This is a genomic window from Exiguobacterium sp. 17-1 (assembly GCF_023096305.1).
Taxonomy (GTDB): domain Bacteria; phylum Bacillota; class Bacilli; order Exiguobacteriales; family Exiguobacteriaceae; genus Exiguobacterium_A; species Exiguobacterium_A sibiricum_A.
In genome coordinates this window covers 1,038,085-1,095,755 of record NZ_JALIGJ010000001.1, presented here as the reverse complement: position 1 = coordinate 1,095,755, position 57,671 = coordinate 1,038,085, and the positions used below count along the sequence as shown (strand labels likewise).

Sequence of the window (57,671 nt, the reverse complement as noted above, 5' to 3'; positions counted from 1 at the left end):
CGCTGGACTGTCATTGAATTGCGTAACTGTGATACCGAGTTTATCTGCATTGTCCGTCGCATATTTTGCACCTGTCGTTCCCTTTTTGACAGCTACTTTCTGTCCTTTCAAATCATCGACCGATTTAATTTTATTGTTGTCATCTTTGACGACTAAAATCAATCCGGCTTTGAAGTAAGGATCTGAGAACGTCACGACTTTTTTCCGTTCCGGTGTGATACTCATACCGGCAATTGCAACATCCAACTGGTTCGCTTGAAGAGCTGGAATGATTCCGCTGAAGTCCATTGCTTCAAACTTGATTTTAAACCCTTGATCCTTTGCAATGGCTTTGATGAGATCGATATCGATTCCCTTGTATGTGTCCCCGTCTTTATATTCAAACGGTGGATACGTGACATCGATTCCGACCTTGTACGTCTTGTCCTTCGAGACCTCATCTTGTGATCCGATACTGCACGCACTCAATACCATTAAACAGCTGAGCAGTAAAAATAAAACCGATAAATGCTTTTTCATGTTGTTACTCCTCTCTTGAAGACAAATGCCTTCTCCCTTGTAATTTCCTTAAAATCTTTTCCTTAACACATATTTTATCAGAAAAATTCAAATTTTACGAACAAACTTGTTAAGGTCATGAATCAAAAGTTTTTTTCACAAAAAAATAAGAGCACCCTTCTAGCGAAGAGTACTCCTATTTTCACTTACAAATGCCGCCGAGAGGACTTGAACCTCCACGGTGTTGCCACCACTAGATTCTGAGTCTAGCGCGTCTACCAGTTCCGCCACGACGACTTCTATTTATGTTATTAGAATACTAAATAGCGGTTTTCATGTCAACGGTTTCATGCATTTTTTTTACACGCGTTCCATCGGTTCGCCTAAAATCCGCCGGACAAATTTTTCGACGACCGCATCATATGTGTCCGGATCTTCGAAATACGCCATCGCATGGGCGGCATTCGGAATGACGACCAATTCTTTTTCTGTCGGGCAGGCTTGATACAATTCATAGACCATCGAAGTTGGAACGAACGTATCCGCACCGCCGTGTAAAAACAGAATCGGAACTGTCGCCCGCTTCACTTGTTTGAGTGCAGAAGCTTCACTAAAAAAATAACCTGCTTTCATTTTCGTCAAAATGCTGGTCATCGTCAAAAATGGAAAATGTGGCAGACGATACATCCGTTTCATTTGATAGGCAAGGACCGCATTGACCGACGTATAGGCACAATCAGAGATAATTCCTTTGATTTGCGGGGGTAAAACTTCACCACTTGTCATCAGAACGGTCGCGCCCCCCATCGAGACACCATGTAAGAAAATCGCACTTTCTTGTCCAAGACGGGCCACCAGGTACTCGGTCCACCGAAGACAATCCTCCCGGTCATGCCAACCAAACCCAATGTAATTCCCGTCACTTTTTCCATGTCCGCGGTTGTCCGGCATCATGACGTGGAAACCGGCTTGATGATACAGATATGCAAATCCGGCTAAGTCTGTTCCGACTCCACCGTATCCATGCACTAAAATGACGACACGGTCGGATGGAACAAGCGGCGGTAAGTAATGCCCGCGCAACGTTAATCCATCATGCGCCTTTACTTCAATCAGCTCCAGCGGCTGTTCTTTGATCCATGTTTGACCGGGTTGCATCAGGCGGACCATCTCGTCGCTTAGATCACGGTTATTGGATAAAAAGGGTTTTGGGTTGGTCGCAATTGCCATTTCATAAAAATAATAACTCGCCGCGAGCATTCCTGAACCGATTACGCCTAAGCCGATTTTTGTTCGTGTTCGCATTGCTTCCCACTCCTCATCTGCTCTTATAGATCAATTTGTAATTGTGCCGAAGACTCGGCATCTTCTTCTTGTAAAATTTGTTGCCGCAGACGATGTTCGTGTTGGGCCTTTCGGTAAGCAAATTCCTGAACTAATTCTTGTCCCGTGAAGCCTTCATCGACGATGTCCGACAGCAAATCCGTTTCCGTCGTTACCATTTCTAGCGGATTGCGGATAATCAACACCTGACCGACTTGGGCCAGCATCAGTTCATCTTTTAACTGTAACGCATCATAAAATGGTTCGGGTAAGGTCATCCGACGTGTTTCCGGATTGATGTGCACCCGTTTATACGCTGCTAACGATTGAAACTTCCGACTCGCCATATTTGTCCTCCTCTTCTAGATTAATCAAACGTCATGTCTAATCTAGAATCTTTTCCTTGAATCGTGATGGTTGCTGATGCTCCATTGACGAGTGTCATTTGCGGCGGCTGGTGTCCGATATCTAGATCATAAAACACCGGAATGTCCAACAGTCTTTTAAACGTCTCATAGACATCTAGGATCGAATATTCCTCAACCGTCCGTCCGGCTGCCGTTCGTCCAAACACGATTCCAGATGACTGCGCGAACCAGCCGGCGAGATACATCTGCATCAATGAACGGTGAACGTCGGTAGCACTTGCTTCCGATACTTCGAAGTACCACAGAATCGGTTCTTCGTTCATCTGGTTTACCTGAAACGTGGCCACGTCTCCATACGGTGTCCCGACGAGATGACGAATTGTCTCAAGACATCCGCCAAGCAACCGCCCGGATGCTTGTTTTTGTGTCGGATCCAGTGTTTTCCACTCTGTCGTCGCATCGAGATGATACATATAACGGTCCGGTCGTTCTGAATGGTTCCATTTGGTTTGATACAGATCAGATGTCCACTGTGTGACGGTCCCTCCGGCAGGCGTTGCCAGCACTCGCCGCCAGGCTGTCGTCGTTTCATCCCATTCTTCGCTACGCATGTCAACAAAATTCGGTCCATGGGCTGTCGCGATGCCCGTCTTGACTGTGATGGCAAACAGGACCGTACTAATATCCGAATAGCCAAGCAACCATTTTACCGGGATTCGTCCGAAATCCAAAAACGGTAATACATCAATCGCCCGTTCCCCTCCAAAAGGTGGAAGGATTGCATCGATTTCCGGGTTTTGCAGCATCTCATTCAATTCATCCGCTCGTGTTTGAGCTGGAGCACTTTCCGCCTGATGTTGCGTCCGAACCGTTTGTCCGACCGTAACTGCCATTTGTCGATCCTGCAGACGCAACGTTGCTTCTTCGAGCATTGCATGTAAGTTTTCCGGTACTCCGGAAGACGGGGCCGTCACACCGATTGTTTGACCGGTCCAGCCTAAAAAGGGATAGCGCATGATTGTTTCCTCCTGACGATGTTGGATTTTTCAGTTCATCGATGCCACCAATCGGCTGAGTTGTTCGACTTTCCGGGTAAACGGTTCGATTGGAACGATCCGGGATTCCCGATGTAGTTCTTTTCCTTGAACAAAAAACAACAAAGAAGGCGCAGTAAATACAGAAAATTCTCCGACAATTTCCGGGACGGTACTCAAGTCGACATGGCCAGACCGAAATTCGGGATGATTTGCTATAATCGGTTCAATTTGCGGAAACAGCGAGGCACAAACGCCACACCCCGGACTGGAAATATAAATGAAACTCGCCGATTGTTGAAGATAAAAGTCCCTTACGTCTTCAATTGACGTCAACTCTTGAAAGGTTGTCATATTTCACCCTCCTCTTTTTTGTAAAATATCTTTCAATTATAACGTGACGCCGCCTATAAATAAAACGTGACCTCTCTTTCGGCTTGTTACGACAGAAAAAAACACCTTCAGCTCGAATGTTTAAGGGTGATTCCTTAAACATTCGAGCGAGGTGCTATTTACTGATTCATGAGTTGGTTGATGCCGCGAGTTCTGCATATTCTTCAGTCGTGAAAGCGCGAGAACGTGTCAAAAATCGTTTTCCCTCGACACCTTCTAAAGAAAACATTCCGCCTCGACCATTGACGACATCAATGATCAGTTGTGTATGTTTCCAATATTCATACTGATCCTCATGAATATAAAACGGACAACCACCGATTGTACCAATCAATAAATCTTGATCGCCTAAAAATAAATCGCCTTCCGCAAAACACATCGGGGAGCTGCCGTCGCAACATCCACCCGATTGATGAAACATCAACGGTCCGTGTTTTGCTTTCAGCTGTTCAATCAACTCCAAGCCGGCATCGGTCGCAAGTACACGTTCGACCATGTCGCCACATCCTTTCTTCGATTAGAAGAAACCAAGTTTATCCGGGCTGTAACTAACGAGAAGGTTTTTTGTCCGTTGGTAATGGTTGAGCATCATTTTATGGTTTTCACGACCGATTCCTGACATTTTGTAACCGCCGAATGCTGCGTGTGCCGGATACTGGTGGTAACAGTTTGTCCAGACCCGTCCTGCTTCAATCGCCCGTCCGAAACGGTATGCCCGGTTCATATCACGCGTCCAGACCCCTGCACCTAAGCCGTACAGTGTGTCATTTGCAATTTGCAGTGCTTCTTCTTCTGTTTTAAACGTCGTGACCGATAGGACAGGACCAAAAATCTCTTCTTGGAAAATTCGCATTTTGTTGTGTCCTTTGAAAATTGTCGGCTGGATATAATAACCATCCGCCAAATCACCGTCAAGGTGATTACGTTCGCCGCCAATCAGACATTCTGCCCCTTCGGATTTCCCGATTTCAAGATACGATAAGATTTTTTCCATTTGTTCACTAGACGCCTGGGCACCCATCATGACGTCACCATCCAGCGGATTTCCGAGTTTGATGGCTTTGACGCGGTCGAGTACACGTTCCATGAATGGCTCGTAAATCGATTCTTCAATCAAGGCACGTGAAGGACACGTACAAACTTCCCCTTGGTTCAAGGCAAACATCAACAATCCTTCAATTGCTTTATCGAAAAAGGCATCATCGGCATCCATGATGTCGGCAAAGAAGATATTCGGTGATTTCCCGCCGAGCTCGAGTGTAACCGGGATGATATTTTGAGATGCATACTGCATGATGAGCCGTCCTGTCGTCGTCTCACCCGTGAAGGCAATTTTAGCGATCCGCTTGCTCGAGGCGAGCGGTTTTCCGGCTTCGAGTCCAAAACCGTTGACGATATTCAACACACCCGGAGGTAATAAATCTTCAATCAGCTCTGTCAGCAACAAAATACTCGCTGGTGTTTGTTCTGCCGGTTTCAAGACGACACAGTTTCCTGCCGCAAGGGCCGGTGCCAGTTTCCAGACAGCCATCAGAATCGGGAAGTTCCACGGGATGATTTGACCGACGACGCCAAGCGGCTCATGGAAATGATAGGCGACCGTATCGTTGTCGAGTTCCCCGATTGATCCTTCTTGCGCCCGGATGACACCTGCAAAGTATCGGAAATGATCAATAGCGAGCGGAAGATCGGCATTCAGCGTCTCGCGTACGGCTTTACCGTTTTCGAGTGTTTCCGCATAAGCGAGCATCTCCAGATTCTCTTCCATTCGATTCGCAATCTTGTTTAAGATGTTCGACCGTTCTGCAACCGATGTCTTACCCCAGGCGTCTTTAGCCGCATGCGCCGCGTCGAGTGCCAATTCAATATCTTCTTTCCCGGAACGAGCAACTTGACACAGCACTTTCCCGGTAATCGGTGTTACGTTTTCAAAATATTCTCCTCCGACCGGTGCCGTCCACTTTCCGTTAATGAAATTTTCATAACGATCCTTGTACTGTACCTTTGACCCTTGCGTGTTTGGAATCTCATAAATCATCTGATTGTTCCTCCCTCAAATAAAATGGTCAATCGACGAGAAGCTACCTCATGTATCCGCTTTCATTTTACTCCTATCGAAATCTCTTCTCGTTCCTATCGTACCAAATGTTTAGAAAAAGTCAAAATTTTCCGATATTTTTATTTGGAATTTATTACAGTAAAAAACACGTCATCCTGAATTGGATGGACGTGTTGATGATTTGACTTAGCGCGTCGGATCAATGCCGTCTTCTTTGTCTGAAGGTGTGTCCGAGTTTCCGAATTCACCGACTTTACTGAATCCATCGGTTGCACCGTCGATATCTTTGCCGGTTGCCGTGACGGACGGATCGAGAACCGCTTCTTCGCTCGGACGGGACATCGGATCGTTTCCGACCTTTTCTTCTTCTTTTTTTGCATCTTCAATGCATAACAACGTTTCTGGAATGATGTCGAGACGTTCGATTTCAATATCTTTTCCACATACTTTACATACACCGTACGTTCCATCTTCAATTGCTTTTAACGCTAAATCGACGTCTGATAACATTTCTTCCTGCATATCCGTCATTGCTTGATCACGTTCACGCAAAAACAGTTCGTCTCCTGAGTCGCCTGGGTGGTTATCGTAGCTCGACAGTTCACCCGTATCATAATCTACTTCACGATTTTCGATGTTCGTCTCCGTTTTATTTTTTTCTTTCAACAAACGTGTTTTAAATGTCTCAATTTGCTTTTCTGATAACATATCCTTCATCTCCAATTCTTTAGCTTCAGTTTCTTCTCTAAAGGATTTAACCGAAATGAAACCATGTTAAACGTCAAAGACTGTCTTAAGAACATTTATAAGAACGGATCGAACCGTGTAAATCACAGATGACCGTCATGAATTCTTGACCGTCCTTAAAGCAAATTTGGTGGCTTCTACCGTTTTTAGAAGTCGTAATGTCATCAATCCACAACCGTGTAGCGTCAGCAGACGATAACATCGCCACTTTATCACGAATTAAAAACAAATCAAACGGTAACAGATTCAAGGACTGGATGACTAAACCATACTTCCGGAACAGCGGATCTAGTTGGTAATGCGATAGACTGTATAAACTCTTCTCCATCCCACCGATCAACAATTGAATTGAATGGCATGGTTCCCGGCTGTCAATCCGTTCTTTTTGTAAAATGATTTGACCGTTGACACCAGACCCATCGAAGATGCGCTGCATTTTTTCTTGATCGACACGGAGAGCTCCCGGTTTGACATGCAAGACCAAATGAGCAAATTCGGCATAATCCGGTTTTCCGATTTCGAGCGCTTGAATATGTCTCACTTCTTCTCGTTCAATCAATTCAATCAGTCCGCGTTCCATTGTTTCCGACACATCCCCCTCAGAAGAAAGACGGACATCGATGACGTATTGGTCGACGACCGTGTTGACTTCGAGCGTATACATCAACAAGTGTTGATTCTGTTCCTGTTCAAGTCTCAGACGATTTAACAGCAATTGATGAAGCAGTTCAACCGGTGTATGTGAAGAAAACTGACTGGTATAAATCAAGTGTTTGGCTGTTAAAGAATGATTGGATTTTAATCGTGTGCCTTTTGCCATATATACGTTCACTTTGTAATTTTGCATAATTCCACCTTCTCTTAACTAAGAATCGGATCGGAGAATAGTTCCGTTTCTATAGCGTACATCGCAAAAACCACAAAAAATATTCGATAACGAATATTCTAAATCTGTTATACACAAAGCTGCTGATTTATGTTAAAGATTTGGAAATTTCAACAGTAGGCGGAGGTTTATAATGCTTCCGCAGAATTCTCATGTCCTCATACAAGAAAAAACCAGTCTCCGTAAAAACGGGACTGGTTGAAGTCGAACTCGATCATGCAATCGAATCACTCATCGGATGCATCTGTTCATATTGACTGACAATCAATTGACTGAGACGTTCTTCCGCTTCCAGACCAAGATAGGTTGTGACCGTCTGTCGAATTCCATGTTCTTCAATAAAAGTATTTAATTCAGAAGATTCCGAATCATTTGGATCAGAATAGGTTAAGGCGGCTGCAATCCCTTGGGCTAACCCATTCGCTTCGATACCGCGGTCCATTAATTCACGAGCCGGTTTGACCAGGCGGTCGCGTGGTCCGAGTTTACGGATCGGCGAACGGGCAACCCGGACGATTTCATCATGAATCCGAGGATTTTCAAATCGTTTAATGTTTTTCTGGATATATGCACTGTGATCTTTTGGATCAAAGCCGTATTTTTCAAGCAACAGCCAGCCGGTCTCGTATAAAGCAGTCTGTACGCCGCGTCGGACACGGACGTCCTGCAGACTTTCGGCAATCGTCTCTTTTCCAAATAAAGCACCTAGGTATGAAGCGATTGCGTGGCCGGTGTTGACGGTGAATAACTTTCGTTCGATGAACGGTATGATGTCCGTGACGTATGTTACCCCTTCGAACACCGGATAACTGTCCGGTAATGCCTTCGTCTCAATGACCCATTCGAAAAACGGTTCGACTTCGACATATAACGGATCGTCATGGTGTTGTAACGGAACGATCCGGTCGACGGCGGCATTCGGGAAAAAGACGTTGCTCGGTATCATATCGAGATGGTGCATCACTTCTTGCTGCAAATGACTGGATCCCTCAATCATGTTTTCACAAGCGATGACATATACATTTTTCATTGTCCCCCGCCGTTTGATTCCCTCAGCCAGTAACGGAGCGATTTTCGCTAGCAACGTCGGCCCGACTGCTGTCGTTACAACATCTGCTGTGGCAATCGCTTCAATCACCCGCTCGGCTTCGGTCTGACTATTCAGGGCGGTCACGTTTGATACCTCTTCTACCGCCGCATCTTCTGCCGCATAGCCAACCGTATACGCCCGGCGTGACTTTAACGCTTCGACGACTTCGGCGTTGACGTCAATGAAACAGACATCATAACCCGATTTAACCAGTTGTAAGCCAATGAATCCCCGACCAATGTTTCCTGCTCCAAAATGAATCGCTTTCATGCCTTACACCTCCACAGACAGCAATTGAATCATTTCTTCGGCCGTCTCCGCTTCGACCAACCGTTCGACATTGTCTTCGTCCGAACAGATGATGGCAATGTGCGAAAGCAGTTCAAGGTGTTCGTCGCCGATACCCGCGATACCGATAATCAGCTTCGCCTGTTCTGTTCCGAACGACACACCGTTCGGAACTTGCAGAATCGATAATCCCGTTTTCAGGACTTCTTCTTTTGCCTCTTCCGTGCCATGCGGAATTGCGACATGGTTTCCGATATAAACCGTCGACAACCGGTGCCGGGTTTTCATCGATTCGATATAGTTCGGACGGACGTAGCCGTGATTAACAAGTAACGCTCCAGCTGCTTCAATCGCTTCCTCATCTGTACTAAAATGTTGATTTAGTAAAACCATCTCTTTTTCTAGTTTCATCGCTGTTGCCATCATTCATCCACTCCTGTCTATTTTTTTAAGAAATTTTATTTCGTGCAGTTTCGATTTCGTGAACCAGTTGATCATAGTAACCCGCATTCAAGAAGTTTTCGACGGAACGGTGTTCGGCTTGCGGCACTTGTTCCTTCGCCCGTTGCGTCAAATCCTGGTGCGTGATGATGAACTCGGCATCTTTCGGAAGTTGACTGATTGACGTGTTCGTCACTTTGATCGGCAGTCCGGCTTTATTGATTTTGTTACGTAAGACGGATGCGCCCATCGCACTCGATCCCATTCCGGCATCGCAGGCAAAAATGATGTGTTCGACTTCTGCTAACGAAGTGGCCGATTCAGCAGAGACGAGCGAGGAAGCAATTGAATTCTTGCCTTTCATCGCGCTGACATTAGCCGTCGCTTCTTCAAGTGATGTTTCTTTTGCTTTGCTTGTTTTCAGTAAGACTGCTGATACGACGAATGTCACCGATGCGGAAATTAGGATTCCGGCAACGAGTCCGATATATGAACCGCGGGATGCCATCGCGAGGACCGCAATGATGCTACCCGGTGAAGCAGGTGCGACAAGACCGACATCAAATAAGACGAATGTTAGGATACCGCTCATTCCTCCGGCAATCATCGCGAGCAGGAGGACGGGTTTCATCAATACATACGGGAAGTAAATTTCATGAATCCCGCCGATGAATTGGATGAATGCTGCCCCTGGAGCCGTCTTTTTCGCTGCTCCGGAACCGAAGACCGAATATGCAAGTAACAAACCGAGACCAGGACCTGGATTGGCTTCGAGTAAAAACAGAACCGATTTTCCGGCTTCACTGACTTGATCCAACCCGAGCGGACTTAAAATCCCGTGGTTGATTGCATTGTTCAGGAACAAGATTTTAGCCGGTTCAATGAACAGACTGGCGAGCGGTAACAGGTGTGCACTGACAATGGCTCCGACTGCCGCTGCCATGATATCGTCCAGTCCTGTCATCAGTGGTCCGAACAGTTTAAATCCGCCGATCATCAACAAACCGCCGATAATCCCGACCGAGAAGTTGTTGACGAGCATCTCAAGACCCGGTTTGATTTTCCCTTCAATCAGCTGATCAAATTTCTTAATCGTAAATCCACCAAGTGGTCCCATGACCATTGCGCCAAGGAACATCGGGATTTCGGTTCCGACGATGACGCCCATCGTCGCCAGTGCCCCGACGACTCCTCCCCGGACATCATGCATCAATTTCCCGCCGGTAAATCCAATCAGCAGCGGTAACAGATACGTGATCGTCGGACCGACTAATTCTGCCAGACTTTTATTCGGTGCCCACCCGGTTGGAATGAATAACGCCGTAATGATTCCCCAGGCGATGAATGCGCCGATGTTTGGCATGACCATCCCGCTGAGGAAACTTCCGAACCGTTGAACCTGGACACGCAATCCGCGCTTTCCTGCTTGTGTTGTTGTCATTGGTGTACCCTCCATTTCGTTTGCATCGTATGATAAGTGCTTTGCTATGCCCTTATTGTATGCGCTTTGGAAACGCTTACTCAATCTTTCCTAGTTCACGTTTTGGCAGCCTTCTTGGACAAGACTAAAAGAACCATCCGTATCAACGAATGGTTCTTCCGATTTGCGGTCACAATGAAAAATCAATCGTTTGCTCGACTGTCTCCAATTCTCTTTCAATGACTTTCCGGAACGTCCGGTTCAAGACCTGCTCGAGTTGATGGACATCCCCGTACTCGAATTGGTGGGTTTGCGCATCATTTTCAATAATGGCGCCACTAATCGAACTCAGTAGTTGCAACAGCTGATCCGTCGCTTCTTCCGGTGCTGCCAGAACTAAAATCCGTTCGACCGGTTGAATCGCTTGATCCATCCCGAGCAGCTCAACCGGTTGCTCGAGCTCATAGATGAAGAATCCTCCCCGGTGAATGGAATGATCGCGGCCGTGGAACAAGGCCAGTCGTGTTCCTGGAATCCCGAGTCCGGACATTTCATGACGTCGTAACAGTTGCGCCGACAACTGAACGGCCGATGAGGTCACGTTTTTATCGACCAGTCCGTTGCTGATCTCGAGGAGAATTTCTTCTAACCCTTCTGTCTGTGCGGAAATCGTTTCAATGGAAAAGGCGTCACTTAATTGCCTTGCCGTCTTGACCAATTCTTCCAATCGGGACAAATCCAGCCAGCCCGATGACTCCTTACGGGGAGCGGATTGAAAGGATTTAGGTAAGGAAACGAGCAATTTCCGGATTCGATCAACCTCTTCCTTTGGCAGTAAGGGATTCACGAGCAGATGCGGTTGACTAATATCCGGTAACGGCACCGTCGATAAAACGAAATCGTAATCCTTCAACTGGAGACGGCCGATTCCAAAGAGGGACGAACTTTCGACTTGCTCCAGTTCAGTAAATTCTTGCCGTAACCGGTTCATCAATAATTTAGATGACCCCAGTCCCGCCGAACAGACGACAAGAACACGATAGGGCGTTTTCGGTAACGGTTTACTTAAAACGGCACCAAAATGCATCACCCAGAACGCTAAGTCATAATCCGCAAACGTTTGATCGTTGAAGACGAATTCAGCCGCTTGTTTGACAGCATCAAACAAACGAGGATACTCCCGTTCGATTTGTTTGATGACATAGGACGGGTTAACGATGTTTTGTTTCGTATATGACATGATGTGGCTGACTAAACCGTGTTCGAGTGCCTGGTCTTCCATAAATGCTTCTCCATACAATAAAGAGACTTGTTCGATGAGTCGTTTGACACGTAATCGAATGACCAACTCTTCGCTGGTCTCCAGCTGATCTTGTTGAAAATTCCGTAATTCCTCAGAAATCCACTGCCGCTCGGCAATCGATAAGGCATACGGCAACCGTCGTTGAAGCGTATCGACATGATGCAGGACTTCGAGCGGATAAGCTTTCAGTTCATAGACCATCGGAAACTGGTCCATCCGGATTGCTTGAACCGCTAAACTCAGCGCCGCCCGCATCAGAAGGCGATCACTGATATCCTGTTGTTTCGTCAAAGGAGCAATGACGGCATACGATTGATTAATCGCCTCAATCCACTCCCTCTGTTGGGTATGAAGTAAATGAGGCAGTTGATCGATATGCCCCTGAAGAAAGCGATAAAAGGACAAAACATCCCATTGGGTGAAAATCAACGATACCATCAGCCGTCGTTTGCTGATTTCTTCACCGATGACTTCCGCTCCTAATCCTTTTTTACGTTTTAACTCCAGCGCATACTGACAAAACCATTCATCAATCCGTTCCAAATCTTGACTGATGGTACTCGGAGCGATGTACATGGCATGTGCCAAAGCCTGCAGTTTGATCATTCCTTGCTCTTGTAAGAGGCGATATGCGAGTTCAACCTGCCGATCTTCCGCCGAAGGTAACTGGCGATGCGATAACAGTAACGCTTCACGAAGTTCCCGCTTATGCCCCTCATCGCCACTCAACTGTAAGCCCCGTCCCCGGACGTAAATCATTTCTAGTCGGAACGGCGCTACTGTTTGTCCGAGCCGCTCACGTTCCCGTTGAATCGTTCGTTCCGAGGTTTCGAGTGCCTCTGCGATTTCCTGAATTTGAACCGGTTCTGATTTCGTCAGTAAATAAAATAAGATTTCCCGCTCACGGGCCGTAAAATCAGTCACTTTGCATCAACTCGTTTCTAATGGTGTCAATTAAATCATCATAGGACGCCGCTGCCAACAGATGATCGACGGCAAATACCCGACACGCGGAATCCAGTTGGAGATGGGATACGATTTGTCGGGGTCCGATTAAAAAATTGGTACCCCTCGGAATTTCTTTCGCCCGGCACGTCTCGACAGTCACGTGCAGCCGTTCTTTTTGTAATCGATCCCGTAAGACTTTTGCCCCCATGACACTGCTGACCAACCCTGATTCGCAGACAAAAATAATATTGATTGCATCCATCCTGATCACTCCTCCTCTTTCATCCTAGCTGAAAGCGCTTCTAAATGGGTAGAAGATAAACCGGTTTATCGATTTTCTTTTTTTTAGATTGTCCAACATTCATGACAAACCAAAAAACGTTCGAATCTCCCTGAGAGGAGTCTCGAACGTTTTTTGATTTTTAGTACCGTTTAACCGGTTTGCTGGTGCAAGGTCAAGAGATGTTGCTCAACTTTTTCAGCGACTTCCCGTCCTTCCCGGATGGCCCAAACAATCAAGGACTGACCACGCCGGGCATCGCCGGCAGCAAATACACCCGGTCGGTCAGTCGCGTACGACTGCGTTTTTATCTTGCCGTTTCGTGTCTCAACCGGTAAGTGCCGTAACACATCCTGCTCGACGCCGCTGAACCCGATTGCAATCAACATCGTATCGACCGGATAATATTTTTCGGTGCCGGGAAGCTTCTGAAACTCAATCTGTCCGTCGGCATGGCGGATTTTTTCATTATGAATCGTCCAAACGCCGGTTAATCGTCCGACTTCATCCGTCGTGTAACGCTCAATCGCAATCAAGTATTCTCGTGGATCACGGCCGAATTGAACAAGCGCTTCCTCATAACCATAATCGAGGCTGTACAGATTCGGTGTATCCGGCCACATGTTGTCCGGTGTCCGTTCCGAACCCGGCATCTCGTGTTTCCCGAACTGGACGACGGATCGACAGCCTTGCCGCAGTGCCGTCGCCACACAGTCCGCTCCCGTGTCACCGCCTCCGATGACGAGGACATCTTTTCCTCGTGTATCATGCAGGTCGATTAACGATTGTCCTGTCAGAAGTTGCCGCGTCGCGCTCGTCAAATAATCCATTGCGTATCCGACACCTTGACTCGGCGCGTCTTGTATTTTTCGTGGTTCGGTTGCGCCGACACAGAGGATGACGGCATCGTAATCGGCTTCCAGCTGATCCAGTGATAGATCAAGACCGATGTTGACACCGGTTTTGAACGTGATCCCTTCCGTCTCAAGCAGGAGGACACGACGGGCGACAATCTCTTTCGAGAGTTTCATCGCCGGAATCCCGTATGTCAATAATCCGCCAATTTGATCTTCGCGTTCAAACACCGTCACGTGATGCCCCGCTTGGTTCAATTGATCGGCTGCCGCTAAGCCGGCCGGCCCTGAACCGACAATTGCAATCCGGTGTTGACTTCTGACCGACGGAATACGTGGTTGGACCCATCCTTTTTCAAAACCGATATCGATGATGGTCCGTTCGATGTGCTTGATTGTGACGGCAGGTTCGTTGATGGAAAGCGTACACGATCCTTCACAAGGCGCGGGACAGACCCGGCCTGTGAATTCCGGAAAGTTATTTGTCTCTTGGAGCCGCTGAAGAGCTTCATGGAAATTCCCTTGTTCGACGAGTACATTCCACTCGGGAATTAAGTTGTAGACCGGACAACCGATTTTGACTTGTCCATATGTCTCACCAACATGGCAAAACGGTGTCCCGCAATCCATACAACGGCTGGCCTGCTCCGACGCTTCCGCTTCAGAAAAACGTTCTTTGTACTCATTAAAATCTCCGACTCGTTCCCTGCTGTCACGTTCCTTGCCTGCCTGGCGAGGAACGTTCATGAATTGATCCCGTCTCTTCATTTTTTCCCTCCTGTTCCGCGTCCGATATGCGTCTCGAATGCCAGCAACATCGCTTCTTCCGTATTGTGTCCCTGTTGCGCGTAGCCTGCCATCAAAGTCGTCACAGCTTGGTAGGTCGTCGGAATGACACGAATGAACGAGCTGAGGACATGATCCCAGTTTGCCAGGATGGCATGACCTTGTTCACTGTTCGTCCGCGCGACATGCCGTTCAATGAATGTTTTTAACCGCGTTGCCTCTTCCGGATCAGAAACGGCTCCCGTCACGACGAGTTCCCGATTGATCCGGGCCTTAAAACGTGTGACGTCTTTTGGTAAGACATACGCGACACCACCTGACATTCCGGCTGCAAAATTCAGTCCGACATCGCCCAGGATGACGACACTTCCGCCCGTCATATACTCGAGACCATGGTTTCCAATCCCTTCAACGACTGCCGTTGCCCCGCTGTTCCGGACAGCAAATCGTTCCCCCGCTTGACCATTGACGTAAAGTTCGCCGCTTGTCGCCCCGTACAGTGCGACATTTCCGATGATGACCTGATCCGAAGAGACAAAACTCGATTTTGCTTGCGGACGAACGGCGATGACACCCCCTGATAATCCCTTGCCGACATAGTCGTTGGCATCTCCTGACACATTCAATGTCATGCCGCGTGGAATATACGCCCCAAGACTTTGACCGGCAGAACCTGTCAGATTCAGTGTCAGACGATCCGTCGGAAGACCCATCGCTCCGTAGAGTCGCGTCAAGCGTGATCCGGTGTTCGTCCCAATTGCCCGGTCCGTGTTCGTAACCGGGAAGCTGAAGGTTTGTTGTTCCACGAAGGATTGATCCGTGATGACAGTTTCCAGTTCACGTCCGTCAAAGGAAGCCGAGACGTGATGCTCTTGGAACTGCCGGTTTTCTGCTGAATATCCCGGCATGACGAACAAACGGGATAAATCGAGACTGGATGCCTTCCAATGTGTCTTTAACCGGTCCGATGTTTGTAACAGATCCGTCCGACCAACTAAATCGGCTAAACGTCTCACACCGAGTTGTGCTAAATATTCACGGACTTCTTCGGCGACAAATTCCATGAAATGTACGACATGATCCGCCGATCCTGTAAATTTCTCACGCAATTTCGGATCTTGTGTCGCAACACCGACCGGACACGTATCGAGGTGGCAGGCCCGCATCATGATGCAGCCGACGGCAATTAATGGTGCCGTGGCAAAGCCGTATTCATTGGCACCGAGCATCGCAGCGATGATGACATCGCGTCCCGTCAATAACTTTCCGTCCGTTTCCAGAACGACACGGTCCCGTAATCCGTTTAAGGCCAACGTCTGGTGCGTTTCGGCCAAGCCCAGTTCCCATGGTAAACCCGTATGTTGGATACTGGTCTTCGGTGAAGCGCCGGTCCCGCCATCGTGACCGCTGATGACGATGACATCGGCCAACCCTTTGGCGACGCCGGCAGCAATCGTTCCGACACCGCCTTTTGCGACCAGTTTGACACTGATCCGCGCCCGATCATTCGCGCGTTTCAAGTCATGAATCAACTGCGCCAAATCCTCGATTGAGTAAATATCATGGTGAGGCGGAGGTGAAATTAATCCGACACCCGGTGTCGAGGCACGGACACGGGCAATCCACGGATACACCTTTTCTCCCGGCAGCTGCCCGCCCTCTCCGGGCTTCGCTCCTTGCGCAACCTTGATTTGCAGTTCGTCGGCATGGACGAGGTAATCACTCGTGACACCGAATCGTCCTGACGCAATCTGTTTGATCCGGCTCATCCGGGAGTCACCGTTTTCATCCAAATGATACCGGTCCTCTTCTTCGCCGCCTTCACCGCTGTTGCTTTTCCCGCCGAGCCGGTTCATCGCAATCGCTAATGTCTCGTGCGCCTCTTTGGATAGTGAACCGTAAGACATGGCACCCGTCTTGAAATATTTGACGATTTCACTTACAGGTTCCACTTCTTCAAGTGGAATCGGTGCCGTTTCCCGGAAAGACATCAGATGACGCAAAAACGTCGCCGGTTCTTCCTGGATCCGGGATGAATACATTTTGAACAAGTCATACCGGCCGGTCCGGCACGCATGTTGTAACAAATGAATCGTCGCCGGATTGAACGCATGATGTTCTCCGTCGTGCCGATAGCGGAAGACACTGCCGGACTCGAGGCGTGTCCGTTTGATTCCCTCTTCGTGTTGACGAAGAGCTTCTTGTTCAATCAATGGTAGGGTCAAACCGTCGAGTTGCGAAACGGTTCCGGTGAAGTAACGGTCGATGACCTGTTCGGAAATACCAACAGCCTCAAAAATTTGTGCACCCCGGTAACTGAATACCGTCGAAATGCCCATTTTGGACATGACTTTGACCACACCCTCCGTCACCGCGGACCGGTATCGCTCCGTATAGTCCGGCATTGTTTCGGCAATTGCATCCTGTAACGTCGCGTAGACAAGATAAGGATGAATGGCATCTGCTCCGTATCCGACCAAGGCAGCAAAATGATGGACTTCCCGGACTTCGCCACCTTCGATGATCAAACTGACTTTCGTTCGTAGACCTTCCCGAATCAAATGATGATGAACGGCACTCGTAGCGAGAAGAATCGGCATCGGGACAGCACCTGGCCGGACATTCCGGTCGGAAAGAATCAACAGTTCACAGCCACCCCGGACAGCATGGACAGCCTGCTCGAGTAACGCCTCGAGTGCTTCCTCGAGCGGACCGTCAAATACCGTCGAAAGCGTCTTATGAACGAGTTTCGTCTGCTTTAAAGCCGCTGCTTCCGTTGGCGTGAGAACCGGTGATGCGAGACGAATCCGGCGGCAATTTTGCCGGTTCGGTGTCAGCAATTCCCCTTGCTGACCGAGCCATGTCATCGTCGAAGTGACGATTTGTTCCCGCAACGCATCAATCGGCGGATTCGTCACCTGTGCGAATAATTGTTTAAAATACCGGAACAGTGATTGCGGCCGTTCACTTAGGACAGCAAGCGGGATATCCGTTCCCATCGCACCTAACGGGTCTTTTTTTTCTTCCACCAACGGAATCAAATATTGATCGATGTCTTCCCGTGTGTAACCAAATAATCGTTGTAACGTTCCGAGATTCGATGCCTCTTCCGTATTAACGTCCGTCGGTAAAGAAATCATCTCTTCCGCCAACCACTCGGCATACGGATGACGCATCGCGAGTTCACGCTTGACCTCTTCATCTGAAATCAATTGACCAGATGCAAAATCAAGAAGTAACAATTCTCCCGGAACAAGGCGTTTCTTAAATAAAATATCGTGTTCCGCAATCGGTAGAACACCGGATTCGGAAGATAACATAAAATGACCGTCCCGCATCATCATATACCGAGCAGGTCGCAGACCATTGCGGTCGAGTGTCGCACCAATCTGTTTCCCGTTCGTGAAGACGATCGCTGACGGACCATCCCACGGTTCCATCATGCTGCTGTGGTATTCGTAATAGGCCCGTTTTGCCGGGCGGACTTCTGCATGTTCAAACGGTTCCGGCACGAGCATCAATGCCGTTTCCGCCAACGTCAATCCGGATAGATATAAAAACTCAAACGCATTATCAAGCATCGAGGAATCACTGCCCGATTCGTCCAAAATCGGTAACACATCCTTCGCCCGACGACCGTATGTCGTCTTGGCCAACCCGTTTTCCCGGCTCCGCATCGCCCGAACGTTCCCTTGTAATGTATTGATTTCTCCGTTATGGATTAAATAGCGGTTGGGATGGGCGCGTTTCCAACTCGGAAACGTGTTCGTACTGAATCTCGAGTGGACGATTGCGAAACCGGACTGATACCGTTCATCCTGCAGATCATCGAAATACAAGCCGAGTTGATCCGTCGTTACAAGCCCTTTGTAGACGATCGTCTCGCTTGAGCTGCTTAAGACGTATTGTTCAATGCCGTGTTGCTCCGCCTCTCGCTCAAACAGTCGACGAATCAAGAACAATGTCCGCTCGAACGCTAATCCCTCCACGTTCTTCGCTTCGATAAAACATTGGCGGATGACAGGTTCCGTTTGACGTGCTTTATCTCCGATGACCGTGTTCGTAACCGGGACAGTTCGCCACTCAATCAACCGTTGTCCTTCCGATAAGATGATCGATTCCAAAACACGTTCCAATCGTTGACGTAACCGGTCTTCCCGAGGTAAAAACATCATCATTACCCCGTAGTCCCCACTTTGCGGTAAGTTGATATTTCGTAACGTTTGGCGGAAGAGACGATCCGGTATTTGCGTGAGGATGCCGGCTCCGTCGCCTGTTTTCGCATCACTCCCTTGTCCCCCCCGATGTTCCATCTGACACAACATCTTCAAGGCGTTTTGAACGATTTCATGACTTGCTCGTCCGGTCCGATGAGCATAAACCCCGATTCCACATGCATCGTGTTCCTGTCTCGGATCATAAAGTCCTTGCCGTTGCGGTATTTGATGAAATGACATATTACCACGCTCCTAACCGTTCAAAATTTTCTGTATATTCTGTTAAAATATACTTTACACTTTTTTATGTTTATTCGCTACTATGTATATTTCCAAAATTTAACCACTCCAACTCCTTGATAGACCGTATCATCATGATGATAACGCTTACATATAGATGAATAATTTTTTTGAATAAAATATTTTTCAAGAGACTATTCATTTTTGCGCCAATTCCTTTTTCCGTGGTATTTTTAAATAGAAAGTAAATTATCAGTGCTTGTTAGGAAAAGGAGAATTTAAACGATGAAAAACTCTGTGAAATGGACGGGTCTCTTGATTGCAGGAACTGCCCTGGTCCTTAGTGCATGTGGTCAGGAAGAAAAACAAATGACCGCATACGATAAAATTAAAAAAGAAGGAACCTTGACCGTAGCAACGGCTGGTACACTTTATCCGACCTCATTCCATGAAGAAAAAAGTAATAAATTAACCGGATTTGATGTCGAAGTCGTCAAAGAAATCGCTAAACGTCTTGATTTAAAAGTAGCATTTAAAGAAATGTCTTTTGACGGTATGCTGACAAGCGTGAACACCGGTCAAGTGGATTTAGCAGCCAACGACATTACGATTACGGATGAACGTAAAGGAAAGTTTGCCTTCTCTAAACCATACAAATATACGTATGGGACGGCGATTGTCCGTAAAAGTGATTTATCTGGCATTAAATCCCTCGAAGATTTAAAAGGTAAAAAAGCAGCCGGGGAAGCAACGACGACTTACATGCAAGTGGCCAAGAAATTTGGTGCAAAAGAAGTCACTTATGATAATGCGACGAATGATCAATATTTGCGTGATGTCTCGAACGGACGGACAGATGTCATCTTAAACGATTATTACCTGCAGAGCCTGGCTGTCGATTTCTTTAAAGATTTCGACATTACGATTCATCCTGATATCGCCTACAATCCAAGTCAGGTCGGACTCATCATGGATTTAGACAACAAAGAATTACAGTCGAACATCAATGCTGAAATCGACAAGATGAAGAAAGATGGGACGCTTGCTAAACTGTCGAAGACATTCTATGCCAATAAAGACGTCTCGAAAATGCCTGACATCAAGACGACGCTCGTTGACGTGAATTGAACAGCTTCTTTGAGATTGAATGGCGGTCCGTCTTTAATCCAGAATTAGCACGAGAAGCTTTTCCCTATATCTTAGGTGGTCTCGGTCATACACTTTGGATCTCGTTGCTCAGCATGGTGATTGGCCTTGGTCTCGGTTTGTTACTTGCTTTGGCTCGTTTATCCACATCACGTCTGTTACGAGCAATTGCCACTCTCTATATTTCATTCATGCGTGGTGTTCCGATTCTTGTCTTATTATTCATGTTTTATTTTGGTTTGCCGGTTATAAACATTCAACTGGATGCATTGACGGCTGCCATTGCCGGTTTTAGTTTGAACAGTGCCGCCTATATGGCTGAAATCATTCGGTCATCACTCTTATCGGTGGACCGCGGTCAACAGGAGGCCGCACAATCGCTCGGACTTTCCAGATACCGTGTGTTCACAGGAATCATCTTGCCTCAGGCTGTTCGACTGGCGATCCCTCCGCTGTCAAACGTTCTTCTTGATTTGGTCAAAGCCTCTTCGCTTGCCGCCATGATTACGGTCCCGGAGATTTTCCAACGGGCGAAGATTGTCGGTGGACGGGAGTTCGACTACATGACAGTTTATTTTGTCATCGCCTTTATCTACTGGGGTATCTGTGCCATCATCGCTGCCGGACAAGAAATGCTCGAACGTCATTTCGCCCGCTATTTATAACGTGCAAAAGCTCAACCGTTTTCACAGACGTCACGTGACGAAAGTGAAACATGGTTGAGCTTTTGTATTAGGCTTCTTGGTCGAGTAATGGTTCAACAGATAATGCTTCCAGCGGCTTATGGAATAAATAACCTTGAAGCGTCTGACACCCTAGTTCTTTCAAGAGTTCCGCTTCTTCCATTCCTTCAATTCCTTCTGCGACAATCGTCATCTTCAAACGATTTCCTAGTTGGATGATCATTTCGACGATAGCTCGTTTTTCTTCCGAATCGATTGCAGCACGAACAATCTCTTTCGGAATTTTTAACTGATCGAAAGGTAATTCGACGAGGGTTTGCATCGACGAAAATCCTGTCCCGAAATCGTCAAGCGCAATCCGAATTCCATGGAGGTGCAACTCATTTAAGGTTTCAATGATTTGTACCGTTCCCTCAATAAAGATATGTTCCGTCATTTCAATCTCCAATAAGTAGGGCGGAAAACCGGTCGTTCGTAGAATCTCCAAAACCTTTTCGGTAAAGTCTTCTTGTCGCAACTGCCAAGGCGAAACATTGACGGCAATCGTTATTGGTTTTCGTCCTTGGTCTAACCATTTCTGTCCTTGCAGGCAGGCTTTACGCATTACCCATCCTCCAAGTGTCTCGATGAATCGCGTCCGTTCTGCCAATGGAATGAATTCCAGTGGTGAAATCAGCCCATATTTCGGATGATTCCAGCGGACTAAAGTTTCCGCTCCCGTGATGCGATGATTACCAGAATTGACTTGTGGCTGAAACAAGACAAAGAAATCGCGGTCAAGATCGGCATCATATAAGTCACGCGTCAACTGCATTGCTCGTTTACGTTCATTTTGAGTTACTTGATCCGTGATGGCGAACGTATTTTTCCGATTTGATTTTGCCGTAAATAAAGCAATCTCGGCATCATTGATGACGTGATCAATCGATTCTCCGTTGACGAATGAAACCCCGATACTCGCCGTCACATTGATTTGCTTAAAATCAATCTGGACACGTTCAGAAATACTCGCTAAAATCTCATCGCATAATTGATCCGGTTGCGAAGATGTCGCGTGTAATAAAAAGGCACTTCCACTCGCTTTTGCGACGATGCAATCAGAAAAACGTGTCATCAACCGTTTTCCGATAATATGAAGCGTCCTGTCTCCCGTCCGGTAACCGAAAGCGTCATTGACTGTCTTGAAGTCATCTAGGTCGATCAGACAGATAATATCTCCTGTCACTGCTTTTTTCTCTGTTTCAATGACAAAAAAGGACCGATTCGCCAGTTCCGTGACCGAATCGAAGAAGGCTTGTTCCTTTAATCGTTTCAAGTAGTCGATATTTCGTTCCAAGCGCGTAACATATTGCCTATGGATCAACAGACTAATCAGTGTCGCGATAAGAATCAATCCAATGCGTGCGATATGATCGGTTGAACTAAAAACCGATGTGCCTGTCGGTGCTTTTAACCAGACATACAACAGGGACAGGATACTGATCCCCGTCGCATACAGTAACATCGTTCGATTGATGACGACTAAGGACGTCAAGACGAATAGTAGCGAGGCTGCCCAAACCGTCTGTGCCCCATTATTGATATACGGATAGTTGATGAAAGGGATTAATAAGAAGACGCTCGACATCACATGCGGTTTCCAACGATCAGTCAAATCACTTTTCCCAATCAAAAACTGAATTCCTCCCACACTGAAAATTATAAGGGCACGCCATCCGATAGACCAATCCAGCCCGGTTCGGCTCATACTGCTTGAAAAAACATATAAAAGGGAACCACAACTCGTCAGCACAAAAATAATCATCCCGAACAGCCGGTAATTTGCTTTTACTTCGCGATGATAGTGAAGATTTTCCGATGAAGGACGGGTATGCGCCTTCATATCATCCCCTCTTTTCCGTAAATTCATTCTTTCCTTTTCCTTCTTAAGTTGGAATTAAAACCTAAATACTCCATCAGTTTGCTTTTCATTCATCACAGAATTTAAGGCCAGGAAGCCAACTGCTTCAGTGGTGTTCATGTCAGGTCTAAAGAAGTCTTTAATCGGGTATTTGACTAATAAAGATCGAAAGGAGTGTTATGTCATGGGCCGTCTGTTATTTATCGAAGCGAATGATAGTACACATCAAACGAAAGGAATCAGCTCCCACATGAATGAAGCCTTTTTATCGCGTTACCGGACACATCATCCGGACGATGAAGTCGTTGTATTAAATTTATTCGAGGAACGGTTACCGTTTTTTGATTTACGTCTCGCAACTGCTGCCGCCAAACTGTTTCGCGGGGAAATCGTAGAGACCGATGAACATGTCCCGCTCGACAAATTACAAGAGTATCTGACCGGGTTTCTCGAGTCGGACAAAATCGTTTTCTCTTTCCCGATGTGGAACCTGACCGTCCCGGCACCCCTTCATAACTATATGGATTATCTTGCGCAAGCAGGTCAGACATTCCGTTATACAGCAGAAGGGTCGATCGGATTGGTGAAGGGAAAACAAGTATTGTTGTTGCATTCACGCGGCGGGGACTACTCGACTGCAGATAAAGCGGATTCCGAGCATGCCGTTCGCTACATGCTCGACATACTCCGTTTCTTCGGCATTGAAGATGTTCAGACCATCATTTTAGAAGGACACCAACAGTATCCGGACCGCGCGGAGGAACTCGTCAAAAAAGCCCTCTCCGCATGTGAGAAGGCCGGGGAAACATTTTAAAATGTAAACAGTAGAAATCGTTCTTTTCCTTTAAGAACGATTTCTTCATATGTGTTCAAATGAAATGCACGAAACAAGGCATATGCTATCGTATAATCACGTTCAGTGGATGAGCTGTCGTCACTCATCATCACCTCATGATAATAACCACGTTGGTAATAGAAATGAGCGATGAAAGAAGCATCGTTTAACGATAAGCTGTAAATCAATCCTTTTTCTGTAATTTTTAAGCCAGCTTCATATTTTTTTTCATAGGTTAACAGTTGAGAATGATTGTAATAAATCTTAATCAATTGTTTTTTTAACTCTTCGGTATCGTACGTCAATTGTTCCAATTCTTCATAAACTTTTTCCGCCAGATGATACTGCTCATTTTCTACGTGCAAATTCGAGATAGCCATCTTAATTCGAATATACATCTTTGGCGATTCGTACCAAATGTCTTCCTGATCCGTCAATCGTGATAGTAACGTTGAAGCAGTGCGGTAATCAATTTTATCCGTCTTTACCTCTAACAAAATCGAAAAATATGCTCTTAACAAAAGAATCTCATTATGATGCGTTGCATCAGATTGTGATAATTCTTGCCTCATTTCTTGATACTTCTGCTCGCGAAACAGACTCGATAAATGATTATCGGTCTCGCGAAAGGCGTCACTTTCCAGCTGGTCCCGAAATAACAAAGACAGTGGCACTCGCAACCGTTTAGCAATTTGTTGCAACAAATCAATTGTCGGCGAATTACGTCCATTCTCAATCTTACTGATTTCTGCTTGACTGCATATCCCATCACACAACTCTTTTTGTGTCATTTTTTTTTGCTTACGAATACGCTTGATTTCATTTCCAATCATATGGGGCAATGATTTCATCTTAAATTACCTTTCTGTTCTCTTATGACTATTGTCGCATAACTAGTTTCTAGATTGATTTTAATGAAAAATGCATCACGTCTGATAAATGATCCTCTAATATAGTGGCAAATGAAGTATTTTCTGTCGCCAAAAAGATTCCGTAGGCAAGCGTGTATGCTTCTTGAATCAACTCTAAGGAGCTGTTTAACTGTTCCAAAGCGTATCCCCGCTGATAATAAAAGTGTCCGAGATAACTTAAATCATCCAAATGATTACTTTCATTAATCGCCGTCTCAGTTTCTTTTAAGATCGCAGAAAAATCTTTTTGTTTGATTAAGTTCCGGATGTAATTATATAAAATCTTTAATTTCATTTTTTTATATTCAACGGTATAGTATTCATTTTCAAATAACATCATATATATTGAATCTGCATGGCGATACTCCCCATAATTCGTATATAAAATCGCAATCGACATTTGAATTCTTAAATATAATAGGAATGATTCTTCAATCAATTTTTCCTCTGCCGTTATATTCAAAAGTTGTGAAATACACGTTCGATAATCAATGATGTTTGTTTTTTCTTCAATGATCAATTTATGATAGCGCAATAAAATGATAATTTCCTTATTTGTTTCTTCTATCAGATATTGATCAATCCGTTGAAATATTTCAGCATTTAGGTTTTGGCGCGTGAGTTGGATTATTTCTTGATCAATCATTCGAAAATCCGTTTTTTTGTCTTCATCGACAAAAAAAGATGAGACCGGAGTGTGCAACCGTTCAGCGATTTGTTGTAATAAATCAACCGTTGGTGAATTTCGTCCATTCTCGATTTTACTGATTTCTGCCTGACTACAAATCCCATGACATAATTCGGATTGTGTCCAATTTCGTTTTTGCCGGATCCGCTTAATTTCGTTGCCAATCGAAACATTTAATTGATTCATGGATGTCTCCTTCAAGATCAGTCCCTGTTTTAAACAAAAAACAGGTCCTCCGTTCAAGTGATTGACTTGTGACGGAAGACCTGTTTATTTTGATGCTTCCGGCGAGAATCGAACTCGCACTGCAGCATTACCATTGCTGAGGTCTGCCATTAACCTACGGAAGCCTGTTTTTTCTAATATTAGTATAACGTAAGCCTAAATGAATATCAACTTTTTCAGGAAAATACAAAAAAAGCAGTTAAGGGAAATTCTGCTCCCCTAACTGTTTTGACGATGCATTAAAGGACTGTTTTAGTTAATGAGTTATCAAAGACAATCAACACAGAATAATGTTCATCCGCTTTCGATGCGACGAATGTCGAGAATTTAAGTGTGATGATTGAATTTGAACCGACACCATTTTCCTCAAAGAAATGATTAAGTCGTTCTTCGAGTTCTTCTGGTGATCGTCCTACTAACACTTTTGAATGTAACATAAAATCCACCCCGTCCTTTTTTTTGTGTACGATATTGAGTTTTCCCATGCGTCCTTTGTTTAAAACCTCTATTTTTCTAACTTGCCGAATTGAGACCTGTTCGGTACTGTGAAGATAGAGTTAAGTTTATATTGAAAGGACTGAACAAAATGAATGAGCATATGTTTGATGAAGTGTTGGAGAAAAGACAAACCGGGTCCGCCAAATGGGATGGTTTGAAACAACTGTTCGGATCGGATCAACTGATTCCGATGTGGGTGGCAGATATGGATGTCCGCCCTGCCGACTCGATAACAAAAGCTTTGACAAGACGGGCAGCAAGCGGCAACTTTGGTTATTCTCTGTTTGAAGAAAAAGCAAAACATGCCATTCAGCATTGGTTTGACAAACGTTATGATCAATCGGTCGATCCGGCGACGATCCTCTATTCCAGCGGCGTCGTTCCTGCACTTGCGCACAGCGTATTGGCTCTGACCGAAGAAAACGATGAAATCATCATCCAGACTCCGGTCTACCCGCCTTTCCATCACGTCATAGAAGCAAACGGACGACGTTTAGTCGAAAATCCGCTCTGTTTACAGGATGGCCGGTATGAAATCGACTTTTCACTGCTTGAACAACAGATGAAGACAGCACGCATGATCATTTTATGTAACCCGCATAACCCGACCGGTCGCGTTTTCAGCTTCGATGAATTGAAACGACTGGTCGCACTTGCTAAACAATACGGCGTCTACGTCTTGTCGGATGAAATCCATGCCGACTTGCTGTTTTCAAATGTAACGCATCATCCGATTATCGCGTTTGATTACGATCAGGTAATACTAGTCAGTGCTCCGTCTAAAACATTCAATATCCCGGGACTGTATGCTTCTTATCTGATTGTACCGAACGCTGACTTACGTCTTAAAATCGAGCAGGTGCAGCAGGCGAACTTCGTGCATCCGAATGCTTTTGCGGCAACGGCCATCATTGCTGCTTATGAGGACCCGGAAAGTGAGCATTGGTTACAGGAGTTGTTGGTTTACCTTGAGGAGAACCGTAACTATGCCATACAAAGGATTCAGACGGAAATGCCTCGTCTCACCGTCGTAACACCGGACGCCACTTTCTTGCTTTGGATTGACTGTGCCGCTCTTCCTTTTGATTCGAAAGAGCGGGCTGACTGGTTAGTCGAGCAGGCCGGGCTTGCCCTGACACACGGACAACCGTTCGGAAAAAATGCTTCGACGTTTGAACGCCTGAATTTCGGATGCCCGCGCAGTCAGTTGGACGAAGCTCTTGACCGTCTTCAAACGGCTTACCAGACGATTGTCTTTACAGATTAAGTTACGTTTACGCCTGCGATTCAAGTGATTTTTATATCACTTGGATCGTTTTTTTATGCAAACAAATTTTTAATTATATCTTTTTTTAGTCTGCTTTTCATTTCAGTAGTTTTTCTTTCTTGTTACATTGTCACAACCAAAATCAGAAAGTTTAAACTTTTAGAGGGACTAAAAACGTCCCAACCCCTTGACAGATGAGGGTTGAAGCCACTTTTTTAGACATTTTGAAGACTTGCGTTGTCGTTTTAGACCCTGTAAGGTGGGGAACAAATCGATTGTGCTTATTTTGACAAATGCATGAACAGCGCAAAAAAAGTTTAATTGGAGGATTTATTTTATGACGCAGGAATGGATTTCAATCAGCTTGTATCTAGTCATGATGCTTGCCATCGGCTACATTGCATACAAGCGAACGACAAACACAGAAGATTACATGTTAGGTGGTCGAGATTTAGGGCCAGGTGTCACAGCTCTATCCGCCGGAGCATCCGATATGAGTGGCTGGATGTTGATGGGATTACCCGGTGCCATGTACGCAACTGGTGTATCCGCTTTATGGCTCGCTTTAGGTTTATTGATTGGTTGTTACGTTAACTATTTGATTTTAGCGCCACGTTTTCGTCTTTATACGGAAATGGCCAATGATTCAATTACGATTCCCGACTTCTTAGAAAATCGTTTCAAAGATACTTCACGTATTTTACGGACCGTTTCTGCAGTCGTCATTATCGTCTTCTTCACCTTCTATACGTCAGCTGGTATCGTCTCTGGCGGTAAATTGTTTGAAAGCTCATTCGGCTTTGATTATCATTATGGTATGCTCTTGACGATTGCGGTCGTCGTCGCCTATACACTGTTTGGTGGCTTTCTCGCAGTCAGTTGGACCGACTTCGTCCAGGGTTGTATCATGTTCATCGCCCTTGTCCTCGTGCCGGTCGTTGCCTTAACGGACGTCGGTGGCATCGATGGTGCCTACAACTATGCAGAAAACCTGGATCCTACATTGTTTGATCCATTAAAAGGCACAACGTTCCTCGGAATCATCGGATTCCTAGCCTGGGGACTTGGTTATTTCGGACAACCGCACATCATTGTTCGTTTTATGGCCATTCGTTCGGTCAAAGATTTGAAAAAAGCACGCCGTATCGGGATTGGTTGGATGTTTATCTCGATTCTTGGTGCCATGATGACAGGACTTGTCGGGATTGCTTATTTTGAAGGGCAAGGCAATGGACTGGGCGATCCGGAGACCGTATTCATCCGTTTCTCTGATGTCTTATTCCATCCTTACATTACAGGATTCCTGATGGCAGCGATTCTTGCCGCCATCATGTCAACGATTTCGTCGCAGTTGCTCGTCACATCAAGTGCTTTAACAGAAGATTTTTATAAAACGTTCTTAAACAAAAAAGCGACAGATAAACAGTTGGTCTTGACCGGACGGATTGCCGTATTGGTCATCGCTGTCATCGGTTCCGTTTTAGCTTGGAATCCGTCAGCTACGATTTTATCACTGGTCGGTTATGCTTGGGCTGGTTTTGGTTCAGCCTTTGGTCCAATCATCCTGCTTTCGCTTTACTGGAAACGGATGACGAAACAAGGTGCCTTAGCCGGTATGTTGTCCGGTGCCATCACTGTCATTCTTTGGGTCCAGTTCGGTCTCAGTACGACACTTTACGAGATGGTACCTGGATTCTTCACGAGCTTACTCTTCACGGTCGTCGTCAGTCTCTTGACGAAACAACCGGTTGAATCGGTTCAAGAGAAATTTGACGATATGGAAGAAGAATTAAAAGAAGCAGTCGAATAATTTCAACCAATAAGTAAACCCCTTTGAGTCTGACTCAGAGGGGTTTCTTGTCATCATAATTCAAGGACGCCATAATGCAGTTTGGATGATTTTCGTTTCGTCCGCTCAAATCCGTACCGTTCAAATAAATCACTTTCAAAATGAGCTTTTAAGACGATTCTTTGTCGTGCGACACGCTTGGCTTCGGCTACTACTTGTTTAGTCAACGGTTCATAGTTTGCCAGTTGTCGCAGTCCGTCTAGATGCGTTGATTCCGAAACGGTTTTTTCAAACATCGGATCAAAATAAATGACGTCCACCGTCTTGCTATCACATTTTTTGAGATACGTTAAGTGTTCTGCCAATTGAACTTCGATGTGACGCATCGCGTCAACGATTGGTTCGTATCCTTCAATCCACTGCTGCAACCCTTCCCTTACGATCAAGGCTGTCACCGGGTTGCTTTCTAGACCGATGACTTGACCCGACCGTCCGACCGCATGACTCATGACGATTGCGTCCGCCCCTAAGCCTAACGTACAGTCAAGGACGGTCATCCCCTCTTGCAAACGGGCAATCGTAATTAATGGATCATGACCGTTGCGGTCAAATTGTTTAATTCGAAAAACTGCACTAGACGGATGAAAGAAAAAAGAACTATCCGCTCCTTGCGGATAATATTCCAATCGATTTTTATCCACGACAAGGATGGAACGCTGATACTGATTATGAAGTGCTGGCAGACTCAGTTTTTTTCGTTCGATGACTTCGAAGTCGATGGTTTGTTCCGTTTCAGAAAGCCGCTGTAATCTGGTCCTCACATCATCAGTCGGTCTTAAACATGTCGTCAATACAACTTTTTGTTTATCCAATCCGTTTCACTCCCAGAAAAAAATAAGCTAGCGCAGGCTAGCTTATTTCTTTTTCTTCAATAACCCTTCGATGTCTTCGATGAGTGCTTTTTTAGAAATTAAATCTTCTTGTTTTTCCTGTTCAACTTTGGCATCAACAGTCGTCCGTTGTAACAATGCCTGCAACGTCTCATCGATACTTGATTTCAAGTGGTCGCGATCTTCTTTATTTAATGCAAGATCGTGACGGACTTCGTCACCTTGTTCATCAAGTTGGCGTAACCGCTCCGTCAATTGTTTCGCTTCCCGATTCAAATCAGAATATAAGCGTTCGATTTGTTCTAAGCGTAATTTGATTCCATCCCGTTCTGTGAACACATTTTCCAACCCCTTCCAGCATACATATGTCTACATCATTACTTTACCATATTCATCACTAATTGAAACAATCACAATCCGTTTACAACTTACTTTTTCGCTTCCCTACCGTTACTTACTTCTCTAGTACTCACTCCAGCTATCTTTTGCAATTTGTTTCCCGAAGTCGCTATAATAAATGAGCAGAGTGAATTGCGATCAGAGGAGGACACCGTCATGGATTTAAAACGTCGGACACTACGTCATGTAGATCAGACTGAATTCGAACATTTTTTAAAGTACGGCGAACAGGCTTACGGATTATCTCGTCAGGAAATTCAAGGATACGACCATGAGCTCGGGGTCGAGCGCGCCTTCGATTCTGTTGAACACAGTTATGCCGAAGATTTCTACTTTGATCTTCTCGTCGACGAACAACTGATCGGTCGTGTGCTCTTATTAAAGATGGGACATTATTTCCAACTTGATTTGATGATATTCGACTCATACAGCGGACGAGGTTTTGGAACGAAGGCTGTACAACAGGCACTCGAGCAATCAAATGTATTGGCTGTTTATGAAGTACGCGCCCGCGTCTTACCGACGTCTCCCCATCAAGAGATCGCTTCTCAGATTTTAAAGACAAACGGATTCATCAAACAAGACGATTATTTCAGTAAGGGTCGGCGTAAACGTTACTCTTTACAACGCCCTTGAAGTTCGACCGACGCAGCCAGGCGTCGGTTTTTTTTTTGACATCAATCCAAAAAAAGCGTAAAATTCTGGTTTGTATGATTCAGAAAGGAGTTCTCACATGAACGAATGGTTATGGTTTCCTTCCATCTTAATTACGATGGGATTATTATTACTCAGTTATCGTCTGTTTGGCAAAACCGGTCTGATGATGTGGATTGCTATCGCGACGATCATTGCCAATATCCAAGTCACACAACAAGTTGAACTATATTCTTATATTTTCACATTAGGGAACGTCGTCTACGGGAGTTGTTACTTGGCAACCGATATCTTAAATGAAAAATACGGGAAGAAAGTAGCACGTCAAGGCGTCTATATGGGCTTTTTCTCGTTGATTACGACAACATTATTGATGCAATACAGCTTATTGTATACGCCACTTAATGACACACTGGCGAAAGACATGTCGAGTTCTTTGAACCTCTTATTTGGTTTACTTCCTTGGATTGCGCTTGGAAGCTTGTCTGCTTATCTTGTATCGCAATTGTTTGATGTTTTTATCTATTCAAAAATCCGTCAAAAGACCGGAGAAAAGAAACTTTGGTTACGCACAACTGGCTCGACGGTCCTCAGCCAATTGATTGATACGTTGACGTTTTGTGCGATCGCTTTTCATAATTTACCGTTTGATATCTGGTGGCAGATTTTCATTACCACTTATCTCGCTAAATTTGTTATTGCCTGGGTCGCAACTCCCTTCATGTATATTGCTAAACGTATTCATCCGACCACTCCATCTAAGGATGTAGCAGCTTGATACAATCACCTTCCTGATTTTCAACATTTCTCTAGAAGATTGTCCTCTTTTAACGGATAATGGAAATCAGGAGGTGTTCATCTTGAAAGTCAAACGCAACGAATCATTCCGGTATCATTTCGATGAACCGATTGCTGGTGAATTTTATCTTGTCAAAGATGGACGGCAGACACCGGTTGGATTGATGAAAATTCATAATATTTCACCTAGTGGTATGGCCATTGCAACGCCGCTGAAACTACCGATTGATCGTGCGATGTCAATCGTCGTCGAGTTTTCTCTTATACGCGGTCTCGAACCTTTGAAGTTGAACGGACTTATTTTACATGAAAAATGGCTTGATGCTCAGCGTTTGTATGGTATACGACTCGAAACGACCAAAGACGAGCAACAACAGATTATAGACACAATCAAACAATTCGTTAAAACGACCTCTTGAATGACATGTGTTTTACTTTGAAATCGAAGTTCCTGGAAACAGAAGTTCCTTCTCTGCCTTTGTTTAAAGAGCTGACTTCAACAACTAAAAATAAGGATGGCGGATTTTATGTCCGCCATCCTTATTTTCATTCTTCTTTTATAGAAGTTGGTCTTTTTTACTGGACCGTCCGGTAGACGATCGCCTCATATGGCCGAAGGACTAACTCTTCTTTCGAGACCATTGGAGATTCGTTGTAATTACCGATGACTGAATCAGAGGTATCGTGTGACAATGGAATCGTTACTTCTTCTTTACTGAATGAGCAGTAAATGTACCATGTTTCATTTTCATACGTTCTGGTATAGGCATAGACATCAGTCTCATCTTCTAAAATCAACGCATATTCGCCGTATACGATTAAATCGTGCTGATGACGTAACGCAATCAGCTGTTTATAGTAATAGAAAATTGAATCGGGATCCGCCAAAGCTTGTTCGACGTTAATCAATGGATAGTTTGGATTGACCTTCAACCATGGTGTTCCTGTCGTAAAGCCGCCGTGCTCGGTCGCATCCCATTGAATCGGTGTCCGCGCATTATCTCGCCCTTTCACATGGACAGCGCGCAGTAACTCTGCCGGTGAAGCCCCTTGGTCGGTCCGCTCTTTCCACATATTACGGATTTCGATATCCTCATATTCCTCAATCGATTCAAAGGCAACGTTCGTCATACCGATTTCTTCCCCTTGATAAATGTAAGGTGTTCCTTTTAACAAGTGAAGCAGGGTCGCTAACATTTTAGCGGATTCGACGCGATACATCGTATCATTTCCGAAGCGACTAACAACCCGTGGCTGGTCGTGATTATTCCAGTATAGCGAGTTCCAGCCTTTTTCGTGTAAGGCGACTTGCCATTTCGTGAAGTTTTCTTTTAGTTTTTGAAGATTGAACGGTTGGACATCCCATTTGCCACCGGGGCCGGAATCCAAGTCCATATGTTCAAATGTAAAGACCATGTTAACTTCTTTTCGTTCCGGATCTGTATAAAGAATGGCGTCGTCAGTTGTCGCCCCCGGCATTTCGCCAACCGTCAAGACATCATAATTACCGAAAGAAGCATCATTCATTTCTTTTAAAAACTCATGAATTCTTGGTCCGTTAATATAATGTTGTCCGCCGTCCCCGTATAAAGCACCGGGAGGAACCGTCGCATCCGGAAGACCGGGTGTCTTCGAGATTAAGTTGATGACGTCCATCCGGAAGCCGTCAATCCCACGGTCCAACCAGCGGGTGATCATCCGGTAGACTTCTTGACGGAGTTTTTCATTTTCCCAGTTGAGATCGGGTTGTTTTTTAGAGAATAGATGTAAGTAGTATTCATTTGTCGTTTCATCCAGTTCCCAAGCCGGTCCGGAAAAAATAGATCCCCAGTTGTTTGGCAACGTACCGTCTTCATTGGCGCTTCTCCAAATGTAATAGTCCCGGTATGGATTGTCCTTACCCTTTCGTGACTCTGCAAACCAGGCATGCTCGTCCGACGAATGGTTGACCACAAGATCCATGACGATTTTGATACCCCGCTCATGCGCCTGATCGAGTAGACGATCAAAGTCTGCCATCGTTCCGAATTCGGCCATGATAGCCTCATAATCCCGGATATCGTACCCGTTATCATCATTTGGTGAGTCATAGACAGGGCTCAGCCAAATGACATCAATTCCAAGTTCTTTTAAGTAATCCAGTTTTTCAATGATACCGACAAGATCTCCGATTCCATCTCCGTTTGAATCATTGAAACTGCGCGGATAAATTTGATAGACTACACTGTCATGCCACCATTTACGTTCCATGTGATTGATCGACTCCTCTTGTGAACAATTTATGCAAGCGATTGCACTTTCTGATAAAAGCGCTTCCATTTATTTCATCGTTAGCGTATCACGAATATTGTAATCAAAACAAGAGGATACCCTCATCCGGATTCCGGTATACTGGACTTAGCGTTTCACGTTTGAATTTTTCCGATTGAGGAAAATGATTTAAGAGAGGAGGCGTACCAACATGTATCGTCGTTACTTATTGTTTCTAGTTTGGGCTATCGCCATTGTCTTCATCTTACTGTTTGGGAATAACAGAGTCTTTCCTTCCGGTTTTCTCCTATCCTTTTTACGGTTTGATCAAAGCCAGTTTGATACGTCTGCACTCAGTTTATTCACATTACTTGGTATCTATCCAGCAGCCTTTTTTATGCTCTTTTTAGATGAAAAACGCTTCTTGAAACCTTCCCCGATGTTAGCAAGTTTTGGCGCCTTTGCGTTGGGATCATTTATCCTCATGCCGTATCTAGCACTCGCCATCCCGCGTCAAACGTTTTTGCCGTTTCGACGTCGGAAGTTCATCCCTTACGTTGTCGCACTGCTGGCTGTTCTGTCAGCCGTCATCATCTGGTTAGCTTTAGCACGTTCAGACTGGTCTATTTTCCAAGTCTATTTTATGACAAATCAATTCGTTCGGACGATGACTGTCGATTTGGTGATGTTTTATATTTTACAGCTGTTCATGTTACACAGAATACGGGCGCGACAAGACGGACGCCTTGGCTGGCGGGACATCGTGCCATTGTTTGGTCTGTTCAGTTATTTGTTCCGGCGCCATCTTCCGACCTCTTCCAACGGTTGATTCGGTCCAGGGGATTCGGCTACAATAGGAAGATAGCTTTAATAGGGGGACATTATTCATGAAACAGTATCATCAACTTTGTCAGGAAATCTTAACGCATGGCATCAAAAAAGAAGATCGGACGGGAACCGGCACCATCAGTATTTTTGGTCATCAAATGCGGTTTCCGTTACAAGATGGTTTTCCAATGGTAACGACGAAGAAGTTACATATGAAGTCCATCATTCATGAATTGATTTGGTTTATCTCCGGTGAAACCAACATTTCCTATCTGCAAGAACATGGTGTCCGCATTTGGAATGAGTGGGCTGACGAAGACGGCAATCTCGGACCGGTCTATGGTGCCCAGTGGCGTTCGTTCCCTAAACCGGATGGAACGACAGTCGATCAATTAGCGGACGTCATTGAACAGATCAAAGTGAATCCGGACTCACGTCGTTTGATTGTCAGTGCTTGGAATCCGGGTCAACTGGAGGAGATGGCTTTACCGCCTTGCCATCTGTTGTTCCAATTTTACGTAGCAGATGGGAAACTTTCTTGTCAGCTCTATCAGCGGTCAGCCGATGTCTTCCTAGGTGTACCGTTCAATATTGCTTCCTATGCCTTGTTGACCCATATGATTGCTCATGTGTGTAAACTCGAGGTCGGCGATTTTGTTCATACCTTAGGCGATGCCCATATTTATTCGAATCACTTGGATCAAGTCAATCTCCAATTGAGCCGGAATCCAAAACCTTTACCGACGATTCGTTTTGCCCGGGAAGTAGAACGCATTGAAGACTTTACGTTTGACGATATCATCATTGAAGGATACGATCCTGATCCGCATATTAAAGGAGTCGTCGCCGTATGATTTCGCATATCGTTGCCTATACAAAAAACCGGATCATTGGTCGGGATAACGAGATGCCGTGGCATCTCCCCGCTGATTTGGCCCATTTCAAGAAAACGACCTACGGCAAACCGGTCATCATGGGCCGAAAAACATTTCTGTCGATTGGTCGTCCATTACCGGGTCGCGAAAATATCGTCATTACGCGTGATCCAAATTTCCATGCAGAAGGAATTACGATCTGGTATGATTTAGACGGACTGGCTGCTTTTGCAGAGTCGGCAGAGGAAGTCTTTTTGATTGGCGGTGGCGAACTGTTCCAACAAACACTGCCTCTTTCCAAGCGGATTTATGCGACGGAAATCGATGCCATCATCGAAGGGGATGTTTATTATCCCGAGATCCCGGATGACTTCGTTTGTTCGTCCGAGACGTTCCATCCCGTTGACCCACAACATTCAGAAGCCTTTACAATTAAACAATTTGATCGTCCTCTTCATTAATATCCTTTTGTTTTCAAAAGCCGTTTTAAAAAGACACCTCGACTTTTAAAAAGTCGAGGTGTCTTTTAGTTTACTGACGTCACGGAAGACGAATTACCCATTGTCGAATTTGTTCTTCTACTTGATGTGGATCGAGAGGAGACAAACAATAATCCGTAACCCCCCGTTCAAGCGCTTGTCCAAGCAATTGACTTTCTTCGTCGGCAATTGCGATCACGTCAATGATTTTATCACGTGTTTGCTTCCATTCGTCGACACGCTTAAAATTTGATGCTGCCAGTTGTTCAAGCGGCATTACATATAATTGAATCGAGCCGGATGTTTTTTGATCGTCAGCTACGAGATCAAAATCATATTTCGGATGAATCGGGATTTCTATACGCGAAAGGGATGGAAGAATCGCCTTTTCGATTTTAATGACGGCCTTCACTTTCTCTTTAACAGTTGCCATTGCATAGACTATAACCTGATTTCTGCCATTTCGTTTGGCCTGATAAAGCGCTTCGTCCGCTTCAGACGTCATTTCCTCTAAATCCATCATTACATCATCAATGACAGTTAATCCGATTGAAACCGTTACTTTCAATCCATTTGGAAATGTATGACGTTCAATCCGAGCCCGAACTTTCTCCATCATTTCTGTAGCATGATTCGAATCATCCGCGCTAAACAACACCATGAATTCTTCTCCACCGAACCGAACCAATTCGTCGTCTTGTCGAAGGGCTTGTTTCGTCAAGGCAGCCAGCTCAGTCAACACAAGATCTCCCGTTGGATGACCATGCAAATCATTGATCCGTTTAAAGTGATCTAAATCAAAGATGGCCAAAGCAAACAATTGATGATCACGTTCTAACCGAGATGTCCGTCTTCGGTAAGCATTTTGAAGGTACTTCCGGTTAAAGGCTCCTGTCAATTCATCAACTAAAATCGAAGAAGAAACCGTTCGTAATTTTCGTAGCAAACGCTTCAGGCGAATTTTACGTTCATCGATTCCGACGGTTTCATCCCAATAGTCGTCTGTCCCGAGCGCATAACAAGCCTGACGGACAGCCGGGTCATTTGGTCCAATCAAAATCAGCGGAATAAACGATGCTTCCAATTTTTTAAACAACTTCACAATCAATGCATCATCCGTCATTCGGATTATTTCGTAGTCAATCAACATCGCATCGACATGCAAATCGTACCCGACTTCTAATGTATCTTCGATTGAGCCAAAGAAACGTGTCATATATCGTTCGTGTTCCAATGCTTTTTTCCATTGAATATTATCTAAAAATCGTTTTGTGACTGAAAGAATCATTTCTTTTCGGACAACTTTTTTCCGTCCCCGTTCTGACAGATGATCGATGACCGGTGCGAGCAGCGTTAAGATCTGATCATGCGTCACTTCTTCTATCACACTGTCTAACTCACTCACCCAGCGTGCGGTCTGCCGTTCGAAAAATTCCGCTTGATCGTGTTCGCTAAACCGGTTGAGCCACTGTGCGAAAACAAGTAACTCCGACTTCGGGACCGAATCCATCCGGAGTAAACGTTCGACCATCAGAATCGTTTGATCGATTTGTTTTTCAATTTGTTTTTTTGTTGTTTCCACAAGTCTTCCCTCTCTTTCTATACAGCCGAATTCATCCGTTCGACTGAAAAGAAAACGAGGGAAGACCCTCGTTTTCGATTATGCTTTTAAGTTCGGATGAACCATGTCAGCTGGAACAATCCATTGATCGTACTGTTCTTCTGTCAATAAACCGGTTGCGAGTGCAGCCTCTTTTAAAGTTGTACCCTCTTTATGCGCAGCTTTAGCAATCCGAGCTGCGTTTTCATATCCGATATGTGGATTGAGTGCCGTTACAAGCATCAACGAACGTTCGACGTTTTCCGCGATGACGGTCTGTTCCGGCTCGATTCCGACCGCACAGTGGTCATTAAAGGAATGCAGGGCATCCGTCAACAAACGAACCGACTGGATATAGTTATACATGATGACCGGTTTAAAGACATTCAATTCAAAGTTCCCTTGACTTGCAGCAAATCCGATTGTCGCATCATTCCCAAGAACCTGGGCTGCAACCATCGTCAGTGCCTCACTTTGTGTCGGGTTGACTTTTCCAGGCATGATGGAACTCCCCGGTTCATTCTCTGGAATCGTAATTTCGCCAATTCCGGCACGAGGACCTGATGCCAACCAGCGGACATCGTTAGCGATTTTCATCGCATCCATTGCAAGCGCCTTGATGGCGCCATGAGAAAAGACCAGTTGATCATGGCTCGTTAAGGCATGGAACTTATTTTCAGCGCTGACAAATGATTTCCCGGTTTCTTCACTCATTTTCTCAGCTGCCCGGTCTCCGAATTCCGGATGGGCATTGATTCCGGTTCCGACTGCAGTCCCGCCAATGGCTAGCTCCGTCAATGGCTCTAACGTCAACTCAATCATCTTTTTCGAAAGCTGTAACATCCGGACCCACCCACTGATTTCTTGTCCCAGTGTGATTGGTGTTGCGTCCTGTAAATGTGTCCGGCCAATTTTAACGATGTCTGAGAAGGCTTTTGCTTTCTCGTCGAGCGTCGCATGGATGGCATCAATCGCTGGCAACAGTTGATCGATGACAATCGTTTTCGCTGCGATATGCATCGCGGTCGGATATGTATCGTTCGAACTCTGTGATTTGTTGACATCGTCATTTGGATGAATGACTTGCTTGCTTCCCCGTTCGGCAAGTTTCCGTGTCGCGACACGTGCGACGACTTCATTGACGTTCATGTTCGACTGTGTACCGGATCCGGTTTGCCAAACAACCAGTGGAAATTCTGCGTCGAATTGTCCGGCGATGATTTCGTCACATACTTCGGCAATCACTTCGGCTTTCTCTTGATCCAGGACACCTAAATCACGATTGGCTAAAGCCGCTCCTTTTTTGAGAACCGCAAATGCCCGAATGATTTCAATCGGCATTTTTTCTGTTCCAATCTTAAAGTTTTCCAAGCTCCGTTGTGTTTGTGCTCCCCATTCTTGTGCTTCCGGGACACGAATTTCCCCCATCGTGTCGTGTTCTAAACGGTATTCCATGCTAATTTCCCCCTTTATCTGCTGATACATTAATAGTTTAACGGAAACCGTCACGAATGGGAATGATAGAGGCCAGTTTGGGGAATAGTTTGTTATCAAAAATCAGGCGAGAATACGCCCACTTCTAAACGAAGTGAAAGTGGGAGATGAATCGCCAGCTTACTTTCAGGGTATATTTCCTTTGAAGAAGGTGAAAAATGGTGTTGAAACACAAGGCCTACAAATTCAGAATCTACCCGACAAAAGAGCAGGAAATTCTGATCGCGAAGACGATCGGGTGTTCGCGCTTCGTCTTCAACCACTTCCTGGCGAAGTGGGATGAAAGGTACAAGACCACTGGAAAAGGACTGTCCTACGGCTCTTGTTCCAAAGAGCTTCCTTTGTTGAAGCAGGAGTTCGACTGGTTGAAGGAAGTCGATAGCACATCTGTTCAGATCAGCGTCAAACATCTTGCCGATGCGTTTGACCGCTTCTTCAACAAGCAGAACAAACGTCCTCGATTCAAGTCGAAGCGTAATCCCGTCCAATCGTACAAGACCAACATCCAAGGCAAAAATCAGCTTCCTGCAGTGTCAATCGTCGGAAACAAGCTCAAACTTCCAAAGTTGAAATGGGTACGTTTCGCCCATTCAAAACAGATCACAGGCCGTATCTTGAACGCCACGATTCGACGCAACGCTTCAGGGAAATATTTCGTCTCCCTGCTCGTCGAGCAGGAAATTAACGAACTGCCGAAGACCGGTTCATCCGTCGGCGTCGATGTCGGACTCAAGAACTTTGCCACCCTGTCAGACGGCACGATATACAAGAACGACCGTTACTTCCGTTCGCTCGAGAAAAAGCTGGCGCGCGAACAGCGTAAGTTGTCTCGTCGTCAACGCATCGCATTGAACAGGAAAGTGAAACTTTCCGAGTCGAAGAACTATCAGAAGCAGAAGCGGAAGGTCGCCCGCATCCACGAGAAGATTGCCAACAAGCGAACCGACTTCCTGCACAAGGTATCGATCGAGATTGTCCAAAACCACGACGTCATCAGCATCGAGACTTTGCAGGTGAAGAACATGCAGAAGAACCGCAAGTGGAGCAAGTCCATCTCGGACGTCAGCTGGTCGGAGTTCTTCCGCATGTTGGAATACAAGGCGGGCTGGTACGGGAAAACCGTCGTGAAGGTCGGCAAGACCTTCGCTTCGAGCCAACTCTGCTCGAGTTGCGGTCATCAACACAAGGACGTGAAACATCTCGGCTTGCGAGAATGGACATGCCCGAGTTGCGGGATCCATCATGACCGAGATGTGAACGCAGGACTGAATCTCAAACAAGAAGCTGAACGCCTCTTAGCTTCTTCAACCGTCGGGACGACGGGGTTAGCCTGATCATTTTTCGACCGATAGGTCGGATAACTCAGGAATCCTCCACCTCTTAGCGTAGCGTAGGTGGGGGTAGTTCAACGAAAAGGAGTGAATGCTAGATGTGGTTGATTAACTTAACAATTGTTTTACTTTTAATTCTGGCGAACGGAGTATTTGCGATGACGGAACTGGCTTTACTGTCCTCCAAAAAATCCAAACTGCAACAATATGCGGACGACGGAAAAAAATCCGCTCAAATAGCCCTCGACTTTTTGGAACGTCCGACGGATTTGCTGTCGACCGTTCAAGTCGGCATTACCTTGATTGGCATCATCAACGGGGCCTTTGGCGGTGCTGCTTTATCCGCTCCGTTAATTGACTGGCTCGCCCGTTTTGAGTGGTTGGCACCTTACGCCAGTACGATCGGCTATATCATCGTCGTCACCATCATCACCTATTTATCGCTGGTCGTCGGTGAGCTGGTCCCGAAACGTATCGCCCTCGTCAGTCCGGAGCGTGTCACGATGGTCTTGGCACAACCGATGCGTTTATTCTCGAGTGTCTTAAAACCGTTCATCTTCATCTTAAGTAAATCAACAAGTATCATCTTTCGGATGATTGGGCTCGATCGGCTTCAAACGGAAGATGAGACCGAAGACGAGGTCAAACAGTTATTGATTCGTGGGACGAAGGAAGGAACATTCGCCATGTCAGAAGCGGAACAAGTCTCGCGGGTATTTGCTTTCCATGATCAGCTGGCATATGAATTAATGGAGCCGCGGACGGTGACGGAATGGATTGATCTGACAGATTCACCGGAACAGATTCTAGCTGACTTACGCAGCGCAAAACACCGGAACCTTCCCGTTGGTCATGGTGATTTGGATCACTTTGTCGGATACATCGATGCGAAGGAAATTCTGGCTACTGATCAACCGATTGTTGCCATTGAATCTTTGATCCACACACCGCTCATTGTTCCAAAACAATTACAAGCAACTGTCTTGCTCGAACGGATGCGGAAAGAAACGGTCTCGATTGCTTTTGTACTGGACGAGTACGGCGGCTTTTTAGGAATGATTACGTTGTTTGATATTCTCGAAGCATTCGTCGGTGAAATCTCGACTGTCGAAGAGGAGCCGGAACTGGTGCAACGGGCGGACGGGTCTTACTTGGCGGATGGCTTACTGCATATTGATGATTTAAAGCGTGTCCTCGGTATTAAAACAGACTTACCAGGCGAAGAAAAAAATAGTTATCATACGGTGGCTGGACTCGTCTTATATCTGCTCGGCGAATTTCCGGTAAGAGGAAGTCATGTCACGAGCGACGGCTACCGGTTCGAAGTCGTCGACTTGGATGGTCGACGGATTGACCAAATCTTAATCGAACGACTGGAGGAACCTGTCGACGAAACGTCTCTACCAAAAAACTGACCGGTCTCAGAGACCCGGTCAGTTTTTTAGATCAATATTCATTTAACGCATCTTTTGCTACACGGTCGGCTTTATTTTCTGACCGTGGAATCCACTTGACGAACGCAAGCGGTAGAAGGGAAAACCGCTCAAATGCCGGATCAAAATAGATTTGAATCCGCTTGTTTTTGGCAAACTCGCGTTCAACTGCCAACGAAACGGCTTCTGAATCCGTACGGAAAGAAAATACACTTTCCCCTTGTGCCAATAATTCTTCCGCTAATTCGACAGCTTTTAAAAATGCCTGAAATTCAGCTTCGTGATTATTCTCAGCCGTAATTCTAAACGTCCGTTCGATGACCTGACCTTCTGAATTTTTGCAAAAAATCCCGACTGCCGCATCATCATTCGAGGGACGGACTGCTCCGTCAAAATATAGTTCAACCATGTTCTCTCGCCGCCTTTATACCTTTTCGAATCGCTTGTTCATCTAAATTTTTTCCGATGAAAACCAGCGTTGTTTGTTTTAGTCCTTCAAATTCACCACGTGTTGCCGTTCCATAAATCATACCAGTTCCTTGTAAAATGATTTTTCGATCCGTATCCGAAAAATAAAGGATTCCTTTATAGCGGTATAAATCTTCGGCATATGCTTCAAGAATTTCTCGCAAAACGGCACCAAAGCGTTGACGGTGCAACGGAACTTGTTCTGTAATCGTCAACGCTGTGAAGGACTCCGCCGCTTTCTGTAAACCGTCAGTTTGTTGTGCCAACCGTTCTTCTTCCTGCTTTGGAAAATGAAACGTTTCGAATAACTGTTGAATCGGCGTGTCCGATTCGATGGTCGGTAGAATCAACGCCGTTGGATTCAGTTCGGATATCCGTTTGACTGCCGCCGTGACCTCGTCTGCCGAAATCAAATCGGTTTTATTTAACAATAAAGTGTCCGCAAAGCCGATTTGACGGACATTTTCTTCAAATGTCAATTGTCGTTCCAGTTGATAGGCATCGACGACCGTAATGACACTCGATATTTGATACTGTTGTTCGACCGCCGGTTCAAAGTAAAACGTTTGTAAGATAGGACCCGGATCGGCAATCCCTGTCGTTTCAACAATTAAACGATCAAAGTCCATCTCACCGTCACGTCTTTTTTTAGCAATCCGGAGTAACGCATCCCGCAAATCACCACGAATCGAACAGCAGATGCAACCATTGGTCAGTTCGATGACCTCTTCATCACTTCGTTCGATGAGCGCTTCATCGATGTTTACGGCGCCGACTTCGTTGACGAGTAATGCTACTTTTTCAATCGGATTCGCAACAATCCGGTTCAATAATGTTGTTTTCCCTGCCCCTAAAAAACCGGTGACGAGGGATGTTTGAATACGTGCTGACATGTGTTCACTCCTTATGTTAACTGCGACTGCCGCCATTTTTCTTTTCGTGCATCCAGTAAATCAATGGCATGTAAATACCAGGCGTCTGTCGTCTGCGGGGTGACGCTTGATCCCCACTCTTTTTTGCCATGATGGGATAAAATCATATGCATCAACCGGTGGTACTGATCAACCGGAAGGCGGACTGCTTCTTTTTGTAACGCTTGTTCCAGGACAAAACATCCATAAGGCATATGTCCCACTAACACACCGTTCGGATCTAAGGTAATACCGGACAGCTTTTCATCGGCCGGTTCCACTTGGACCAAACGGGAAAAGCGGTCGTTGCTCGCTCCGAGATGGGTATATTCAAAGATTTTTCCGATATCATGCAACAAAATCCCCAACAGTAATTCATCCTGGTGTGGACGGTCGTTTAACAACGCAATCGATCGTGCAGCCTGATACAAGGCATCAAAACTGTCATCCCAGGCAAACTGACGCATGTCCCGTTCACTCGCTTGGAACAAATCGTTTTTATGATCCGCCTCGGCTTCTTGAATACATTGTAAAAGCGTCAAGTCCGGACGTTCCGATTGACAGATTCCAAAACCAATCGTCATCATACAGGTCGTATGCTTCAACAGACCGCCGATATAGGCATGATGATGATACAAAGCCGCTGGACGGGTCGAGAAATCTTCCCAATATGACGATAACACACGATGTGCCACTTGCCGGAGCGGTGCCTCCATCTTGCCAATCAGACCAATCAATTGATCCCGGTAGCCGCTTGCAGACTCGCCAGTAGGCATTTGTGGTAAAAATGCCGTGCCCGATTGATTGTGAACGGCTTTCACCCGCTGGACGGTCAATGATTTATTACCTGAATCAACAGGATATTCTTCCACTTTGGCAACGACATGAACGATACCTGTTTCAAGGTATGGACGCATTGCTTCTTCCGCTGTTCCCTGATTCAACCATTGTTTCCCTTTACATGTACCACTCGGAGAGTTGAAGGTAAATTGTAACCATTCACGACCTGTCTGGCTTATTTTAATTTCAGCCGATGCGACGAGCAGGGTTTCTTCCACCTGTTCTCCAGGAACATGATTGGAAATCAGAAATCCTGTCGCCGTCTCGGTTCCTTCAAGTGGATAGTCTTCTCCGCTATAAACCGGCATCTCAAGCTCTGGAATGGCTTTAAATAATCGAATCATCGTCAACACTCCTCTCATTTACTCTGCCTTTCATGATAACAAATCTTCTCTATTCCTGCATACGTTAAAACATTCATTGTAAGCGCTTCATTTATGATTTAAAATGACAAGTGAAGACAAATTATCCATGATAAGGAGGATTACCGGATGATTTTTTCATTATCGACTTGTTATGATACGGTTCAAGTTTCAGAACTGGAATCGGATCCATCTACCGTAACACGTGAACAACTTCGTCAAGCCGTTTCGATTTATGATCCGCTTGTTCTGAAGGATCCTTGTTTATTACATCAACTCATTTATCAAGAAATGGTCTTAGCATGCCAACAGGTTAAAGCACTTGGTTTATCACTTGATGCTGTCCCTGTTAAGCTGTTGATTATCTCCTCATTTAATCCGGGAGCGGGTTTCGATGCGGATGAAATCAATCGGATGTCCAACGCGACACTTAAACGGCAACTTGCAACCAATGACGTCGTCTTCTCGCGCTTCATCCAACAATTATTTCTGCACCAAACACAAGCGGATATTCTTTGCCAACGTTTAATGACCGTTTTAGCTGGCGCGACGGCCAAAAAGGTGTTCGTTCGAGCCGAACGGCTTCAGACTTCTTGGGCTATCCTGCATTAACCACACAAAAAGTCCTGACTCAAATGAGTCAGGACTTTTTTTCAACGACCTGGCATTCCAGCTCCTTGATGGATATTTCTAATGAAAATGCGGCATTCCGCTTCGTCATATTCTATATACATCATTGCAGAATATTGGAAATATGTCAATTTATTTTTCAAAAAAAAGTGGGATAACCTCGATTGAAGTTATCCCGAATGGAAGAGTGAATAATTACCATGGCAATGCTTAATTTCATAATACAATGCGATGGAAGCGTTTACAAGTCTTTATCGAAAATTCTTTCAAGAAAATATTCTTCTGTTAATGGACGATGAAGAACTTCAATCCCACTTTGTCGCATCAGCTTCAATCCATCCCCATATTCGTAACCCGTCGAATAGACGACACGATCAATTTTCGAGGCAATCAAGGCTAAACTGCAGGCATGACAAGGACTGTGGGTTACGTATGCTGTCGCATGCCGGGCGCTGGTCGAGTCTGCTGCAAGTTTTCCTAACGCATTGATTTCAGCGTGGATCTCGTTCATCTTCGACCACTCGTGGTGTTCTTCTTGATTGTCACAGCGGAAAAATACTTGACCGTTATGTACGATAGATACAGCGTCAGGCTGCTCCTGGTTACGTCCTTCTGCTGCGGCTTTATACAGAATATTATCTTGTTTTAAATAAATTTCATTGCAGTTCACATGTTGACTGGGTGTTCCGTTAATTCCGATTGATATCGGTTTTTCATCTTTGACAATGACACAGGCAACGGACTTTGAAGCACATTTCGAATGCCGATCCGCCATCATCCTTGCAAACAAAAGCCATGTTGTATCCCATTGATGTTGTTTTTTCATGATCCGTCTCTCCTTTTGAATAAACCACTAAGGAACACATAAATGTGTTCCTTAGTAAGGGCGGTTTGGTAATTCACGATTTTTTGAAGCTACTTCCATGACTTTTTGTTTCAATTCATTTTCCATTCGTTCGAGCTCATGTTCCGCATCACGACGTTTTTGTTTTCCGTCCTGTTGAATCCGTAACGTTTCATCCAACGTTTCGATCAGGTTTTGATGCGCCACTTTCAAGGATTCGACCGATACGATTCCTTTTTCATTTTCTTCTGCAATCTCGATGGATGAATCTTTTAGGAGCCGTGAATTTTGTTCCAATAATTGATTGGTCGTGTTCGTGACATCCTTTTGCATCTGTAAGGCTGTTTTTTGCCGCGATAGACTCAGCGAAAGAACCACTTGGTTTTTCCAGAGCGGAATCGTATTGACGACCGCTGATTCAATCTTTTCCGCTAAGATTTGATTGTTTTGTTGAATCACACGGATTTGTGGAGCCATTTGAAGACTGATCGTCCGTGATAGTTTTAAATCATGAATTTTCTTTTCGAACCGATCAGCCAGTTGAATCATGTCATTCAACTCCTGTAACCGGGTCTGATCCTGTGACCGTTCGACTTCCATGCGCAACGGTTCGATTTCATGTTCTCTGACGTGTGCAACTTTTGTTTCTCCTGCCGCAATATAGAGATTCAGTTCTTCGAAGTACCGTTTATTTTTTTGATACATTTGGTCAAGCAACGTAATATCCTTCATCAAACCGAATTTTGAACGATCCAAATTGTGAACGACTTCTTCAAGGTAAGCACTCATTTTTTCATACTGTAAAAAGTACGTTTCTGCTTTTTTCTTCGCTCGACCAATGACAGGAACATTTGACCAAAAACTCTTCTTTTCTTGTAACGTGTCCGGATCCATCTGACGCACACGCTGCATTAAATCCGACAAGAGTTTTCCAGCATCGCCGCCGTCTTTCATTTTCACTTCACTCAACACTTGATCTGAAAACTGTGATAATTCGCGTTGAACCGGTGCCCCGTACTGCATGACGGCATCTGATTTTTTTAAATCGATGACTTGAAGCAACCGTTCAATTTTTTGGCGTTGTTCGGCCGGAACGTCACTCGGAATCATGTCTTCGACTGGTCGGACCGGTATAGATGAAGTTTCTGCAAGATTCAAATCAACAGACGGATCTGAAATCGTCGGTTGTGTCGTTGATTCTTCTTCCGGCCATTGTTGCCAGCTATTGTTATCAGAATGGGTCATGTTTATAACTCTCCTCCTGTTTTCGTTGTTCTGACTCTTGTGCCAAAACCTTCTCAATCGTCAGCAATTCACGTTCTAGGTCTACCGTATCACCTTCTAACAACAGTGATTGCTGTTGTTTTAATTTTTCAGCGATGAGTTTTAGATTGGATTGTAATTGTTCCCGTGTCTCCATTTGAACTTGCGCACCCCGTCGTTCGAGATCCGCAAATTTTTCCGAAATCGAGAGCAAGGAATCCAAATAGAATGTAAAGAAATCACGGACTTTTTTGACTTCACGTGGCGCCGTAAATAGTTCTTCAAACAAGACGTGGGCTTCACGGGAAACGATCCGCATTTCGGATCGGATTTCACTATCACGAATCGTCGGAATGATTTGATCAAAGGATTGAAGTTTGACAAATCCTTCTTCGACTGTTCGTTGTAAGACCTGAAGCTCTAAATCATCTGTTTCATCAAATCTGCGTGTTGCTTGTTCCGGCTTTAAGATGACGCTCCCGACAAACTCGTCTTCATCATCGAGTAGCAGTTTCTTTTTAACGTTTTTTCGTTTTAATTCTGTTGATTTCCGTTCAGTCCGATACCGTTTACCCGGTTTAGCACGATAGCCGCTCCAGATGAACCAAAGACCTAATGCAATGAAGATGCCGGAAAAATTCAAGGCATCCGCCACCTGAAGAAATACAAACATCAGACCGATTGAACCAAGGACCCACCATGTAGAAGACTTCATCTCATCACCACCCCTTTTGATTGTTCCTCTATCTGTCTTCAAGTTAGTCATTTATTACTTATATCTTACCATTACGAATCATATAACAAAAAGTTTCCCGTTTTAGCGAAATGTTAGTCCTCTGTATTTCTTATTTCACCATAATCTATTACCCGTTACATCCGCCTCAAGTTTGATTTCTGCAATCTTACCGGCAACAAAAAAATCCGTCCACAAAAAATTTGCAGACGAACTTTTTTTAAAGAAGTAAGATAGCCGCTATATGCCGCTTAAGAACCGAACAGCGGCCAAACCAAGATAATCAAAATCGCGACTGGACTCAGATAACAAATACTAAAACGCCAGAATGGAAGTATTTTTTTCATCATCGGACTCGTCACAAGTTCTTGTTCAACCAAGGTACGGTCCAATTTAAATCCGGCAAAAAATGAAATCAACAATGCACCAATCGGCATGAGGATATTTGAAACGGTAAAGTCCATCCAATCGAAAATCGTTTTATCCATCCACGTGATGTCAGATGCTAAACCAAACGAAAGAGCAGACGGAATACCAATCACACCAATTAACACTGTAGCAATAATCGTATTGCGTTTCTTATCTCGAAACGTCGCTGTTTCTTTCCGGTCGGTAATAGCGGAGACAACTACTTCAAGCATGGCAATCGAAGAAGTGATTGATGCAAAAGCAAACAAGAGGAAAAACAGGACCAAGAACAGTGAACCAAACTGAATTTGACTAAACACCGTCGGTAAGACGATGAACAACAAGGACGGTCCTTCCGCAGGATCGAGACCCGATGCGAAAACAGCCGGGAAAATGGCGAATCCAGCAAGCAATGAGACAATCACATTTAACGAAACGATCCAGATAGCGGATCGATTAATTTGTCCTCGTTCTTTCATGTAAGAAGCATAGGTCAACATAGCCGATACCCCCAATGAAAGCGAGAAGAACGCTTGTCCTAAAGCACTGAGGACTGATGTCCGGTTTAAGGCCGCAAAGTCCGGTTCGATAAAGAAGCGGACGCCTGCCCCTGCTCCTTCAAGCGTCAACGAACGGATGACCAGAATGATGAAACACAGAAATAGTAACGGCATCATGATTTTACTCATTTTTTCAATCCCGGCTTGTACTCCGCGCAAGACGATCACACACGTAATGAGCAAGAAGATCAACTGACCCGTAATGGCATAGCCTGGAGAACTAGAAACCGTGGCAAATAATTCACCTAAATCTGCTCCGCTCATCGCGGTTAAATTACCGGAAAACCCTAGAACAATATAGATCAGTACCCATCCACCGATGACACTGTAAAATGAGAGCAACAGAAAACAAGCGATGACACCGAGCCAACCAATAAACGTATATTTTTTATGACCAAGCTCTGAAAAAGCCTGTAATGCTGTTTTTCCACTCGTCCGACCGATTAAGAACTCTGCAATCAAGACCGGTAATCCAAGCAAGAGCGTAAAGGCTAAAAATAATAATAAAAATGCCCCACCCCCGTTTGTTCCCGTCGTATAGGGAAACTTCCAAATGGCACCTAGTCCAATCGCTGATCCAGCTGCTGCTAAAATAAATCCAATCTTCGAAGCCCATGCATTTCCTTTCATGGCACTCGACCTCCTTTTCAAAAATACTTTTCCATTGTACAAAAGTTCGTACGGGAAGTCATCCTTTATCAAACATTTTCTTTAAAGCGTCAAAGCATAACCGCATATTCGCAGTAAATTAAAATATTTTTCAGCTAAAAAAATCGAAGTCCGTATGGTGGACTTCGATCAGAATCATTTCAATTGACGGATATCCTCAAACTAATGTATCGATTCGACCACTGTACATCTTTAAATATTCCGGTAATACTTTGACCTCAATCGGCGAATGCATCGCCTTTTCTCCATCCGTATCAATGACTTTCGGAGAATCGGTTTTCAGAGTGAAGCCGCTTGTCAAAACATGCGTAAACGACGGTTCCGTCGCTAAGCCGATTTTTTGTAAGATGACATCACGGATCGTCGTCAAATTCACTTCGTCAACGATTACAAGATCAAGCTTGCCGTCGTTGTAAGCCCCTTCCGATAAATTGGTTTCGATACCGCCGAGTGATTCGCCGTTTGCTGCTAAAATCAAGACGGCTTCCCCGGTCATCTTTTGACCTTCCGCTAACTCCAGTTCGTACGAAAATGGCTCTGCTTCCATACTTGACCGGATTGTCGAGAGATAATATCCCATTTTACCTAAACGCGCTTTTTCTTCCGTATCAATCCCGATTGACGCTTCCGCGACAAGACCTAAGCCGAGGAAATTCAAGAAATACGTATCATTGACTTGCCCAAGATCGACTTCGACGATTTGCTGGGTCGCAATCATTTCAGCTGCTAGCCTTGGAACCATCGGCAATCCTAACGTACGAGCAAAATCATTGCACGTACCGCCCGGGATAATACCGAGAATCGGACGCGTCTCCAGTTTTGCTATTCCATTGATCACCTCAAACACGGTACCGTCCCCACCGATGACGACAAGCGCGTCAAAACCTGCAGCTTCTTCTGCGAAGTGTAACGCATCGAGTGCTTGAGCGGTTTGACGAATGACGATTTCGTCAAACATCGCTGCTAGCGGATCAATCACATCCTGTAAAAGACCAGCGCGATTCGATCCTGCCGTCGGGTTACTGATCAATAGTAATCTCATTTAAGAATTCCTTCTTTCTGTAAATAGTCACGCGCGACTTGATTCGCGGTTTTTCCACCGTAAGCGACCGCTTCGTTCATTTTCGACATCTCACTATCAGAAATTTTTCCGTCCAGCTGTTTTAACGCCTGTTCGACTTCCGGATACTCATCTAACGTCTCTTGACGAAGAAGAGGTGCTCCTTCATACGGCGGGAATAACTGTTGATCGTCTTCCAGGACAACCATATTATATTTTGCGATTTCCGGATCGGTCGAATAGGCATCAATGACTTGGATGTCTCCCGACTCTACAGCTTTATACCGTAATTTCGGCTCCATCGTCACTACTTCTTTAAAATTAACGCCATACTTTTCTTGAATCCCTTTGTAGCCGTCTTGACGATCTTTAAACTCTAATGTGAATCCGGCTTTCAATTGATCCGCCACTTGCTGTAAATCGGAAATCGTCTTTAATTTGTATTGATCCGCCACTTTTTTCGGAACTGCGACGGCATATGTGTTGTTGTAGTTCATTGGTGGAAGTAATGCCAGTTTTTGTTTAACAAGCCCGTCGCGTGCCTGTTCAAAGACGGCTTGTTTATCGTTTGAGACCGGCTTTTCGTTGGTTAGGCTGGCAAGCACGGTTCCCGTGAATTCAGGATATAAATCAATGTCGCCGGACTGTAGAGCTTTATAGACAAATGTCGTCTTCCCGAAGTTCGGTTTGACTTGGACATTCAAATCCGTTTGGTCTTCGATGACCAACTTGTACATGTTCATCAAAATTTCTGGTTCAACACCTAATTTACCGGCGACGACCAAATCCGGTTGTTCCGTCCGCCCGAGGGCAAATGGTGTGATGATCAATGTCGCGATTAACGCCAGTGCGACGACGAGTCGACCTGTTTGACGTTTTTTTGTAGCCACTTCCGTTTGTCTTAACAACCCGTCAAACAAAAGTGCCAACAAAGCGGCAGGAATTGCACCGAGTAAGAGGAGATAATTATCGTTCCGATCAATCCCGAGCAGAATGATTGAGCCGAGTCCTCCGGCACCAATCAAAGCGGCGATTGTCGCTGTCCCGATAATCAGGACCATCGCTGTCCGGATGCCGGCCATCATGACGGGTAAGGCTAGCGGAAGCTCTACTTTCATCAGGCTTTGCATCGGAGTCATCCCACAAGCCCGTGCCGCTTCCTTCAACGATGGATCGACTTCAGCCAACCCGGTGTACGTATTACGGACGATGGGAAGAAGGGCATATAAAACAAGGGCAATGACTGAAGGAACCGTCCCGATTCCGACAAGTGGAATCATCAGACCAAGCAAAGCCAAAGAGGGAATCGTTTGGATGACTGAAGTGACACCGATTGACCATTCACTGAATTTTTTATGACGGGATAAATAAATACCGAGAGGAATAGCAATCAAACAGGCAATCACCAGTGAAAGGACCGACAACTGAATATGTTCAATCAAAGCTTGTAACAGTTCGGCTTTCCGGTCTTGATACGTCTCAAACAATCCTGTCATTGGAAAGTCCCCCTGACTTGACCCATGAATTCCTTAACGAATTCATCGTTGCTCGCCAAAATCTCCTCTTTCGTTCCGATCAAGACAATCTTGCCTTCATTCATCAAACAAATTCGACTGCCGAGTTTTAAGGCTTCATTCATGTCGTGCGTCACGAATAAGATTGTTTTCCCAAGTTCTGCGTTTAGACGTAACAAATCATTTTGCAATTGGTCTCTCGAAATCGGATCGAGTGCAGAGAACGGCTCGTCCATCAAGATGACGTCTTGTTCTGCTGCTAAAGCCCGCATGACCCCCACCCGTTGTTGTTGTCCTCCCGAAAGTTCACTCGGATATTTTTTTCTTAAATTCTCATTTAACCCCGTGAGTTGGAACAAGGTGTGCACACGTTCCTCCACTTTCTTTTTTTCCCACTTCAATAAATGCGGTACGACACTTACATTTTCTTCAATCGTCATATGCGGAAATAAGGCGATTTGTTGAAGGACATAACCAATCTGACGACGCAATTCATGTTCATCGATTGACATGATCGGTTGACCGTTTATCCAAATTTGCCCTTCCGTGTGATCAATCAATCGATTGACCATTTTCATCGTTGTGGTTTTCCCGCAACCGGACGGACCAATCAGACAAAAAATTTCTCCCTGATTGACTGTGAAGTTTAAATCTTGGACCGCTTTTGTTCCATCTGGATATGTTTTTCCGACTGCTTTAAATTCAATCACGTACGATCCCTCCAACACCTTAATATAGTCAAGTCTATTCTTTATTATCTTTGTAAAATTTCCCTCATTTAATCGTTCTGAAACCTGATTTACACGATTCAAAAGCGCAAAAAAAACCGGCAGAAAATTCTGTCCGGTTTCCTGTTTATTTTGTTTTACGCTCTAATAATTCAATCTCCGATTTGATCAATACTTGTTTCTCGAATTCAAACCCAAGAGATTCGAAGTTTTTTGTATGTGAGAGATCGCCCACTACTGTATTGGTTAATACAGCCGTGACCTCCGCCACCCAACCTTCTTTTGTTTTTACCATATCACCGACGATATAATCAAATAACTCTTCTTCTTCCATCTTCTTCATCTCCTGACACGTTCAGATATTCTTAATCATATAAAAGAACCTGTGAAAAAGCTAGTATTGCGTCAAGGTACGAAGCATTTGACGTAATATCTTGGCTGTCAGTCCCCAAATCAAATACTCTTCATGTTCATAAAAATGTTCGACCGTTTTATACGTCCGGTCCACGTACGCATCACGATTCGCCAGACGATCTGTCGGTACGGTTTTACCGGGACGAATCCGCCATTCCATCTCACCTTGAATCGGCTCCGCTGCAAGTAAGTCAGCAAGCGCTACATAAAAGATATGATCGACTTCCATCGGCGATGGATGGATATCCTCCGCTGTCAGGATGCCGAGGTACGGATAGATGATGGAGCGATTTGGTGTCACCAGTGGCTCCAACGTACCGATGATTTCAATATCCGTAGGATTGACGTTCAGTTCTTCCGTCGTTTCGCGAATTGCCGCTTCCCGCGGTTGTTCGCCGGGATCAATCCGTCCACCGGGAAAAGCGATTTCTCCCGGTTGCGAGCGCAAAGTCTTCGCCCGGACTTGAAATAACAGATGGATTTCCCCGTTCCGCTCCACTAATGGGATTAAGACTGCTGCAGCATTTTTAGGGAGCTGTTCCGTTGAAGACGCAAACACTCGTTTGACATCATTTAATCGGAAATTCTTCATCGTGTTTCCTGCGCCACTTTCTGATACGCTTCTTCGAGATGACGCATCCGAACGATTAAATCAGCATTTTTAGCGATTCGATCGGCTAAAATCGATCCGGCCACGACTTTATAATAGGCATTCAACGCTTGGATTTTCGTCATGTACGCTTCATTTTGTTGCATGTATTCTCTAAAGTTACTCATCAAACGTTCTGTCGTAAATAATTGCTCGTTCACTGCTCTCATCCTTTCAGACGGTTTGCCGTCCAGTCGATAGTTTAATGGTAGCGAGTTTCGGCTAAGAAGTAAAATAAGGGGGGCTATCCGTGAAGAAAAAAATAGATGTATTGATTATTGGTGCTGGACCGACCGGTTTGACGTTAGCACTTGCCTTATCTCGTTATGGACTGACGTTTCGGATTATCGAACGGGCAAGTGGTCCATCGGTCGTTTCGAAAGCAATCGGCATTCAGGCACGGTCGCTTGAGTTATTTGCGCGCCTTGGTGTAGCGGATGCTTTAATGGAGAATGCCATTAAAATCAATCAAGGAAACTTATATGTCAATGGAGCCTGGCAGGCAAAACTTGACTTTACGGATTTAAATACACCGTTTCCTTTCGTCACCTTATTGCCGCAAAGCGAAACCGAACGTATTCTTGAAACGCGTTTAAAAGAAGATGGCCATACGGTCGAACGCGAAACAGAGTTGACCGGTTTCGCACAATTTCCGACGTTCGTCACCGCATCGATTCGAAAAAATGATGTGACGGAAACTGTTGATGCTTCCTTTATCATCGGCGCCGATGGAGCCAATAGTTTCGTCCGGCGCGAACTCGGGCTTCCATTCAGCGGTAAGTCTTTTAAAGAGTCTTGGGCGCTGGCCGACATCGAGGTCGATTGGCCGTTATCTTCCGAAGAAGTGCATATCTTTTTCTCTGATCACGGTGTCATTGAATCCTTCCCACTCCAGTCGAATCTCTTTCGGATTACAGGAAACCTGACAAACGGTGCGGTCCCGACCGATCATTCTGCCATTGAAGACTTCTTAAAAAATCGTGCGCAGGTTCCGTTCACATTGAAGAAGGTCCACTGGTATTCCATGTTCCGGGTTCACAATCGAATCATTGAAAAATTTGGGCATCACCGGATCTATTTAATCGGTGACGCGGCACATATCAATTCACCGGTCGGTGGGCAAGGCATGAACACAGGGATTGCGGATGCGATGAATTTAGCCTGGAAACTCTGGTGTGTTCATCGATTTAAAGCCAGTTTCCCCCTACTCGATTCTTACAGTGTCGAGCGGCGTGAAGCGGCACGTGGCATTTTACGTTCTACGAACCTCGCTACTGAACTATTGCAGATTAACATCCCACTTTTACTGCCGCTTCAAGAAAAAGTCATCCGGAACAGCTTAAAGATTACACCGTTACATCATTACGTCACGAACCGGATCGCGCAACTCAACAGCAACTACCAAGCGTCACAGTTGTTTGTCACGCAAGGCCGTTTCCCTCTTTTGACACCACGTCCGGGAGAACCGATGCCCTATAGTGAAGTCGTGAATCCGCGAACGAAAAAAAATGAACTGTTATTACGGCGCGCGGATCGTAATTTTCTGCTCTTGCTGTTTCTACCCCGTGAAGCGAACGAACAGATTCTCCTGCCGTTCAAGGATCTGGCCTATTCGTACCCGGATCTGTTCGAGACCGTTTCGATTCATCAGGAACTGAAGGATGATGGAGTCGTTGATCAAGGCGGCGAACTCGCCCGAAAATTTGGAATTAAACAGGCCGGTTTGTACTTGATTCGACCAGACGGGTATATTGCGTATCGTCAACAAGGCTTGAAGATTCAATCCTTCTCACGTTATCTTGAACGTTTACTTTATGCCCGTTAAGGACGTATGATAAAGATGAGGTGAGGTTTTCCATGGACTTTAATACTATTCGGATCATATTGATTGTAGTACTTGTTTTATGCTTTCTCTTCATCGTGACACGGCGGACAAAAGAATCATTGCGCTGGGTCCTATTAGGCGAAGAGTTTGGAGAAAAAGGAGAACGTTTGGCCCGTGATCATGACCGACTCGAACAAGCAGGACTCCATGTCCGGATCGAACGCGGCGTCAAAACATCGTTTCTGTTCCGTCGTTTCAGTAAGGATTTAGATGATCGTGTGGCGCTTTATGTCTTAAAAGAAGAACTACCGGAAGCTGAAGTGCTTCTGCATCGTTCGTAATACGAAAAACGGATTCTCTATACAGAGGATCCGTTTTTTCATGTCATGTCCTGATACTTGCTATAAGTAAGGCAGCAATCAATCTTCTTGATGGGGACGTCCGAAAACAGCTTTTTCAAGATTAGAAATCCGGCGTAACATATCGTAATTGGACGAATTAGATGGTGGTGCCGTCACCTCTGGTTCCGTTCTTCGTTCTTCCCGTTTGAAACCGACAGAAGAAGATGAAGATTTCGCTTCTTCCAGTTCTCGTTTTAAACGCTCGATTTCCCGTTCAAATCCTTCATAATCTTTGATGACTTGATCAAGATAACCATCGACGTCTTCAATCACATATCCGCGTAGTCCGGTTTTGAACTCTTTTTTGTAAATATCATCTGCTGTCAATAACGGCTTATACATATGCTTCACTCCCACTGTTCATTGTAGTTCTGCTCTTGTTCCATCATCGCTAAATCATCTTGCGTAATCAGAAACAATTGATAATCCGAACGTTCCATCTCTAGTTTAGCACGTTCCACTAAATACTTGGCTGATCCACCGTGTTCTTCATCATAGACAGACAACAACCCTTGACTCTTTTGAATCATGAATTCCGTTTTGTTTCGGAACTGGGATGGATTTTCATACGGTTTTTGACTGATGGCATCCACGAAGTCCGCTTGATTCAACACAGCTAGGTATTGGGCTTGAACCGGCTCTTTCCATTTTGACTCTTGTTCCAAAAAAGGAAGAAGGATTCCTAACCGTATCTCCGGATACTCTTGTTTGAGTTCCAGAATGACTTCACATGCCCAAAGTTCACATCCCGGCGTAGCACTTGTAATGAACCAGGTCGTTCCCATGTCTTCGATCAAACGGATTATCCGTTCCCGGTAAGCAGCTTTTAAGATGTTGATTCCTGGATGCTTTTGATCAAAAATCCCGAGTTCCGCCGGTTTGTATCCTGTTACTGCGACGACATTCATTCGCGACACTTCCTTTGCAGGCGTAAGCTCCGATGGTCTAACTCAGCAAACAATCGTTCTCGCCGCGAAGCTAACAACTGCTGATTTTCTAATAGACGTTTGGCTCGTTCAGTATAATCATAAGCAACGGAAGGTTGTTTGGCAATGTGCTCGGCCCATTTTGCCAGTTCGATGAATCCTTCATACGTTTCACTTTTTTCAAAGCAGATTTTGGCCTTCTCATGTTGGTGCAATTTTTTATATAACCGCCCTTGACGCAACCAACCTTGAGCCGTCAATTCGTCAGCTTGTCCAAAATGTTCGGCTGATTGTTCATTTATACCTAAATCCGCTAAC

At 45.2% G+C, this 57,671-nt stretch carries 57 protein-coding genes and 2 tRNA genes (2 of these 59 only partly in view); 16 read left to right on the top strand and 43 right to left on the bottom strand.

The features are described from left to right. The 17 genes from MUN34_RS05385 to gltB all read right to left on the bottom strand — a co-directional run. Nucleotides 1–474, bottom strand: partial view of a transporter substrate-binding domain-containing protein gene (locus tag MUN34_RS05385; protein ID WP_427374459.1) — the 5' portion only. The gene continues 246 nt to the left of window position 1, outside the view; the window shows 474 of its 720 coding nt (coding positions 1–474); its start codon is at nt 472–474; its stop codon lies off the left edge, out of view. Nucleotides 475–711: 237 nt separating this feature from the next. Continuing rightward, nucleotides 712–795: transfer RNA gene (locus MUN34_RS05380), tRNA-Leu, on the bottom strand. Between the two features lie 63 nt (nt 796–858). Then, on the bottom strand, nt 859–1,803 hold the full coding sequence (locus tag MUN34_RS05375; protein WP_026828156.1) for an alpha/beta hydrolase: 945 nt from the start codon (nt 1,801–1,803) through the stop codon (nt 859–861). Nucleotides 1,804–1,826: 23 nt separating this feature from the next. After that, complete coding sequence (locus MUN34_RS05370) at nt 1,827–2,168, bottom strand: hypothetical protein (RefSeq protein WP_026828155.1); 342 nt, start codon at nt 2,166–2,168, stop codon at nt 1,827–1,829. Nucleotides 2,169–2,188: 20 nt separating this feature from the next. Further along, on the bottom strand, nt 2,189–3,205 hold the full coding sequence (locus MUN34_RS05365) for a S66 family peptidase (RefSeq protein WP_247857011.1): 1,017 nt from the start codon (nt 3,203–3,205) through the stop codon (nt 2,189–2,191). 30 nt (nt 3,206–3,235) lie between these two features. Then, a complete protein-coding gene (locus MUN34_RS05360; protein ID WP_247857010.1) occupies nt 3,236–3,577 on the bottom strand; it encodes a thioredoxin family protein in 342 nt (113 codons plus the stop codon). 166 nt (nt 3,578–3,743) lie between these two features. Further along, the gene (locus MUN34_RS05355; protein WP_026828152.1) at nt 3,744–4,112 is read right to left on the bottom strand and encodes a DUF779 domain-containing protein; all 369 of its coding nucleotides are present in this window, start codon (nt 4,110–4,112) and stop codon (nt 3,744–3,746) included. 21 nt (nt 4,113–4,133) lie between these two features. After that, entirely contained in the window at nt 4,134–5,654 is a 1,521-nt protein-coding gene (gene adh / locus MUN34_RS05350; RefSeq protein ID WP_026828151.1) for an aldehyde dehydrogenase, read from the bottom strand. Nucleotides 5,655–5,861: 207 nt separating this feature from the next. Further along, nucleotides 5,862–6,383, bottom strand: coding sequence for a TraR/DksA C4-type zinc finger protein (locus tag MUN34_RS05345; RefSeq protein WP_026828150.1), 522 nt, complete (start codon nt 6,381–6,383; stop codon nt 5,862–5,864). Between the two features lie 85 nt (nt 6,384–6,468). Then, nucleotides 6,469–7,269, bottom strand: a complete 801-nt coding sequence (locus MUN34_RS05340; RefSeq protein WP_026828149.1) for a hypothetical protein — start codon at nt 7,267–7,269, stop codon at nt 6,469–6,471. 253 nt (nt 7,270–7,522) lie between these two features. Beyond that, a complete protein-coding gene (locus tag MUN34_RS05335) occupies nt 7,523–8,668 on the bottom strand; it encodes a mannitol-1-phosphate 5-dehydrogenase (protein ID WP_247857009.1) in 1,146 nt (381 codons plus the stop codon). Nucleotides 8,669–8,671: 3 nt separating this feature from the next. After that, a complete protein-coding gene (locus tag MUN34_RS05330) occupies nt 8,672–9,109 on the bottom strand; it encodes a PTS mannitol transporter subunit IIA (protein ID WP_152538821.1) in 438 nt (145 codons plus the stop codon). Nucleotides 9,110–9,134: 25 nt separating this feature from the next. After that, the gene (locus tag MUN34_RS05325; protein WP_247857008.1) at nt 9,135–10,568 is read right to left on the bottom strand and encodes a PTS mannitol transporter subunit IIBC; all 1,434 of its coding nucleotides are present in this window, start codon (nt 10,566–10,568) and stop codon (nt 9,135–9,137) included. 169 nt (nt 10,569–10,737) lie between these two features. Then, the gene (locus MUN34_RS15955; protein WP_247857007.1) at nt 10,738–12,774 is read right to left on the bottom strand and encodes a BglG family transcription antiterminator; all 2,037 of its coding nucleotides are present in this window, start codon (nt 12,772–12,774) and stop codon (nt 10,738–10,740) included. Next, nucleotides 12,767–13,060, bottom strand: coding sequence for a PTS sugar transporter subunit IIB (locus tag MUN34_RS05315; protein WP_026828144.1), 294 nt, complete (start codon nt 13,058–13,060; stop codon nt 12,767–12,769). Before MUN34_RS05315 ends, MUN34_RS15955 begins: the two co-directional genes overlap by 8 nt. Before the next feature lie 170 nt (nt 13,061–13,230). Next, on the bottom strand, nt 13,231–14,700 hold the full coding sequence (locus tag MUN34_RS05310; RefSeq protein ID WP_026828143.1) for a glutamate synthase subunit beta: 1,470 nt from the start codon (nt 14,698–14,700) through the stop codon (nt 13,231–13,233). Continuing rightward, the gene (gltB, locus tag MUN34_RS05305) at nt 14,697–19,175 is read right to left on the bottom strand and encodes a glutamate synthase large subunit (protein WP_247857006.1); all 4,479 of its coding nucleotides are present in this window, start codon (nt 19,173–19,175) and stop codon (nt 14,697–14,699) included. Before gltB ends, MUN34_RS05310 begins: the two co-directional genes overlap by 4 nt. Nucleotides 19,176–19,460: 285 nt before the next feature. Between gltB and MUN34_RS05300 the strand changes: the two genes are divergently transcribed. Further along, nucleotides 19,461–20,303 carry a transporter substrate-binding domain-containing protein gene (locus tag MUN34_RS05300; protein ID WP_026828141.1) on the top strand — a complete coding sequence of 281 codons (843 nt, stop codon included), beginning with the start codon at nt 19,461–19,463 and terminating at the stop codon, nt 20,301–20,303. Beyond that, complete coding sequence (locus MUN34_RS05295) at nt 20,300–20,986, top strand: amino acid ABC transporter permease (RefSeq protein WP_247857005.1); 687 nt, start codon at nt 20,300–20,302, stop codon at nt 20,984–20,986. Before MUN34_RS05300 ends, MUN34_RS05295 begins: the two co-directional genes overlap by 4 nt. Nucleotides 20,987–21,053: 67 nt before the next feature. Here MUN34_RS05295 and MUN34_RS05290 read toward each other — a convergent pair whose 3' ends face one another. Further along, nucleotides 21,054–22,676, bottom strand: coding sequence for a putative bifunctional diguanylate cyclase/phosphodiesterase (locus MUN34_RS05290; protein WP_247857004.1), 1,623 nt, complete (start codon nt 22,674–22,676; stop codon nt 21,054–21,056). Between the two features lie 412 nt (nt 22,677–23,088). Here MUN34_RS05290 and MUN34_RS05285 point away from each other — a divergent pair, with 412 nt between their 5' ends. Continuing rightward, nucleotides 23,089–23,718: an FMN-dependent NADH-azoreductase gene (locus tag MUN34_RS05285; RefSeq protein WP_026828138.1), complete on the top strand. Its 630-nt coding sequence runs from the start codon at nt 23,089–23,091 to the stop codon at nt 23,716–23,718. Here MUN34_RS05285 and MUN34_RS05280 read toward each other — a convergent pair. From MUN34_RS05280 to MUN34_RS05265, 4 genes are all read right to left on the bottom strand, one after another. Further along, nucleotides 23,715–24,590: a helix-turn-helix domain-containing protein gene (locus tag MUN34_RS05280; protein WP_247857003.1), complete on the bottom strand. Its 876-nt coding sequence runs from the start codon at nt 24,588–24,590 to the stop codon at nt 23,715–23,717. The two genes, MUN34_RS05285 and MUN34_RS05280, sit on opposite strands and share 4 nt — an antisense overlap. A 49-nt stretch (nt 24,591–24,639) precedes the next feature. Further along, nucleotides 24,640–25,524 (bottom strand): helix-turn-helix domain-containing protein, encoded by an 885-nt coding sequence (locus tag MUN34_RS05275; RefSeq protein WP_247857002.1) that lies wholly within the window; start codon nt 25,522–25,524, stop codon nt 24,640–24,642. Between the two features lie 93 nt (nt 25,525–25,617). Beyond that, nucleotides 25,618–25,688: transfer RNA gene (locus MUN34_RS05270), tRNA-Thr, on the bottom strand. A gap of 114 nt (nt 25,689–25,802) precedes the next feature. Then, nucleotides 25,803–26,000, bottom strand: coding sequence for a hypothetical protein (locus tag MUN34_RS05265; RefSeq protein ID WP_014970552.1), 198 nt, complete (start codon nt 25,998–26,000; stop codon nt 25,803–25,805). A gap of 149 nt (nt 26,001–26,149) precedes the next feature. Between MUN34_RS05265 and MUN34_RS05260 the strand changes: the two genes are divergently transcribed. Both MUN34_RS05260 and putP read left to right on the top strand, forming a co-directional pair. Further along, complete coding sequence (locus MUN34_RS05260) at nt 26,150–27,328, top strand: MalY/PatB family protein (RefSeq protein ID WP_247857001.1); 1,179 nt, start codon at nt 26,150–26,152, stop codon at nt 27,326–27,328. Nucleotides 27,329–27,665: 337 nt separating this feature from the next. Continuing rightward, on the top strand, nt 27,666–29,138 hold the full coding sequence (gene putP / locus MUN34_RS05255) for a sodium/proline symporter PutP (RefSeq protein ID WP_026828133.1): 1,473 nt from the start codon (nt 27,666–27,668) through the stop codon (nt 29,136–29,138). Between the two features lie 53 nt (nt 29,139–29,191). Here putP and MUN34_RS05250 read toward each other — a convergent pair whose 3' ends face one another. Both MUN34_RS05250 and MUN34_RS05245 read right to left on the bottom strand, forming a co-directional pair. Then, complete coding sequence (locus tag MUN34_RS05250) at nt 29,192–29,989, bottom strand: class I SAM-dependent methyltransferase (RefSeq protein WP_247857000.1); 798 nt, start codon at nt 29,987–29,989, stop codon at nt 29,192–29,194. Nucleotides 29,990–30,031: 42 nt separating this feature from the next. Further along, the gene (locus tag MUN34_RS05245; RefSeq protein ID WP_012370605.1) at nt 30,032–30,346 is read right to left on the bottom strand and encodes a hypothetical protein; all 315 of its coding nucleotides are present in this window, start codon (nt 30,344–30,346) and stop codon (nt 30,032–30,034) included. Between the two features lie 216 nt (nt 30,347–30,562). On the opposite strand from MUN34_RS05245, the gene MUN34_RS05240 reads away from it, so the two are divergent. The 3 genes from MUN34_RS05240 (at nt 30,563) to MUN34_RS05230 (ending at nt 32,277) form a co-directional block, all read left to right on the top strand. Next, entirely contained in the window at nt 30,563–31,042 is a 480-nt protein-coding gene (locus MUN34_RS05240; protein ID WP_247856999.1) for a GNAT family N-acetyltransferase, read from the top strand. A gap of 97 nt (nt 31,043–31,139) precedes the next feature. Then, on the top strand, nt 31,140–31,838 hold the full coding sequence (locus tag MUN34_RS05235) for a queuosine precursor transporter (RefSeq protein WP_026828130.1): 699 nt from the start codon (nt 31,140–31,142) through the stop codon (nt 31,836–31,838). 82 nt (nt 31,839–31,920) lie between these two features. After that, nucleotides 31,921–32,277, top strand: a complete 357-nt coding sequence (locus MUN34_RS05230) for a PilZ domain-containing protein (protein WP_026828129.1) — start codon at nt 31,921–31,923, stop codon at nt 32,275–32,277. Between the two features lie 157 nt (nt 32,278–32,434). Here MUN34_RS05230 and MUN34_RS05225 read toward each other — a convergent pair whose 3' ends face one another. Continuing rightward, nucleotides 32,435–34,108, bottom strand: a complete 1,674-nt coding sequence (locus MUN34_RS05225) for a glycoside hydrolase family 13 protein (protein WP_247856998.1) — start codon at nt 34,106–34,108, stop codon at nt 32,435–32,437. Between the two features lie 211 nt (nt 34,109–34,319). On the opposite strand from MUN34_RS05225, the gene MUN34_RS05220 reads away from it, so the two are divergent. The 3 genes from MUN34_RS05220 to MUN34_RS05210 are packed head-to-tail and all read left to right on the top strand — an operon-like array spanning nt 34,320 to nt 36,272. After that, nucleotides 34,320–34,937 carry a hypothetical protein gene (locus MUN34_RS05220; RefSeq protein ID WP_026828127.1) on the top strand — a complete coding sequence of 206 codons (618 nt, stop codon included), beginning with the start codon at nt 34,320–34,322 and terminating at the stop codon, nt 34,935–34,937. Nucleotides 34,938–34,995: 58 nt separating this feature from the next. After that, nucleotides 34,996–35,790, top strand: coding sequence for a thymidylate synthase (locus MUN34_RS05215; protein ID WP_247856997.1), 795 nt, complete (start codon nt 34,996–34,998; stop codon nt 35,788–35,790). Further along, entirely contained in the window at nt 35,787–36,272 is a 486-nt protein-coding gene (locus MUN34_RS05210; RefSeq protein ID WP_247856996.1) for a dihydrofolate reductase, read from the top strand. The genes MUN34_RS05215 and MUN34_RS05210 overlap by 4 nt, the downstream gene beginning before the upstream one ends. A gap of 79 nt (nt 36,273–36,351) precedes the next feature. On the opposite strand, the gene MUN34_RS05205 is transcribed toward MUN34_RS05210, so the two are convergent. Both MUN34_RS05205 and fumC read right to left on the bottom strand, forming a co-directional pair. Then, nucleotides 36,352–37,872, bottom strand: a complete 1,521-nt coding sequence (locus MUN34_RS05205) for a diguanylate cyclase (protein ID WP_247856995.1) — start codon at nt 37,870–37,872, stop codon at nt 36,352–36,354. 78 nt (nt 37,873–37,950) lie between these two features. Then, nucleotides 37,951–39,345, bottom strand: coding sequence for a class II fumarate hydratase (fumC, locus tag MUN34_RS05200; RefSeq protein ID WP_026828124.1), 1,395 nt, complete (start codon nt 39,343–39,345; stop codon nt 37,951–37,953). Between the two features lie 200 nt (nt 39,346–39,545). Between fumC and tnpB the strand changes: the two genes are divergently transcribed. Further along, nucleotides 39,546–40,718, top strand: coding sequence for an IS200/IS605 family element RNA-guided endonuclease TnpB (gene tnpB / locus MUN34_RS05195; protein ID WP_247856994.1), 1,173 nt, complete (start codon nt 39,546–39,548; stop codon nt 40,716–40,718). Nucleotides 40,719–40,813: 95 nt separating this feature from the next. After that, nucleotides 40,814–42,130, top strand: coding sequence for a hemolysin family protein (locus MUN34_RS05190; protein ID WP_247856993.1), 1,317 nt, complete (start codon nt 40,814–40,816; stop codon nt 42,128–42,130). A 31-nt stretch (nt 42,131–42,161) separates the two neighbouring features. Here MUN34_RS05190 and MUN34_RS05185 read toward each other — a convergent pair whose 3' ends face one another. The 3 genes from MUN34_RS05185 to MUN34_RS05175 are packed head-to-tail and all read right to left on the bottom strand — an operon-like array spanning nt 42,162 to nt 44,711. Beyond that, entirely contained in the window at nt 42,162–42,557 is a 396-nt protein-coding gene (locus MUN34_RS05185) for a ribonuclease HI family protein (RefSeq protein WP_026828121.1), read from the bottom strand. After that, nucleotides 42,550–43,509, bottom strand: a complete 960-nt coding sequence (locus MUN34_RS05180) for a CobW family GTP-binding protein (protein WP_247856992.1) — start codon at nt 43,507–43,509, stop codon at nt 42,550–42,552. The genes MUN34_RS05185 and MUN34_RS05180 overlap by 8 nt, the downstream gene beginning before the upstream one ends. A gap of 11 nt (nt 43,510–43,520) precedes the next feature. Further along, the gene (locus MUN34_RS05175; RefSeq protein ID WP_051525129.1) at nt 43,521–44,711 is read right to left on the bottom strand and encodes an HD domain-containing protein; all 1,191 of its coding nucleotides are present in this window, start codon (nt 44,709–44,711) and stop codon (nt 43,521–43,523) included. Nucleotides 44,712–44,858: 147 nt separating this feature from the next. Here MUN34_RS05175 and MUN34_RS05170 point away from each other — a divergent pair, with 147 nt between their 5' ends. Further along, the gene (locus tag MUN34_RS05170; RefSeq protein WP_247856991.1) at nt 44,859–45,341 is read left to right on the top strand and encodes a hypothetical protein; all 483 of its coding nucleotides are present in this window, start codon (nt 44,859–44,861) and stop codon (nt 45,339–45,341) included. Nucleotides 45,342–45,600: 259 nt separating this feature from the next. On the opposite strand, the gene MUN34_RS05165 is transcribed toward MUN34_RS05170, so the two are convergent. From MUN34_RS05165 to yvfG, 10 genes are all read right to left on the bottom strand, one after another. After that, nucleotides 45,601–46,185 carry a deoxycytidylate deaminase gene (locus MUN34_RS05165; protein WP_247856990.1) on the bottom strand — a complete coding sequence of 195 codons (585 nt, stop codon included), beginning with the start codon at nt 46,183–46,185 and terminating at the stop codon, nt 45,601–45,603. 51 nt (nt 46,186–46,236) lie between these two features. Then, complete coding sequence (locus tag MUN34_RS05160) at nt 46,237–47,448, bottom strand: toxic anion resistance protein (RefSeq protein WP_026828117.1); 1,212 nt, start codon at nt 47,446–47,448, stop codon at nt 46,237–46,239. Further along, nucleotides 47,435–48,181: a 5-bromo-4-chloroindolyl phosphate hydrolysis family protein gene (locus MUN34_RS05155; RefSeq protein WP_026828116.1), complete on the bottom strand. Its 747-nt coding sequence runs from the start codon at nt 48,179–48,181 to the stop codon at nt 47,435–47,437. Before MUN34_RS05155 ends, MUN34_RS05160 begins: the two co-directional genes overlap by 14 nt. A 269-nt stretch (nt 48,182–48,450) precedes the next feature. Beyond that, the gene (locus MUN34_RS05150; RefSeq protein WP_026828115.1) at nt 48,451–49,797 is read right to left on the bottom strand and encodes a sodium-dependent transporter; all 1,347 of its coding nucleotides are present in this window, start codon (nt 49,795–49,797) and stop codon (nt 48,451–48,453) included. 196 nt (nt 49,798–49,993) lie between these two features. Further along, nucleotides 49,994–50,878 carry a diacylglycerol/lipid kinase family protein gene (locus MUN34_RS05145; RefSeq protein ID WP_026828114.1) on the bottom strand — a complete coding sequence of 295 codons (885 nt, stop codon included), beginning with the start codon at nt 50,876–50,878 and terminating at the stop codon, nt 49,994–49,996. Further along, nucleotides 50,875–52,392: an ABC transporter permease/substrate-binding protein gene (locus tag MUN34_RS05140; RefSeq protein WP_247856989.1), complete on the bottom strand. Its 1,518-nt coding sequence runs from the start codon at nt 52,390–52,392 to the stop codon at nt 50,875–50,877. Before MUN34_RS05140 ends, MUN34_RS05145 begins: the two co-directional genes overlap by 4 nt. Next, on the bottom strand, nt 52,389–53,120 hold the full coding sequence (locus MUN34_RS05135) for an ABC transporter ATP-binding protein (protein WP_026828112.1): 732 nt from the start codon (nt 53,118–53,120) through the stop codon (nt 52,389–52,391). Before MUN34_RS05135 ends, MUN34_RS05140 begins: the two co-directional genes overlap by 4 nt. Nucleotides 53,121–53,265: 145 nt before the next feature. After that, nucleotides 53,266–53,472 (bottom strand): hypothetical protein, encoded by a 207-nt coding sequence (locus MUN34_RS05130; RefSeq protein WP_012370627.1) that lies wholly within the window; start codon nt 53,470–53,472, stop codon nt 53,266–53,268. A 60-nt stretch (nt 53,473–53,532) separates the two neighbouring features. Then, the gene (locus MUN34_RS05125; RefSeq protein WP_026828111.1) at nt 53,533–54,144 is read right to left on the bottom strand and encodes an NUDIX hydrolase; all 612 of its coding nucleotides are present in this window, start codon (nt 54,142–54,144) and stop codon (nt 53,533–53,535) included. Then, nucleotides 54,141–54,371 (bottom strand): protein YvfG, encoded by a 231-nt coding sequence (gene yvfG, locus MUN34_RS05120; RefSeq protein WP_233494521.1) that lies wholly within the window; start codon nt 54,369–54,371, stop codon nt 54,141–54,143. The genes MUN34_RS05125 and yvfG overlap by 4 nt, the downstream gene beginning before the upstream one ends. An 80-nt stretch (nt 54,372–54,451) precedes the next feature. Here yvfG and MUN34_RS05115 point away from each other — a divergent pair, with 80 nt between their 5' ends. Together MUN34_RS05115 and MUN34_RS05110 are read left to right on the top strand one after the other, a co-directional pair. Continuing rightward, on the top strand, nt 54,452–56,026 hold the full coding sequence (locus MUN34_RS05115) for an FAD-dependent monooxygenase (protein WP_026828110.1): 1,575 nt from the start codon (nt 54,452–54,454) through the stop codon (nt 56,024–56,026). Nucleotides 56,027–56,058: 32 nt separating this feature from the next. Next, nucleotides 56,059–56,367, top strand: coding sequence for a hypothetical protein (locus tag MUN34_RS05110; RefSeq protein ID WP_026828109.1), 309 nt, complete (start codon nt 56,059–56,061; stop codon nt 56,365–56,367). Nucleotides 56,368–56,445: 78 nt separating this feature from the next. On the opposite strand, the gene gpsB is transcribed toward MUN34_RS05110, so the two are convergent. The 3 genes in view from gpsB to MUN34_RS05095 are tightly spaced (at most 5 nt apart) and all read right to left on the bottom strand, a layout consistent with a single transcriptional unit that may run on beyond the window. After that, on the bottom strand, nt 56,446–56,769 hold the full coding sequence (gpsB, locus tag MUN34_RS05105) for a cell division regulator GpsB (protein ID WP_034769853.1): 324 nt from the start codon (nt 56,767–56,769) through the stop codon (nt 56,446–56,448). A 5-nt stretch (nt 56,770–56,774) separates the two neighbouring features. Beyond that, nucleotides 56,775–57,335, bottom strand: coding sequence for an SLOG family protein (locus MUN34_RS05100; protein ID WP_026828107.1), 561 nt, complete (start codon nt 57,333–57,335; stop codon nt 56,775–56,777). Then, nucleotides 57,332–57,671, bottom strand: partial view of a ribonuclease H-like domain-containing protein gene (locus MUN34_RS05095; protein ID WP_026828106.1) — the 3' portion only. The gene runs 845 nt beyond the window's last position; the window shows 340 of its 1,185 coding nt (coding positions 846–1,185); its start codon lies off the right edge, out of view; the stop codon is at nt 57,332–57,334. The genes MUN34_RS05100 and MUN34_RS05095 overlap by 4 nt, the downstream gene beginning before the upstream one ends.

Excerpts from the sequence above, each read along its gene's own strand:
- MUN34_RS05375 (WP_026828156.1), bottom strand. The coding sequence starts at position 1,803 with ATGCGAACACGAACAAAAATCGGCTTAGGCGTAATCGGTTCAGGAATG.
- MUN34_RS05370 (WP_026828155.1), bottom strand. The coding sequence starts at position 2,168 with ATGGCGAGTCGGAAGTTTCAATCGTTAGCAGCGTATAAACGGGTGCAC.
- MUN34_RS05365 (WP_247857011.1), bottom strand. The coding sequence starts at position 3,205 with ATGCGCTATCCCTTTTTAGGCTGGACCGGTCAAACAATCGGTGTGACG.
- MUN34_RS05360 (WP_247857010.1), bottom strand. The coding sequence starts at position 3,577 with ATGACAACCTTTCAAGAGTTGACGTCAATTGAAGACGTAAGGGACTTT.
- MUN34_RS05355 (WP_026828152.1), bottom strand. The coding sequence starts at position 4,112 with ATGGTCGAACGTGTACTTGCGACCGATGCCGGCTTGGAGTTGATTGAA.
- adh (WP_026828151.1), bottom strand. The coding sequence starts at position 5,654 with ATGATTTATGAGATTCCAAACACGCAAGGGTCAAAGGTACAGTACAAG.
- MUN34_RS05345 (WP_026828150.1), bottom strand. The coding sequence starts at position 6,383 with ATGTTATCAGAAAAGCAAATTGAGACATTTAAAACACGTTTGTTGAAA.
- MUN34_RS05340 (WP_026828149.1), bottom strand. The coding sequence starts at position 7,269 with ATGCAAAATTACAAAGTGAACGTATATATGGCAAAAGGCACACGATTA.
- MUN34_RS05335 (WP_247857009.1), bottom strand. The coding sequence starts at position 8,668 with ATGAAAGCGATTCATTTTGGAGCAGGAAACATTGGTCGGGGATTCATT.
- MUN34_RS05330 (WP_152538821.1), bottom strand. The coding sequence starts at position 9,109 with ATGGCAACAGCGATGAAACTAGAAAAAGAGATGGTTTTACTAAATCAA.
- MUN34_RS05325 (WP_247857008.1), bottom strand. The coding sequence starts at position 10,568 with ATGACAACAACACAAGCAGGAAAGCGCGGATTGCGTGTCCAGGTTCAA.
- MUN34_RS05315 (WP_026828144.1), bottom strand. The coding sequence starts at position 13,060 with ATGGATGCAATCAATATTATTTTTGTCTGCGAATCAGGGTTGGTCAGC.
- MUN34_RS05310 (WP_026828143.1), bottom strand. The coding sequence starts at position 14,700 with ATGAAGAGACGGGATCAATTCATGAACGTTCCTCGCCAGGCAGGCAAG.
- gltB (WP_247857006.1), bottom strand. The coding sequence starts at position 19,175 with ATGTCATTTCATCAAATACCGCAACGGCAAGGACTTTATGATCCGAGA.
- MUN34_RS05300 (WP_026828141.1), top strand. The coding sequence starts at position 19,461 with ATGAAAAACTCTGTGAAATGGACGGGTCTCTTGATTGCAGGAACTGCC.
- MUN34_RS05285 (WP_026828138.1), top strand. The coding sequence starts at position 23,089 with ATGGGCCGTCTGTTATTTATCGAAGCGAATGATAGTACACATCAAACG.
- MUN34_RS05280 (WP_247857003.1), bottom strand. The coding sequence starts at position 24,590 with ATGAAATCATTGCCCCATATGATTGGAAATGAAATCAAGCGTATTCGT.
- MUN34_RS05275 (WP_247857002.1), bottom strand. The coding sequence starts at position 25,524 with ATGAATCAATTAAATGTTTCGATTGGCAACGAAATTAAGCGGATCCGG.
- MUN34_RS05265 (WP_014970552.1), bottom strand. The coding sequence starts at position 26,000 with ATGTTACATTCAAAAGTGTTAGTAGGACGATCACCAGAAGAACTCGAA.
- MUN34_RS05260 (WP_247857001.1), top strand. The coding sequence starts at position 26,150 with ATGAATGAGCATATGTTTGATGAAGTGTTGGAGAAAAGACAAACCGGG.
- putP (WP_026828133.1), top strand. The coding sequence starts at position 27,666 with ATGACGCAGGAATGGATTTCAATCAGCTTGTATCTAGTCATGATGCTT.
- MUN34_RS05240 (WP_247856999.1), top strand. The coding sequence starts at position 30,563 with ATGGATTTAAAACGTCGGACACTACGTCATGTAGATCAGACTGAATTC.
- MUN34_RS05235 (WP_026828130.1), top strand. The coding sequence starts at position 31,140 with ATGAACGAATGGTTATGGTTTCCTTCCATCTTAATTACGATGGGATTA.
- MUN34_RS05225 (WP_247856998.1), bottom strand. The coding sequence starts at position 34,108 with ATGGAACGTAAATGGTGGCATGACAGTGTAGTCTATCAAATTTATCCG.
- MUN34_RS05220 (WP_026828127.1), top strand. The coding sequence starts at position 34,320 with ATGTATCGTCGTTACTTATTGTTTCTAGTTTGGGCTATCGCCATTGTC.
- MUN34_RS05215 (WP_247856997.1), top strand. The coding sequence starts at position 34,996 with ATGAAACAGTATCATCAACTTTGTCAGGAAATCTTAACGCATGGCATC.
- MUN34_RS05210 (WP_247856996.1), top strand. The coding sequence starts at position 35,787 with ATGATTTCGCATATCGTTGCCTATACAAAAAACCGGATCATTGGTCGG.
- fumC (WP_026828124.1), bottom strand. The coding sequence starts at position 39,345 with ATGGAATACCGTTTAGAACACGACACGATGGGGGAAATTCGTGTCCCG.
- MUN34_RS05190 (WP_247856993.1), top strand. The coding sequence starts at position 40,814 with ATGTGGTTGATTAACTTAACAATTGTTTTACTTTTAATTCTGGCGAAC.
- MUN34_RS05185 (WP_026828121.1), bottom strand. The coding sequence starts at position 42,557 with ATGGTTGAACTATATTTTGACGGAGCAGTCCGTCCCTCGAATGATGAT.
- MUN34_RS05180 (WP_247856992.1), bottom strand. The coding sequence starts at position 43,509 with ATGTCAGCACGTATTCAAACATCCCTCGTCACCGGTTTTTTAGGGGCA.
- MUN34_RS05175 (WP_051525129.1), bottom strand. The coding sequence starts at position 44,711 with ATGATTCGATTATTTAAAGCCATTCCAGAGCTTGAGATGCCGGTTTAT.
- MUN34_RS05170 (WP_247856991.1), top strand. The coding sequence starts at position 44,859 with ATGATTTTTTCATTATCGACTTGTTATGATACGGTTCAAGTTTCAGAA.
- MUN34_RS05165 (WP_247856990.1), bottom strand. The coding sequence starts at position 46,185 with ATGAAAAAACAACATCAATGGGATACAACATGGCTTTTGTTTGCAAGG.
- MUN34_RS05160 (WP_026828117.1), bottom strand. The coding sequence starts at position 47,448 with ATGACCCATTCTGATAACAATAGCTGGCAACAATGGCCGGAAGAAGAA.
- MUN34_RS05155 (WP_026828116.1), bottom strand. The coding sequence starts at position 48,181 with ATGAAGTCTTCTACATGGTGGGTCCTTGGTTCAATCGGTCTGATGTTT.
- MUN34_RS05150 (WP_026828115.1), bottom strand. The coding sequence starts at position 49,797 with ATGAAAGGAAATGCATGGGCTTCGAAGATTGGATTTATTTTAGCAGCA.
- MUN34_RS05145 (WP_026828114.1), bottom strand. The coding sequence starts at position 50,878 with ATGAGATTACTATTGATCAGTAACCCGACGGCAGGATCGAATCGCGCT.
- MUN34_RS05140 (WP_247856989.1), bottom strand. The coding sequence starts at position 52,392 with ATGACAGGATTGTTTGAGACGTATCAAGACCGGAAAGCCGAACTGTTA.
- MUN34_RS05130 (WP_012370627.1), bottom strand. The coding sequence starts at position 53,472 with ATGGAAGAAGAAGAGTTATTTGATTATATCGTCGGTGATATGGTAAAA.
- MUN34_RS05125 (WP_026828111.1), bottom strand. The coding sequence starts at position 54,144 with ATGAAGAATTTCCGATTAAATGATGTCAAACGAGTGTTTGCGTCTTCA.
- yvfG (WP_233494521.1), bottom strand. The coding sequence starts at position 54,371 with ATGAGAGCAGTGAACGAGCAATTATTTACGACAGAACGTTTGATGAGT.
- MUN34_RS05110 (WP_026828109.1), top strand. The coding sequence starts at position 56,059 with ATGGACTTTAATACTATTCGGATCATATTGATTGTAGTACTTGTTTTA.
- gpsB (WP_034769853.1), bottom strand. The coding sequence starts at position 56,769 with ATGTATAAGCCGTTATTGACAGCAGATGATATTTACAAAAAAGAGTTC.
- MUN34_RS05100 (WP_026828107.1), bottom strand. The coding sequence starts at position 57,335 with ATGAATGTCGTCGCAGTAACAGGATACAAACCGGCGGAACTCGGGATT.